We start from the raw sequence: 54,560 nt of genomic DNA, 5'->3' as shown, positions 1-54,560 counted from the left end.
AGGCCGGCACCGTCTGCCCGTTGATAACGGCTGCGTGGGTCAGGTCGATTTCCGTAACACTTGGATAAACCTCTAACCGGATGGCGCCGTTACCCAGCACGATCGGTACGAAATTCACCTGCGTTCCGTAGCTTTTCCATTGCACCGAGATCGTACCCAAGCTTTGCGGCACGGGAATCGGAAATTGGCCCCCCGACAAGAAGCTGGCCGGTCGGCCGCTATAGGCCACCAGGTTCGGCTCGGCCAGAATCGTCGCTACCTCCTGTTGCTCCAGCATGTCGAGGAAGCCCAGAAAGGCGCTATTCGGGTTGACGATGCCAAAGCTGAGGTGCAAATTGTCCGAGGTCGGCGTGGCAACCAGCGTCGGCTGATTGAAGGGGCTTTGGCCTGGCAGCGTGCCCAAGATCTGGCTCACGGCCGACTGAAAGAAGCTCTGCCCCGACTGCACGCGAAAGTCGAACCCGACCTGGCGCAACTTGACGCGCGAGACTTCCAGAACCTTGACCTTCAACAGAACCTGTTGCACGCCCGCGATGGTGATATTGTTGATCACCTTCGGGTAAAAATCCTCGGCGATCTGAATGATGCGGCTGATCTGATTCGGGTCGTCTACGTGGCCCGAAACGATGACGCTATTGGCCGTGGGGACGACTTTCAAACTGGTGGTGGGGAACTGCGACTGCAGCAGCATCGCCAGTTCGCGAGCATCGGGAAACACGATCACGTCGATCGTATGGATCTTCTGATCCTCGTCCCAAAGGTTCACTTGGGTGACGCCGGCCTTCTTGGCCAGCAACTGTACCTGTGTGGCCGATAGCGGCGTTAGCTCGACGACGTCGGGATTGGCCGCCTGTACCTGCGGTACCTTCTTGTCCATCGTCAGGATGCGACTGGAGTTGATTACCATCTCCAGGCGCTCGTTGTTGTCCTGCACCTTGTAAACAATGGGCTGGCCCCCCGGCGGCTGTGCCAGCAGATTGCCCGGAAGCAGCAAGCCGATGACTGCTGCCACGCGCAACAGCGTTCGCGCGCTATGAAGAAACAGCGAGAGGGCTCGCTGCACAGGTCTGATAGTCATCCGTGCGCTTCCTTGCAAGTTGCAGAACTCGAAGCCCCATCCTTGATCGCGCCGCGATCCATCGCTGGCGGATTTAACGCTTCGAGTTTTTTTCGTGTTCTCAGGTTCTCGTGTTCGTTCCGTTATGCATCGCGGTTGATCCGCATCGTTCGCTTAAGGGCCTTTGGGCCCGTCGTCCTTCGCCGGCGTATAGGGCGGCACGGCTGCCGCTGCGGCCGCGGCGGCACCTGTTGCCTGATCGAGCGAGAATCCACTGGGCATGGTCGACGGGGTCGATCCTGGCTCGGTGGGATTATTTAATTGCCGAATCTGCAGGATACCGCCGACGCGGTTCCCTTCCTCGAATTCCACCTCGCGTAAGCTCGTCCCCTCGATCAGCAACATCTTGAAGGTGTTCGCCGGAGCGACCGGAGTGTCGGCGTCTTCAACCGGATCAGGTGTGGTAGTGGGGGGATTCAGTATTTTCAGGAAATTCTCTTTCGACGGCTTTTCGGCCTTCGTCAGAGCCTCGGACATGTCGCCCCCTTTGAACAACTCTTGCTGTGTGACGCCCACCGTGTCGTCTTGCGTGTCATCGTCGGCACTGCGCATCACGAGACGAATCTTGCCCATCTCGCTGGCCAAGGTCACCAACTCGGCCTGTGTCGGTGTCACTAGCAGCGAGATCGTTTTGGCCGTGATCGCCTCAGTTCCGTTCGATTCACGGCTGTAGACATTGTTCACGGCGAACACTTTGACGTTGTGCAGGAACGTGCGCGTGCTGGAGCGATTCGTTTCGCTCGAAGCCCCCACGTCGGTCAGGTGTACCAAGGCGTCGACGCGGTCACCGGGGAGGATCAAGCCGCTGCCGCTGACGTCGTCAACCTTCACGGAGACGACGCGATAGCCCTTGGGAATCAGATCCGTGGCTCCGGAACCTTGGTCCCCCTTGGCCAGAAGCTTGGCTTCGATGATAGGCTCGCCGCCGTAGAACTTGGCGCGCGCACGGCGGCCTTCGACGTCTTCTAGCGTGGTCAGGGCGCCGGCGGGAACCTTGCTCTTGGGCCATTCCTCGAGCTTGAGCACTTCCGGCGTGAGGGGATCGCCCAAGCCAATGTCCGTCAGCGCAACAAAGATGGGTAACATCTCGCCAGCCTCGGCCGCCTGTTCCGTGGGGCGGCTCGCCAGCACCTGGTTAATGCCGATAGCGGCCACCAGCCCGCACACAAGCGCGAGGAGCAGAAGTATCAACGATTTTGGACGCATGGTCCCCCCAGACAGCAGGCGCTAGCAGCCGACACTTCGAGCCGTGGTCCAATTACTGGACGCCTTCACGTTGCATAGTCGTGCTAGCGGTCAACGTTTTCCCATTTAGAAAGATTGGCGATGGTGACCAACTCACTTGATTGAAAGGCAACGAAACAGTAACCGTGACCGGGCCGTTATAACCGGAAGCAGTGGGCAAGCTTGGCGAGAATGCCACGCTCGTGCTGCCGGCCGATACCGCTGCGGCGGTTAGGTAAGTTGTGATAAATGTAGTGACAGCTGTCTGAGTCGCGCCATCCAGTACGGCTTGCCGTGCCCCCTCACGCGACGCGGTCGTCAGGATCTGCTGCACCATCACGGCCCTGCCGACCTCAATCATGCCCAGGGTGAAGGCAAAGAACACGGGCGCCACGATGGCAAACTCGACGGCGGCAGCCCCTCGTCGAGTTCTTCGGCATAACCGGCAGAGTTTCTCCAGTTTGAACCATCTCTTCTGCGGGTTTCTCAACTCGTCAATCCGCGCCTCGGGACCGCGCGGGCCAGACAATTCAAGGCAGTCGTTCATAGCAGCATCCCTTCCCAGGCGAAGTACAAGATCGTGCCGATCGCGATTGGAATCCCATAAGGCAAGAGCATCATGCTGCTCTTGCGTTCGGCCGCGATCGCCGAGAGCTGGTTGGGATCGCGAACCGAGAAGATCTCGTGGAAAATCATCCAGAACTGGGCCTGATGCTTGGCCCAGGCTCGCCGATAGACCACCATCAGCACGGCGATGACCGCACCGATGATGGTAGTAGCGCAAAACGCGTAGAACGTGTTGGTGGCCCAGACCCACGCTCCCACGCCGGCCAGTAGCTTCACGTCTCCGGCGCCCATGCCGCCAATGGCGTACATCGGCAGCAATAGCAGCAGGCCGACGGCCGTGCCCAGTAAGCTCCACATCAAACCTTCCCACCCAAAGTAGGTGGCGCTGTAGGCCCATCCTGCGAAGACCATGGGATAGGTCAGCCAGTTCGGGACCTTCAGCATCCAGCCGTCGATCACCGCGGCGACTACTAACAGCAGCGTGACGATCCACACGGGCCAATGTTCCACGAAAGCCATCCACATGGCGTTGATCTCGGACACGGTAGCGTCTCCCATTCGTGCGAGGGGCTGTAGATCTGGAGCTCGTCGCGGGACGATTCCAGCACGCAAGGGGCTGCCAGGCGATTGCGCCTGGTATTCCCATCCATTCAATCCTATGTCAAAAAATGACGCGCGGTTTGGCGACTGCGACGATGCCGATGCAGGACGGCGGCCGCGGCGCGATGTGCCGCGGGGGACGGCAACGCTGAGAGGAGCCTGCCTCGTCAAGATCCAAGCTTGGTCGAGACTTTGCCGAACGTCGTATTCGCGCTGGTGCCGATCGCTTTGATCGATGTGATGCACACCAACACGATCAGCGACAGCATCAGCGCGTACTCGACAGCGGTCGGCCCATCCTCGGAAGCGAGAAAACGGCGCGTCGCTTGCAGTACGGATTGAATCTTTGCGTGCACGATCTGATTCCCAGGGCCGAAGATCGGTCTTCGATTGTCAGGTGCGCTGTCGACCGAATGCTCTAGCCGCCCCAAACATCAAGCCGAACCTCAAGCTCTAAGAAGTAGATAGCTCACAGCCACTGGCAGTCCAGCGGCGATATCGCTCCCCTGTCCTGCCGGCATGTCGCTTTTGCGCAAAAAACAGCCCCCGGACTTCGCAGTAGGCAAAATCCGGGGGCATGTAGCATCGGCTTCTTGGACCAGGGGGGTATAAACCCTAGCCCGCCGCGAACAGCCACGCTTACGAGGCGAGCTGCGTGGATACTTTAGTAAATGTCAAGTTCGCGTTGGTGCCGATCGATTGAATCGCCGTCAAGCAGACGATCACAATCAGAGCCAGCATCACGGCGTACTCGACTGCGGTTGGGCCATCCTCGGACGTGAGGAAACGTTGCACCTTCAAAGCAAGAGTCTTCATCAGAATCCTCCATTCCCTTGGTCGTCCTCGGCCGTAGGACTGTGGCGGCCGGAATCAGGACAGACCGTTAACAAAATGTGATTGACCATTAGTGATCGCCGCACCCTCATCGGTTGTCGAGGGACTTCGGAACGACGATCGTCGGAACTGTTTCGCGATGATTTCAGCGTCTTGCTCGCGTCTTGCGACGTTTGCAGTCGACGGCAGCAAATCGCTTGCGCCGCCCTTCACCGCTCTCGAATCGTTCTTGTTCGGATGAAAATCCGTTTCGAAGGGTACGCAGGAACGGTCGCGAAACCATTCCTGCAACAGGTTTTCGCAGGGGCGATTGCCTGTGCATTGGAAACCTAGTGTGGATTCGTCCGATGTCAAATTGCGAAGTTTAAGAAATCCCGGCCGGTTGCATCATTTTTACGATTGACCGCCCATTGGCGCCGCAAAACCGCCACGATCGCTCCAGACGCCGCGTCACGGCATCGCCCATCGCACGGCGGCGGCGATAGAAGCGCAGCGCCACGGTGATGTTTTGTCGAATCTCGCTTGATCCAAAACGTCTGGCGCTAGTTATTGCAACGTAGCCTTGCATTGGATCGCTGCTCAATGAACCGTTGTTTCAACTGTCCGCGATGCGGATCACGACGTTTGTATGGACTACGCTGCGAGCGCGCTTGATTTCTTGGAAAGCCAATCGTCGTGGCGCTACCATCGCGACTCGGCAGCCGCGTCCGAGCCGACTGCTTTCGTCGCCCTGGCCTTGGCCGCCTATGGCCGTAGCAAGGCGTCCGTGCGGGCGCGTGACTGGCTGGTTTCGGCGCAGGCCCCAGATGGCCAAGTTGGAATCCGCCAGGACGAATCCTCGCCCGGTTGGCCGACTCCCCTGGCCGTACTGGCTTGGATTCTAAGCGACGAAGCGCACAGCCCAGCCAGATCAGGTTCAACCGCAATAACCGTCACGACCAACACCGTCGCAGGCGCGATCGCACGCGGCATCTCGGATATCTCGTATCAAGAGTCGACACGTCGCGCGGTGGACTGGATGCTCTCAATCGCCGGCGAAACATCCGAGCGGCAGCCCTACACCGGCCACGATACGACGTTGCTCGGCTGGCCGTGGGTGGTTGGCACCCATTCCTGGGTCGAGCCGACCGCCATGAGCGTGCTCGCACTACGTGCCACCGGACATGGCGACCATCCACGAACTCGTGAAGCCGTTCGTCTGCTCGTCGACAGGCTACTGACCACGGGCGGATGCAACTACGGTAACACGATCGTGCTGGGGCAGACGCTGTTGCCGCACGTCGAACCGACCGGAGTCACCCTGTTGGCATTGGCAGGCGAACCCGATAGCACGGGCCGGATTCGTCAGGCAGTTTCCTATTTGGAATCGACGCTCGGACCCACTACCACGCCCGCTTCGTTGGCCTACGGCTTGCTGGGGCTGGCGGCGCATGGCCGCGTTCCGTCGCAGGCGTCGGTCTGGATGGCCGCTTGCACGGCACAATCGCTACGCCGAGGTTCGTCGCTGGAGTTGGCCCTGTTAGCCCTGGCGGCGCTCGAAGGCGATTGCCCGCTCGTTTCCCTATCCGCAGTGCCCGAGGCAGCTTGAGCAGGCACCGATGGCAACAGAAACAAAAAACAAATCATCGGCTCACATATCGCCAAGCGACGCAGCGCCGCTGTTGGATCGTCGCGCTCTGCTCATCGGCGCCGGCGTGACGACCGCCGGCATTATCAGCTACCCGTTCGTGGCCAATGCGTTCACCACGAGGCAACCGGTATTTCTGGCGCGAAACCAACGTTACGACGGTCCACTAGAGCGCACGATTAGCGACGGGCTGCTGGCCACGGGCTTTGATCCCGCAACGATCCGCGGACGCCGCGTGTTGTTGAAGCCGAACATGGTCGAGCCCTCGCGACGGATGCCACACATGACCACTCATCCGGCCGTTGTCGTGGCCGCGGCCGAGGTGTTTCGCCGCTGGGGTGCCGAGGTTTCCGTTGGCGAAGCACCGGGCCATGTCCGCGATTCGCAGATGGCGCTCTTCGAATCGGGGCTGGGTCCTGCGATCGAGTCGGCCGGCATCGACTTCGCAGATCTCAACTATCAAGACCTGGGCTGGGTGAAGAATGCCGGTCGTGCCTCGCCGCTCGAGGGATTCTGCTTCCCACGTAGCATCGTCGAGGCCGACCTGGTCGTGTCGATGCCGAAATTAAAGACCCACCATTGGGTCGGCATGACCGCCGCGATGAAGAATCTGTATGGCGTGTTGCCGGGCATCAAGTACGGTTGGCCCAAGAATGTCTTGCACCATGCTGGCATTCCGCAAACTGTGTTCGACATCAATGCCTCGCTCCCCAAGACGATTGCCATCGTAGACGGCATCGTGGGTATGGAGGGAGACGGCCCGATTCTCGGCAGTCCCAAGTCGCTCGGGCTGATCGCGATTGGTCTCAACCCGACGGCCGTTGACGCCACCTGCGCCCGGCTGATTGGACTCGATCCATGGCGCATCAGCTACCTGAAACTGGCCAAGCGGCTGGGACCGCTCGACGAGCGGCACATCCTGCAGCGGGGCGAAGCCTGGAAAGAGCTGGCGTCGCCATTTGAGATTCTCAATGTGCCGCACCTGCAAGAGCTGCGCATACGGCGCGGTGTGCTCACGTCTTAGCCAGAATGTGCGATTGAGCGTTTTATGCGTGCCCATGCTCATGCGACAGAGGCACGCATCTCGACATCACGCACGATCAGCCGTTCATCGCGGCCAGGTCGCTTTTGAGCGCGCGGGTCATCCGATAAATGAATAGCGGGTTTCCCAGGACGTAGCGGCGTGCCTTGTGGGGCTGCAGCATTAACTTGTGCATCCATTCGCAGCCGGCCCGGCGGACCCACAGTGGCGCACGACGCGGCTTGCCGACCCAATGATCGAACAAACCTCCCACGCCGATCGCTAGCGGCACCTGCAATTTGTCCTGATGGCGGATGATCCAACGTTCTTGCAAGGGATTTCCCATCCCGACCAAAAGCAAATCGGCGCCGGAGGCATTGATCTCGTCGATGATTCTGTCGCCGCCTGGGTTGTGAACGTAGCCGTCGTGGAAGCCGGCCTGCGTCCAGCCGGGAAAATGCCGCTGGGCATAGGCCGCGGCGCCCTCGATCGTGTCGCGCGTCGCGCCTAGCAGGTAGTAGCGATAACCGCGGTTGGCAGTGTCGACAAAGAACTCGGGAATGAGGTCCGTGCCACACAAATTGGCGCGTAGTTCGATTCCGCGCTGGCGCGACGCCCACCGTACGCCGGTCCCATCATTGAATACATAGTCGGCTTCGTTGAGCACTTTGCGATACGACAGCTCCTCGGTCGCCACGTTCAAGGTGTGGGCATTCACGAGAAACAACGAGTGGCATCGTCCGTTATCCGCTTGGAGCAATCGCTCCATGATGGCGAAGGCGTCCAGTTTCGTAACGTCTGTGATATGCACTCCCAAGACGGAAACGATGCGGGCCGCGCAATCTGCGGCGGCTTCTTGGATAGGCGCGTCCAGCATGGGCAGCGTGGCGCTGCTTGTCAGTTGTGACATGGTCAGTTCTCCCACTGCATTGGAGTCGATGTTCAGGCTGTCACCAGCGTCTGCTTGCGTGCCAGCACTTCGGCATACACGGCAGCTACGCCGGCAGCCATGCTACGATCGGAATATCGCGTTACTTGTCGCTCGTAGGCGCTCTCGCGCAATGCTTGCGCGTTTTCCTCGCCGCGTACCAGGCGACCGATTGCGGCCGCCAGGTCGTCCGGGTTGCCCGGCTCGACGATCAATCCGTCTTGTCCGTCGCGGATGACTTCGGGAATGCCCTCCACGCCGCTACCGATGATGGGTACGCCATTGGCCATGGCTTCGAGAATCACCATGGGCAATCCTTCGCGCAGCACGCTGGGCATGACGAATAGATCCATTGCCGCCAACTCGGACGAGACGTCCTCGCGGAAGCCTCGCCACTCGACGGCGCCGGCAAGACCCAAATCTTCGGCCAGCTTGTGCATCCGCTCTTCGTACACTGTTGTTTCAAACGGTCCGACAATCCGCAGACGTAGGGGCAACCCCTGCGTACGTCCGCGCGCGGCGGCTTCGAGCAGTACCTCGAGCCCCTTACGTTCGCGAAAGAGGGCCACGGTGCCGACGGTCCAGGGGCCAGTTGGCATGCACTTGTCAGAGAGTTGATCGACCGCGGGAACGCCGTTGGGAACGATTGTCAGTCGATCGTCACGGACACCGCCGCGGCGGGCATAGGCGGCGATTCCCTGCGACACGGCGATTACCGCGTCGGCGCGACGAAAACCAAATCTTTCGACCACGGCACTGATTCCATCGCGCAGGTCTCGCAATGTATCGGGCGTGGCCGCGCTATGAATATGGTGTACGAGCGCCGCACCCGACATCTTCGCTGCCAGGCTGCCCAGCAATGCCGATCTCGACGTGTGGGTGTGAATGATATCGTAGCCGCCCTCCTTCACGAGTCGCGCCATCGCTAATACTGGTCGCAGATCCAGCCGCGATCGCATTGGCAGGACGTGCAAGGGCGACATTTGAGAGCAGCGTGCTGCGGCGAAACGTCCGGGCTTCAGACAGGCAAAGCCGACGTCGAACCCCTCGTCTGGCAATCGCAGGGCCAGCAGATCTTGGACGCGCTCGGCTCCCGCGTAGTGTTCGCCGTTGATGACGTGTAGAACGCGAAGTCTCTTGCCAAACGTCTCTCTCGGCGCCGCGACCGGGGCGTGGTCGAGTACACCGATCGCGCCGCCCAACAGGGCGGCGGAAGACAGCGTTGCCATTTCGTCTGGGGGCGACAGACTGCTCATCAATAGGCACCTTTGCAACTGAGGACGCAAAGCGGCGTGCGAACCAGCAAAATCAGATCGGTCCACAACCCTTGCCGCCGCAAATACCACAGATCCATGCGAACTAAATCTTTGAAAGCTACGTCGCTGCGCCCGCTGACTTGCCACAAGCAGGTCAGGCCGGGCTTGAGGGCAAATCGTAATCGGGCGCGTCCCCTGCATTTCAGCGCTTCGTGCGTCGGCAGCGGCCGCGGCCCGACCAGCGACATCTCACCCCGCAAGATGTTCCACAGTTGCGGCATCTCGTCGATGCTGAATGAACGCAAGAATCGTCCGAAGCGTGTCACGCGTGGATCGCGCTTGTTCTTGAAGATGGGGCCGTCCTTTTCGTTCGTTACCAGGTGTTGAACTTGATCGGCATCAATCCGCATGGTGCGAAGCTTGTAAAGCATGAAGCGCCGACCACACAGCCCGATTCTCTCCTGGCGAAACAACGGTCTTCCGCGGGTGGTAACCAGCAACACACCCAGCGCCGGAAGGATCACCGGCGAGAACAATGCTAGCGCCGCGAGAGAGCCGATGATGTCCATCGCCCGCTTAATGAATAGATACGTCACAGTGCGATTGCCGCACGGCCTGAGGTCGGAAAAATCGGCTGTGTCGCCGGTTCTCTCGGACGCCCCACGGTATTGGCTGCCAGGCTTGGATCGCCTGGCGTGTGGCAGCGCAATGCTCGTCGCCGCGGCACCGCTTCCCCAATTCAGCGGTTGCGATTCGGGTTCGAACGTATGTGACGAATTCTCGAATGACATGCCTTGCTCCTGTTGTGTCGCTCTTTGCGCCACGACCCCCTAGTGCGAGCTAGTCGCGACTGTCGGCGGAGGGAAAAGCAAGGCACGTGCCTGGATTCTTCGCGAGTTGGTCTCCCGTGCGTCAAGTTGTTGCAGGCTCGATCGTTCCGATCACAACTCACTCAATCACGTCGCGCTTTGCGCGCGGAATTGTTGAGCACAGGCAACAATCGCGAACTTCGCGCGTTGCACGGATTCACCGCCATAGATCGAGGCGCATCGCGCGTGGTGAAAAGTCGACAGGGGCGCGCGAGACTTGGCCGTGATGCAGGTGTGCGGAAATGCGCGATTTTACGGATTCAGCGCGCCGCGCGGTCGGAAATGAGAACCAGCGGCCTGCGCACGCTCGTCTAGATCCGGCATGCAGCGCGCTGCACGACGTCGTGGCGCACGGTGCTAGACATCGCCGAGACCCCGGCGGCGTCTCGGCGGCATTGATATCGCGGCGCAGACACGCGATAGATGCACTAAAAGTGGCGCATCGACTGCGTGGGTGGAGCGCATTGAGAGAGCGCGCAAACGCCTAAGACGTGGCAATCGGCGTCGTTCCGGCCGCCGCCATATGGCGGATTAGTACGCCGGATGCGCCTTGATGGCTACCGGCTGACGCTGCAGGGCCGTGGCGGCCGCAGGGGCGACCAGGCCGCAAGTCATGCCCGCGATGTAGAACAACAGCGAGTTGTCGATGGGCGTATAGGACAACTCGTGGAAGACAGCTTGCACACAATAGATGGGTAGCGCGCCTAACAACAAAGCACCCTGGGCGCGTGCCCAGGAAGGCGATCGTGGATCGCGATACAGCCGCCAGCCTTGGCGTGCAAACCAGCCAAGCATGGTCAGGAACAAACTCAAGCCGACGATCCCGGTCTCAGTCAAAATGCTTAACAGCGTATTGTGATGCGACCAGGTGCGAATCGTCTGCAGCTTCAAATCGGTCTCGCGGTCGTCGAGGTAAGGAAGCTTGCCTTCCTCGAAGGTGCCGAATCCGCTACCCAGCAGCGGATGGTCTAGAAACATCATCCATGACACATAGACGAAGCTCACCCGGGCCTCGGCGGACTCCTTGGTTCCGGCGGCGGAAAATTCGCGTTCGAATGCCAGGATTTGCTCGAATTTCGAGGCTCCGACTACCAGCCCGGCGGTGGCAGCTCCGGCCAGCACCCATTTGCGCCAGGCCACGGGCAGCAGCAAGCCCAGTACAGTCATCAGGCCAAGTCCGACGCCGATCCACACACTACGCGTGTACGTCAAGTAAATGCCGAGTGCGTAGACCGGCAGTAACAACATCAACAGCAACTGACCAGGCCGAGACGATCGAATGCCGACCACCACGGCGCTTAGCAGGCAGATTCCCAGCGTGAGACCCATGCTGACCGATTGCAACATCGGACCTCGGGCCCGTCCAAAGTGAATGCCGAGCTTCGGATCGGCGATGTGCTTGGGAAACACGAGACCCCACTGGGCCGTCACTTCCAGCACGGCCATTACAGCCAGATAAATGCCGAATGCGCCTAGCGCGATCTGAATTCTGCGCGAGGTCGCTTCCGAAAGCGGCGCTTGCCGGCCAATCCAATAGACCGCGATCGGCATCGCGTAACCGCCTAGTAGCCGATAAGCCGATACGAGCAACTGCTTCGAGCTCGATTCACCAATCGACATGGCGAAACTCACCATGAACAGCCCAAGCAGGCTGAAGGCCAGCATATCCCCGGTGTCGATAGGCTTAAGAGGTACGCGCCCCAGTCGCCATTGCAAGACGAAGGCCAACGCCAACACGACCATTACGACACGGTCGATCGTCAACGGCAGCGGTCCCACGTGAAAGCTAGCGAAGTAGAAGCCAAAGCAGGCCGCCGAAAGCAGATAGGCCAGGCAGCCGGCATGCAGCGAACCGCGCACCAGCAGAATGCCGCCCCAAATCGAGCCCGCCACAGCGAGGATAAGTATCAAGTCGATCATGCGCAGGTCGCAATTCGAGGTTGGTAAAGAACGTCACGGCGGCCGTCGCTACGAATGCGACGGCCGCCGTGATCACCCGTGAGAGTGTCGATGCGACAGTAGCTATTCGTGCGCGGAGCTGACCGGTTCGTTGGTTCGTTGTAAAGCTTCGCTGAAAGATAGCCCCCTCCGAAGCTGGCGTCCGGCTTCTTGCCGGCGGCGGGCGTTGGATTCGCGGTCTTCGGGGTATGTCGGATTTGCCGATGATGCGGTGGGTACTGGTTGTAGCGTCAGGAACAGCACGCCCAGCCCGCAAATTAAGCCCCCCACGACACCGGCCGCGATCAGCATGGCGCGGCTCGGTCCGGTCGGCTGCACGCCGGCATCGGGCGTGTCGATGGGGGTAATCACACTAGAGATTTGCGCCGCGGCTTTGGCTCCGCGAGCCGCCGCCAGATCGCGCTGCGAAGCTTCGAGCAACAGCGTGCGATGCTTCACGGCGGCCGACAGATTGGCGTATTTGCCGCGCACCGTGGCGATCCGCTCCAAACGCAGTTTCTCGCCGGCCAGCCGTTCTTGCAAAGCCGTCACGTGAGCCGAAGTGAGCTGTAAATTGGCCTCGACGCCTTGGCTGGCCGAGGCGATTTCGTCGTGCAGATTGTGGCGAATCTCGATCTCGGAATTGCGGGCCGCCCGGGCCATGGGATGCTCTTCGGCCAGTCGACCCACCAAATCGGCCGACTTCAGCTGTGCATCGACCAGCCCTTCCTTCAGCCGTCGCAAAGCGGGTTGCGAATCGAGCAGCCGGTTGGGCGTGGCCAGCAGTTTTTCCGGATCTAGTTGCGCGGCGGTCAGCAGTTTGAGCAGCTCGCGATCGTTGCGTTCTTCGTTCTGGGCGCGACGGAGCTCGTTTTCGATTTCCACGGTGCGGCGGCGAATATCGCTGTCGCCCGAGGGCAATTCCTGCAGATTACGTAGTTCCGAAAGGTCTTCGCCGACCGATTTTTCCAGCTCGGCCATACTGGCGGTCGCTACCTCGAGATCGCTTTCGTTCACGGCCACGGCCTTGGCCAATTCGTCGATCATGCTCTGCGCGCGATCGGACCGCAAACGCTGCAAGGCGATTTGCAATTGTTCGGCCACGGCGGCGGACAGTTGCTCGGCGCGGATACGATCTTCCGCTTTGACTTTGATGTAGAACATCTCGGTCGCGCCCAGCTCGACCCCCTTGGGAGGCGTCACCTTGACCGAGCGTCGCAAATCGACCACGTCCTGGGGTGTGGGCCAGGTCGCGGCGTCGTGATCGCCGGCTGGCGGTCCGACCTTGGCTAGCGCGCCGGCCAGAACGCCGTTGCTCTTGCCGAGTTCGAGGACTGTTTCTTGCTTGGTTTTCAGCTCTTCGGGATAGCGGAACTTGCCCAGCGATTCTTGATTGCCGGCCGCTTCGTTGCGCAACACGAACGGCTGCGTGGCTTCCCACACGTCGGGCTTGACCGCCGCGTAGACGCCGACCAGCCCCGCGATCACGACCGCCGGCAGCAGCACGCGACGCGGATGCCCGACAAGAGCGCGAATAAAATCCGCCGGACTGGCAAACGGATGGGTTGCACTGGACATGACGAATGTTCCTCTACGAGTATTCTCAGCAAGTAATGCGTTTACCCCTAGGCAGAAAAGTTTATGTCATAACCGGCGCTCATGCTGCCGACGATCGTCGCCCCGCCGCAAAATGTTCGATTGTGCCGCAAGAAGCAGCTGTCAGCCCGTAAAGACCGCATCACACGACTAGGCAAGACCCGAGTGGTGCAACCTGATAACCGCGCTCTCTAGTACAAGCCGAACTGTCACGACCAACGGCGGTACAGAACCTCGCGTATTGCAGCAACGTCGACTTCCTGCGTCCGGCCTGACCCTGTCAGTGACCTAGAGAACTAGTAGAGATACGCGGCATCGCCCTCCGGTGGGCAACGGGTGTGATGCCCCGCGCCGACGGCCCCTCGCGATGAGGGAATTACAGCTTCGCAACCCGATTCAATCTCTCGAATATCACATGGCCTTCTTCAAAAACATTCTCGGCAGCCTGTTCTCCTCAAAGGCCGGATCGCTTACCGACGAGGTGTTCATTCCCGTGCTGGCGATGCGGACCCTCATCGCTCGTGAGCGGTCGCGCTGCGATCGTACCAAATCGACATTCAGTCTATTGACACTGACGCTGGCCACGACGCCGTCGGATAAAGAGCTCGTGGCGATCGGGCGCGCCTTGCGAGAACGGTTGCGCGAGACCGACGACCTGGGCCTGATGGGACAAGGACGCCTGGGCGTGATTCTGCCCGACACCGCCGCCGAGGGTGCCTGGAAGGTGGCTTCCAACCTGCGCGACGGCCTGTTTGCCAAGGATCGGCAGCCGAAGTTGCAGGTGTACGTCTATTCGGGAGATCGGTCCGATCTAGAGAGTGAAGCCACTCCGGACGAAATCGAAACGGAAAAAATGTATGTCGCCCAAGCCATGGAAGTGCTGTTCATGCAGCCATTGCCGGCCTGGAAGCGAGGCCTGGACATCGTCGGTGCGTTCGTCGGCCTGACAATTGCCGCGCCGGTCATGCTGGTGGCGGCTACGGCGATCAAGATCACGTCACCAGGTCCCGTGTTTTTCACGCAACGGCGCGATACGATCAGCGGGCGCCCCTTCAAGATCTACAAATTTCGCACGATGTGCGTGGACGCCGAAAGCCAGAAGGCCGAGTTGCGTGCTCGGAGCGAGCAGGATGGTCCGGCCTTTAAGATGGCCAAGGACCCGCGGGTAACCTCTCTCGGCCGCCTGCTGCGTAAGACGAGCATTGACGAACTTCCCCAGCTATTCAACGTGCTGCTGGGCGACATGTCGCTGGTCGGCCCGCGGCCGCTACCGTGCGATGAATCGAACCGTTGCGAGGCCTGGCAGCGACGTCGGCTCGATGTCACGCCTGGCTTGACCTGCATCTGGCAGGTGCGAGGACGATCGAAAGTTTCGTTTTCGGAATGGGCCCGCATGGACGTGGAATACATCCGGTCGCGCTCTTTGCTCTCGGACCTGAAGTTGATCCTGAAGACGATTCCCGCTGTGTTGTTCCGTCGCGGCGCATGCTGAACCAGTGGCGGATTCCGCCGGTCATCTAGCGCGAGCGAATCTTCACGACATCTAGTGTGCGACCGCGCCGCAGCCGGGCTCGGGATTCAGCGAAACACCCGGCGGATAGTTCTTGGCCGAGGTGAAGTCGCGCAGCGCCTGGCAATTGATCAACGTCGACATGTTTTCCTTGGAAGCGGCCTGGTAGCTGCGGTGCAAGGCCTCGCGGAGTTCCTCGGGCGTACGCACATATTCGCCGCGCGCGCCCAGGCCTTGGGCCATCTGGTCGTAGCGAAGGTTCTCCTGAAACAGATACATGTGCATCGATCGGGCTGAGGAAACAGCGCTCGGCCACATTCCCCAGGAGTCGTTGTTGTAAATGATGCCGATGACGGGAATCTTGTACTTCGCCGCGGTATCCAGCTCGAACAGGCTGTAGGCGATTCCTGCGTCGCTACTCACGCAAACCGTCGGCGCGCCTTTGTAGGGAGCCTGTGGACCCACCCCGCGCTGCACGGCGGCGCTCGCTCCAATCATCATGGCAAGGTCAGGGCCAATGGCACCGTACTGGTACGGGCAAACAATGCCTTGCCCCGGACGGTATGCCCGTTGCCAGCGGCCGGCATGCACACCAATAGTCCAACCCCCCGCGCCCATCACCGTCTGCTTGGGATCGATCTCTCCTTTGTAGAAGAAGTCGTGTACTTCCTTACAGAGCACGGCAGGATGCAGATGATTCGTATCGTGGCTGTACTTCAATCCCAGCTCGTACTGATCGTTGAGCATCTTGTCGTACTTTTGCCGCGCGGTCGCGAGCTCGTTGACCCAGGCTTCTCGCTTGCGACTCGGCAGCAAATCGGCCAGAGCTTCGAGGAAGGCCTTCTCGCTGCTGACGATTCCCAGGTCGAGCGGCCAATTCCGCCCCAAGTCTTCCGGCACCGGATGAACCCGGATCGTTTTGATGTCCGGGTTGAAGCGATATTCGCCCGGAGTCGGCATGCAATACTGGCCAACGAAGATGACCAGGTCCGCGCTCATCATCGCGTCAGGCGTTAACGCACCGGAAAGGCGGTGGTCGTCGGGAAAATGTCCGCGCGTCGGACCCGATGTGACCACGGCCAATTCGTTTTTCTCGGCGGCCTTCAGCAGCGCTTCCCAAGCCTTGTTCTGGAACACGCCCTGTCCCGCCACGAGCAGCGGCCGTTCGGCGCGACTGATCAAATCGAGTGCCTTTTCGACGTCTTTAGCGGCAGGTTGCGGTTGCGACTCGCTGCGATATTTGTCTTTGGCGTAATAATCTTTCAGCTTCGTAGGGTCATTGAAGCGGGCGCGAGCCACTTCGCCGGGAAAATCCAAATGCACCGGGCTGGGGACGCCCGATTTCAAGTTGCGGAACGCGTAGGCTCCATATTCCCAGACTCGATCCGGCGCGATCAATCGTTTGCCGTATTTCTTCATTCCGGTTGTCAGCGGCTGCTGGTAGCCCGTCTGAATGAACGTCTCGCGGTCGTCGCCGGCTATCTGCATGTTGCTGGCCAGCACCAAGAGCGGCGTGCGCGCGGCCGCCGCCGAGGCGATGTTCATGATCATGTTGGTCAAGCCCGGCCCCTCGGTTCCTGAGCAAGCCGTGACTTCGCCCGTGGCGCGCGAGAATCCGTCGGCGGCCGCGCACATCGAACCTTCACACCGCCCGCCATAGCTGGGCACACCCGCCGCGGCCAGGGCGTTGATGACGGTATAATTGCCCGGACAGCAGAACAGCGCGGCCAGTTCTTCTTCCTTGCAGAGCGTGGCGAAGACCTCGGCACCTGTCATGCCAGGACCTTCAAACGAACCCGGCTTGGCCGGTTCCTTCACGGATTCCGTTATTTCTTTGGGAATTGTGATCGAAGGGATACTGGCTGCGGGCACTCCGGCCTTGGTCTCGGTCACAATACCGGCGACGATGGCACCGGCCCCGGCGGCCGAGGAAAGCAGAAAGGATCTGCGGGAGGGATCGACAGCGTGTTGCTCGGCCTGCTCGGCTTTACGGTTCTTCATGGTTGGGTTCCGCCTTGGCTCCCCGCAGGGAGCGGTTAATTGGACTTGGCTTCCTGTAGCTTCGGTCGCTCGGCATCGGGCCACAGGCTGCGCAGAAAATTCACCATGTGCCAAAGGTCCTCTTCCTTTTCCACCTTTTGACTAAACGGAGGCATGGCTTCGCCCGCGCCATCGCGAATGCTACGGAAAACTTCTCCCTCGGTCGTGCCGCTTTTCCACAGCTTGGGCTCAGTCAGATCCGTGGCGTTCGCCACGACGTCCACCAGCGACTTGCCGTCGGCGCCGTGGCATTCCGTACAATCGCGTGTGTACAGCGTCTTGCCGCGCGCGATCGATGCTTTGCTAAAAGGGACCGGCGACTTGAGCTTGCGCGCCGCTTCCATTGTCAGGCGCCCGTCTTCTTTCTTCTGGGCCGGCTTGTCCTCAGACTGGGCGGTTGTCGCGGCCACCAGCGCGCCCGATGTCGCCAACAGGCACAGCAGGATCCGCGGCATCGCTCGCTCCCACATCAGATTTTCCCCTTTTGATCGTGTCACGTGCCAAGCCTTATTTCAGGCCGCATTTGTCGCGCGATAAATCCGGTCGCGCCGTCACATGCGGTCGGGGTCGAGGTCAAACGTTTCGACCAGGTATTCGAAGTAGTTGCCGTCGGCCAGGAACGTCATATAGATTTCGTGTACGAGATGAATCAACTTCTGCACGCCATAGGCGACGTCGCCATCTATGACTGTCAGCACCAGCGAAATATTGCCGTCACGGTTGTAGGTGCGAACTTGCGCCCGCCGGATGTCGATGCGACGGTGACCTGGTAAGTCGGCGGACTGCCGTGCTTTGATAAACGCCTTCAAATCCTGGTACATCGTCGAGTCTGCGGGAACGCCGGTCAATACTTGGGGCAGGCGTAGCGTGCCTTTCGAGGTATCGAAGGCCAACTCGAAGACGCGTCCACGATGCCAGGCAATCCGGAAAATCGCCTTGCTGCCGGCCACCGCCCCTCGGCTGAATCCCTGGAAAACGCGTCGTTCGGCATAAACGGTCAGCGCCGCGGCCACGACTTCGACGGCAGATTGCCTCGCTTTTGTCACATTCATATCCGACAGTCGCAGGGATCTTGTAAATACATGGCCGCGCCATGGGGCCGTGCCCCGGGCGATTCACCTATCTTAATGAGAACCATACCGGCAATGAACTGGGGAGCCGCCGGCAGTGGCGTTGTGATCTGACGGGCCTCACCAGAGCCCTGGCGAGGTTGCTTCCCTGCGGGGTGCGGGCCAGAATGGCGAGCAAATGTGTTGATTCGCACAAAACGGCCGCCAGGGGGCTAGGGTTAGAAAGTTCCCTCGCAAAGCATGGCGACCTCCAAGGAGCGTTGATGACCGAAACTGCTACCGCCTCGGAAAGGAATCCGCAGGCACATTTCACCGCCGTTCCAACCCATCCTCCTGGCGTCGTGCTGGCAACGCGGCCGATTACGGTATTGCTGATCGATGACCAGGCGATTGTCGGGGAGTCGGTGCGGCACATGCTCGCGCCAGAGTCCGACATTGTATTCCACTACTGTCAGGATCCTTCCAAGGCGATCGACACGGCTAACGCCGTCCAACCGACTGTGATCCTGCAGGATCTGGTCATGCCAGATATCGACGGCTTGCAGCTCGTGAAGTTCTTTCGCGCCAATAAAGCCACGCGCGAAACCCCGATGATTGTGTTGTCGAGTAAAGAGGAGCCGACCATCAAGGCCCAGGCTTTCGCATTGGGTGCCAACGACTATCTGGTCAAGCTGCCGGATCGAATCGAGATTCTCGCGCGGATCCGCTATCACTCGCAGGCCTACATCAGCCGGCTGGAGCGCGACGAGGCGTTTCGCCAATTGGAGGAAAACCAACGGCAGCTTGCCGAAGAAGTGGCGCAAGCTGCCCGTTACGTGCAGTCGCTGCTTCCGGAGAAGACGACAACTTGCGGCGTGCAGGTGGACTGGCGCTTTGTTCCTTCGACGGCGCTGGGCGGAGATATGTTCGGTTACCATTGGCTAGACCCAGAGCATCTGGCCATTTATCTGCTCGATGTCAGCGGCCACGGTGTCGGCTCGTCGTTGTTGGCCGTGTCGGCCACGAATCTACTCTCGGCGCGATCGCTGCCGGATACCGATTTTTGCAACCCAGGCGAGGTCCTGTCGCGCTTGAACGATGTATTCCAGATGGAAAAGCAAAATGGCAAATACTTCACCATGTGGTACGGGGTCTATGAGCCGCCGACACGTTCGTTGGCCTTCAGCAACGCAGGGCATCCTCCGGCACTTTTATATAACGGGCCCTCGGCAGCCGAGGCGCAGCTCGAGAAGCTCGAATCCGACGGTCTGGCGATCGGCATGATCGACGGCATGCCCTACTCCACCACAACGGTCGCGCTGGATACGTTCGCCCGTTTGCTCGTCTATAGCGACGGCGTGTACGAGATCCAAAAGCCTGACGGCAATATGTGGCAACACGCGGATTTCGCGAACTTTATCAGCGGGTTGCGGGCCGAGGGAGAAGCGGTCGGCGACCGACTATTGGCCCACGTCCAAGAACTCGGTGGCACCACGATTTTGGAAGACGATTTCTCTGTTCTCGAAATCCAATTCTGAACCGCAATCCGGAAAGTAGGGACGTGCGGCCTGGGTGGCTTGTGCTGAGAAGGGCGAGCCCTGTCCCTCTCCAAAATTCCACGGCATTCCGTGAATTGTGCCGACCTGCCGGATACGGCTACCTACACTTGAGGGTGCTTTGGCCCGCGTTCGGAGCGGTACCCGTTTCGTTGTTTGCTTCCCGCGAAAGCGCCCTTATCCCTCGAGATCGAAGAATGTCCCTTTTCCGCGAAGCGACCATCAAGGCCAAGCTCTACGGCATTGTCCTGCTGAGCGCCATCGGTCTGGCGGCGGTATTGACATTGGCACTTTTCCTGTTGATGCGATTTGGCATCAACGGACCGCTCTACCAGAAGATCATGCTTCGCAAGTCGGCGATGGCCGAGTTCGAGCCGTGTACATTGTTCGTTGTCGAGCCTTACCTGACCTTGATCGAAATTATGGGGACGGACGACTCGGCCGAGCAGAAGGAACTAATGGCCGAGTTTTATCGGCGCGAAGAGCGGTGCCACGAGCGGCAAAGTTACTGGATGGATGCGCTGTTCGAGGGACCCGTGAAACAGGCCCTGCGCAACGAGGTGAATCCCTCCGTCGATAAATTCTTCCACATTGCGAATGATCAGTTTCTGCCGCTCATAGGGATACGTGACCACGAGGAACTTAAACAGGCGTTCGACACGACCATAGAACCGGCCTACACGGATCACCGAAAGGCCATCGACCGTGCCGTCAAACTAGGTCACGAGAGGACCGCCGCCGAACAAGAGGAAGCCGAGCATCAAGTGCGCTTCTGGGTCACGATGATGGTGATTCTGAGCGTGGGAACGATCTTGTTGGTGATCTTGCTGGGGCTGTATCTGGCATACGGCATCGTGCGGTCGACAGGGGCGCTCGTTTCCCGCATCAACGAAATGGCCAGTGGCGCAAGCGATCTGACCGCCCGCATAACGATCGAATCAAAGGACGAAATTGGCGAGCTAGGCCTGGGCATCAACGCCATGATTGCCAAGATTCACGCCGTGGTGGCCAAGGTCCGCGAGTCCAGCCTGCATTTGCTTTCGACGGCGTCGCAGATTGCCGCGACTTCGAAGCAGCAAGAAAACACCGTTCAAGATCTGAGTAGTTCGACCACCGAGATTGCCGCCGCCGTACGCGAGATTTCCGCGACGGGCAAGGAACTGTCCGGCACGATGAGCGAAGTGAACGAGCGTGCCAACCAAGCCGCCACATTGGCCGCCGCCGGCCGCTCCCGGCTGATTGATATGGAGTCGACCATGCAGCAGTTGGTCGAATCCACCGCCTCGATCTCGACGAAGCTGGCCCTGATCCGAGAAAAAGCGGACAATATCAATGTCGTGGTCACAACAATCACCAAGGTTGCCGATCAGACGAACCTGCTCTCGATCAATGCCGCCATCGAAGCCGAGAAAGCCGGTGAATACGGACGCGGGTTCCTGGTTGTGGCTCGCGAGATTCGGCGACTCGCCGATCAGACAGCCGTGGCGACCCTGGATATCGAGAATATGGTCCGACACATGCACGACGCGGTATCGGCCGGCGTGATGCAGATGGATAAGTTCAGCGAGGAAGTGCGGCTAGGCGTAGGACGCGTAGGTGAAATCAACAGTCAGATCGGCCAGATCACCGAGGAGGTGCGCACCGTCAGCGACCGGTTCCGACTGGTCAACGAAGGGATGCACAATCAGTCGATCGGTGCGGAGCAAATCAACGAAGCCATGCTGACCGTTTCTAGCGGTACAAAACAAACCGTGGCCTCGCTCGACGAATTCAACAAGGCCACGGCGCACCTGCGTGAGTCGGTGAAGTCGCTCAACGAGGAAATCGCGCAGTTCAAAACCTGATCGCAAACCCACGATGCTCGCGCTCACATTTCAAATCAGCCAAGAGCGGGTAGCACTCGACGTTCGTCGCATCGGTGAGGTGGTGCCGCGCGTCCCGTTGCAAAGGTCTGCCGACAGCCCGCTCTGGTTGGCCGGCACTTTCGTCTATCGCCAGAGCGTTGTCCCGGTAATTGACATGCACCGTTTGACAGGAGCAGGGGATTGTCCGACACAGCTCAGTAGCCGGATCATCGTGGTACCCTGGCAACATTCCGATTTGCCGTCGAGCTGGCTAGGGCTGTTGGCCTCGCACGTTTCCGAGATATGCGAGATTCAGGCGCCGCCGCACGCGCCACTCGGCAGGTCGCGTCCAGCAGAGCCGGATTTGGGACCAGCGATTATCGACCGAGGAGAGATCGTGCGCGTGCTCGACTTGGATCGCCTGATACCCGATGCCGTGCGGCAGCGCCTGGCGGGAGCGTGTTGCTCATGAGCCTGGCAAGCGTCATCGATCAGCTGCGCGAACGGATCGGACTCGATCCAGCATCCTTGGGACCCACGGTTATTCCCGTGGTGGTCGCAACACGGCAACGCGCGCTCGGTATCGCTAATCTGACGGCTTACGCGCAACATCTGAAACACGTTCCCGCGGAAATCGAGGCATTGGTCGACGAACTGGTGGTTCGCGAAACCTGGTTCTTTCGCGGCGGGGAATTATTTAGTTATCTGGCCAAGCAAATTCAAGATTCGGCTATGATCCGGCCCGCTGGAAAGCCGTTTCGCATTTTGAGCGTGCCGTGCAGCACTGGGGAAGAGCCCTACTCCCTGGCGATTGCGCTAGCCGAGTTGCACGTCCCACGCCGTGCATGGCACCTGGATGCCGTTGACATCAACAGTGCTCATCTGGAAAAAGCACGGCAGGGAAGATACGGCGCGTTTTCGTTCCGGCAGACGGACGGGGAACTGCGCAGCCGACACTTCGAAGCCAATGGCAATCAATGGCAGCTCGAGGAATCGCTCATCGCCTCGGTTCAATTCCAGCAGGGTAACTTAGTCGACGCCGACTTCCTGCGCGAGCAATTGCCGTACGACCTGATTTTCTGCCGTAACCTGTTGATCTATTTGCACAACACGGCGCGCCAAAAAGTCGCCGAGGTAGTGGACCGGCTGCTGGCTCCGCAGGGCCTCGTCTGCATGGGTCATGCCGAGCCGTTGAATTCCATCGATCACCGCTTTATCCACACGGGCCCAGATGGCTTCTTTTTGTTTTGTCGCGCAACGTCCGCCGCACGCCACGAGCCTCCGGCACGACCATTGCCCCACGTAGCAACGGAAATAGCCGTTCTCGATGGATCGATAAAAACCAAATCCGCGCCGCGGTCGCAGGTAAAGTCGACTCGGGCGCAACCGTCCGGCGCTGCCGCGCTGCCGGCATCTGACCCGTTATCCGTGGCCAAGAGCCATGCTGACGCAGGCCGACTCGATGCGGCTTGGGCCGAATGCCAAACGCAATTGTCCACAAACGGACCGACGGCCGAGCTCTATGCCATGTTGGGACTGATACACAAGGCCCGACAAGACGACGCCGAATCGAAGCGCTGCTTTGAGAAGGCGTTATATTTGCAGCCGGACCACGTCGAGGCGATCTGGCACCTGATGTTGCAATTCGAGCAAGAGGGGGCCCATGCGCAAGCGGCTCTCTTGCGCGATCGATTGCAGCGCGCGGGTGGCGGAGGTGAAGCGTGAGTACCCTGTCACCGGTCCTGAACGTACTCGCCGATTGCTGGAATCGTATCGGTGTGGCCGGCGATCGCAGCTGTCCAGAACTTACTCAATACGTACATTGCCATAATTGCCCCGTATTTGCCGCGGCTGGCCAGCGATTGCTGGACAGCCCGCCGCCCGCCAGCTATCTCGACGAGGCCAGGGAGCGGCTCGCGGCTGCTCCCGAGTCGGCAGCTGGTGAGTCGTACAGCGCGCTGGTCTTTCGCATGGGCGAAGAATGGCTGGCACTCCCCGTACAAATTTTGGTCGAAGTCCACCCGCTACGCCCTGTACACCGCGTGCCGCATCGTGGCGGGTTGCTGGCCGGGCTCGTGAACATTCGCGGCGAGCTGCAGCTCTGTGTGCGCTTCGATCAACTTTTGGGAATCTCTTCGCCTGGCGCACCCTCGCGATCCACGGACGGTAAGCAACGCGCAGAAGGTTCGCAGTCATCGGCCCCGCAGAGCAATACGGCATGGCTATTGGTAATTGATCTGGAGGCACAGCGGTGGGTGCTTCCCGTGGACGAAGTTGACCAGGTTTATCGATTTCCTGCTAATCAACTGACCCCCGCTCCCGCGACCGTGGCACGCTCCAGCGGTCGATTGTCGCGCGGCATGTTTGAATGGAAACAGCGGACGATCGGCTATCTGGACGACGCACGCTTGCTGCAAGCCCTGAGAACGAGGCTTATGTCATGACGGGCGGCGGCGAATTCTCATTGATCGATCTGTTTCAGGAGGAGGTCCGCGCCCATACAGCGGTCCTCAGCCAGGGTTTGCTAGCGTTGGAAGTCGACGCGGCGAATCCTCAACGCATCGAGCCGTTGATGCGCGGGGCGCATTCGATCAAGGGAGCCGCTCGCATCATCGGTATCGATCTGGCCGTTCAGTTAGCGCACGTCATGGAAGACGTGTTCGTCGCCGCTCAAGAGGGACGGATTCGCATATCTCCCACCGACATTGACGAACTGTTGCGCGGCACGGATATGCTGGCGGAATTAGCCGCAGTCTCAGATCCTTCGGCGTCGGCCTGGACGACCAAGCACACGGCTGAAATCGCCGATCTGCGCCATCGATTGACGGCCGTGGCCGAGGGGCGGCCGATGGCCGTCGCGTCATCTGCGCCCGCCACGAAGGCGATGTCTGACAGCATACAGCCGAACGACGCAGTCGATCCGAACGAAAGCCGCGGCGCTGGCGCGGCTCAGCGGCCGCCCCAATCGTTGGCCGCCGCTGGTCACGTACCATCGTGGCAAATGATCGACATACCGACCGGGCCGATCGTCCCCGCGGACGATTCCCCACTGTTGGATCTATTTCGCGAAGAAGTCCGCGGCAATTGTCTCTCGATCCAAATTGGCCTGCGAGGGTTAGCCGAGAATTCCCAGGACACAGCTCCGCTGGAGTCGCTCGCGAGTGCGGCGCGTGCCATCCGTGGCGCGGCGAAAATCGTCGGCATCGGACCTGCGGCGCAATTGGCCGAAGCGCTGGAGGCGACCTTCACCGTCGCATTTACGACTACGAAATCCGTCGACGTGCGCGCCTGGCACCCATTGCACAGCGCCGTCGAAATGCTGGTAGAACTGATTGCAATTCGTCCGGAGACTGTGCCGGAGTGGATTGCTCGTCGCGCGTCGGATGTGGCGGAAGTGTGTCGGTTGTTGTCCGTCGCGCCGATCGACTCGGCGCCCGCCATCACCTTGCCTGCCGCTTCCACTGCTGCAACTACCCAGGCCATCGCCGGCGAGGAGAAAGTGCCGTCGACAGAGGCAGACGCTCGCATGCACGCCGAGGCATCTATTGCTCAGGCGGTGGCGGGTTCGAGCGATGAGTCGCTGATCGTGCCGCAGGCGGCAGCTGCCGCGCCCATCGCTGCGGAACCGGCGGCAGCGGTGGTGCGCGTTTCGGCGCAAAGTCTGAATCGCCTAATGGGGTTGGCCGGCGAGTCGCTAGTGCAGGCGCGGTGGCTACAGCCTTTTTCCACGTCCCTGCTGAAGCTGAAAAAACATCAGGACCATCTAGCCGGACTGTTGGACAGCCTGTCACAGACTCTTCCCACGCAGGGCGCGGCCGAGGAAGTAGTCGTGCTGGTCGACGAAGTGCGCCGTCGCACGGCGCACTGCCGCCAGGTTCTGGCCGAACGAATGATAGAGTTTGATGATCATGCGGCGCAGGCCGAAGATCTCAATAGCCGGCTTTACCGCGAGGTAATCGTCAGCCGCATGCGGCCATTTGCGGATGGTGCGCACGGCTTTCCCCGTCTGGTGCGCGATATGGCCCGGCAGCTTGAGAAACAGGTCCGGCTCGAGATCGACGGTCTTGAGACCGAAGTCGATCGCGACGTGCTGGAGAAGCTGGAAGCGCCGTTGACGCACCTGTTGCGCAACGCCATCGACCATGGCATGGAAATGCCCGAGGAGCGCACAGCAGCCGGCAAGTCCGATTGTGGCGTGATTAAGCTCGAGGTTCATCATCGGGCGGGCATGCTCGCGGTCGCGGTCTCTGACGATGGGCGCGGGCTCGACCCCGACCTCATTCGCCGCAAAACCATCGAGCGGGGCCTGACAACGGCAGAAATGTCCAAGTCGATGTCGACCGCGGAAGTGCTCGAGTTCCTCTTCCTGCCTGGCTTTTCGACGGCGGAGAAACTTACGGAGTATTCCGGCCGCGGCGTGGGGCTCGATGTGGTTCAGCAAGCCGTGCGCCGCATCGGTGGTTCTGTGCGCGTTGATTCGCGTTTGGGAAAAGGAACCTCGTTTCATCTGCAATTGCCAATTACTCTATCGGTCTTGCGGGCCGTGGTGGTCGAAGTCGATGGCGAGCCATACGCTTTTCCGCACCATCGCATCGATCGGTTGATCCGGGTTCCTGCCTCATCGTTACGTTCACTGGAAAACCGGCAGTTCCTGGTCGTAGACGGAGAGAATATCGGCGTCGTCCTGGCGGCCCAGATTCTGGGCATGAACACTACTGTCCCCCAGACACCAGACCTGACCGTCGTACTTGTCAGCGATTCCGTCGGACAATACGGATTGATTATCGATGCGTTTCGTGGCGAGCAAGACCTGGTGGTTCGTCCGCTCGACGCGCGGCTGGGCAAGGTGCCTAACATCAGCGCCGCGGCCGTGCTCGACGATGGTTCCCCGGTGTTGATTGCGGATGTCGAAGACTTGATCCGTTCTATGGATCATTACATCCAGCGCGGCGCGCTGCGGCGTTACGAGCGCGAAAGCGCGACGCGTGGTCCAAGCAAGCGCGTATTGGTCGTCGACGACTCAATTACCGTGCGGGAAGTAGAAAGACAGATCCTGCGCAACCAAGGTTACGATGTCACGGTCGCCGTCGATGGTCAGGAGGGGTGGAACATCGTTCGCTCTGAAGTCTTCGACCTGGTGATCTCGGATGTCGATATGCCGCGGATGAATGGTTTGGAACTGGTGCGCATGATTCGCAACGAAGTCTCCTTGCGCAACCTGCCCGTCATCATCGTGTCGTACAAAGAGCGCGCAGAGGACCGCCTGCGGGGACTGGAAGTCGGGGCCAACTACTATTTGACGAAGAGCAGCTTTCACGACGATACTTTCCTGCAGGCAGTCAGAGATTGCGTCGGCGAGGCCTAGTGAGGTTCGCACTTGGCCGCAGGAACTACGTAGGACTCCGTTAGGAATGCGTATCGCAATTGTCAACGACCTGGCCCTGGCACGCGAAGTATTGCGTCGCATCGTGCTCTCTGCGCCCGAGCATACCATCGCCTGGCTGGCCGAAAACGGCGCCGAAGCCGTGCGCCGCGCAGCCCAGGATCGCCCCGACATTATTCTGATGGACCTGGTCATGCCGGTGATGGACGGCGTCGAAGCCACGCGGCAAATCATGGCCGCCACGCCTTGCCCGATCTTGCTTGTTACCTCGAGCGTGACGGGCAACCTCAACCAGGTTTATGCCGCGATGGGCGAGGGAGGGCTGGACGCCGTGAACACACCGACGTTCGGTCCGGACGGCAAGGTCCGAGACGGCGAGGCGATCTTGGCGCGAATCGCCAAGCTAGCGCGCACGCAGCAGTTTTCCACTCTGCGCGCGGAGCCCAGCAAATTATTCAGTGCCCACTCTGCCACTTCGGAAAACGTTCCGTCGCAACCGCGGCCCTCGATAGTCGCGTTGGGCGCGTCGACGGGTGGTCCCGAGGCGGTCGCACAGATCTTGTCCGCGTTGCCGCCAGACTGTCCGGCGGCCGTGCTGGTCGTTCAACATATTGCCGCCGAGTTTGCCCCGGGTCTGGCAAGCTGGTTGGCGAGCCGATCGCGGCTTCCGGTTCGGCTCGCTCGGCAACGCGACGAGCCTACGCCCGGGATCGTGCTGCTGGCTGGTACGGACGACAATCTAGTGCTGCAGCGCGATCAGCGTCTGAGCTATACGTCGGAGCCGGCCAATTACCCATATCGGCCGTCGATCGATGCGTTATTCTCCAGCCTGGCACGTTACTGGCCTGGCAGTGGTGTCGCTGTGCTGCTCACCGGCATGGGATCAGACGGGGCGCGGGGGATGCAGCTGTTGCAACAAGCCAGTTGGTACACGGTCGCGCAAGATCAGGCGACGAGCGTCGTCTACGGCATGCCCAAAGCAGCGGTCGATCTCAAGGCGGTCCGCCAATGTCTGCCGCTCGCCGACATCGCCGCGGAAATCACCGTGCAACTTGCCCGGCAGCAAAGTGCCCGCTCGCGCGCCTGAGCTGTGCGTCGTCCGTGGCCGCGTCGCAATCATACCAGAGCGCTAGGGAGCTGGAATCGCCGCGGGCGGTGCGCTCGGTAGCGAATTCGGCAGTGGGCTTGGCGCTGTGATTGGCGGCACCGTCGGCGGGATGCTCGGGGGGGCATTGGACGGCGTATTCGACGGTGCGTTTGGCGGCTGTGCGTTGGGCAGCACAGGTGGTGGCACTGGTAATTGTGTCGAGGACTGACCCGTCGGCGTCGGAATCGCTTCCTGCGATTTGTCTGTCGTTTCAGGAGTGCTGTTCGGCGCTGCGAGTGCCACCTCGGGTAATGCTTGTGGGTTGTCGAGGCGCAGCTCCCAACCCCCTCCCAAGGCGCGATAGACGTTGATCAATCCGGTCGCGATCTGACCGCGCGCTTGCGCCAACAAGTTTTGCTGCTGGACCAATTGCAACTCGAGCACAGCCACACGATTGAAGTCGACTTGGCCCCCCTGGTATTGCGCCAGTGAAATATCTACCGCGTTTTGAGCCGCTTCTACGGCTTCAGACTGCGATTTTGTCTGTTCCTGCGACTCGAGGAACGTGACCAGTCCGTCTTCGGCCTCTTCGGCCGCGTTCAAGACTGCCATCTGATAGTCGACGACCAGCTGCTGAAACAGCGCATTCTGTGCCCGGACGTTATTAAGGATGCGACCGTAGTTAAGAATGTTCCACGAATAAGAGGGGCCGACGATGCCCGAGAACGATCCGGGGTCGATCAGGTTATGAAAGCTTTGACTGGAGTAGTCGAGCGTGCCTACGAGCGAAATATGCGGATAGAACTCCGCCTCGGCGATGCCGATCTGCGCGGATTGGGCAGCGGCCGCGCGCTCGGCGGCACGCACGTCGGGCCGGCGACGCAGCAGGTCGGCGGGAATGCCGACGACCACGTCGCGAGGCGCCGTGGGGATTTGCCCCGGGCCGATCCGCTTCTGCAAGTCCTCGGGCGGCATTCCCATCAGAATGCAGAGTCGGTTGTTGGCCTGTCGCAGACTGATCTTCAGGCCCGGGATCTGGGCCTCGGTAGCCTTCATGACAGTCTTGGCCTGTTCCACATCGAGACGCGTGGCCGTGCCCCCTTGGAATCGCGCATCGGCCAGCACCAGGGTCTGGTATTGCAGCTGCACGTTTTTCTGCGTCAGCTCAATCTCGCGTTCGAGCGTGCGGATTTGCACGTAAGCGGCGGCAACATCGCCGAGCAGCGTTACCAGCACGCCATCGTATCCTTCGACAGAGACGTTCAAGCGCGCGTCGGCTGCTTCGATCATGCGACGGAAGCGGCCCCAAAAGTCAATCTCCCAGGCCAGGTTGAAACCGTAGTCCCATTGATCGTAGTACCGCTTGGCAATGAAGCTACGGTTGGCGGTGTTCCTAGTCGCGGCTTCGCGAAGGAAGTCGCCATTCATGGTCTGCGTTTGTGGGAAAAACAACCCGACGGCAATTCCTAATTGGGCGCGGGCTTGAAGCACGCGGAAGCCGGCGTCGCGCAAAGTCAGGTTCTGCCGGTAGGCCGTGTCGATCAGCGAATTGAGCACAGGATCGTTAAAGACCGTCCACCAGTTTCGCAGGCTCACTTCCTGCGACCGAACGCGTGGGTCGGCCGCATCGATCCATTGTGATGCTACCGGAGCTGGCGGTCGCCGATAGTTCGGGCCGACCTTTAGGCCGTTGCGGATATAGTCGCGCCAGGGAGTGCAACCCGCGGCAGCCAACAACGGGAGCAGTAACGATAGGACCCACCACGGCCGACGGAATTGCCGACGTTCTTTCCCCACGTCCACGGCGGGGCGCAAGGCTCGGAATGCCGGGGTGTACGTGCTCACGTGGTTGTGATCCAAGGTTCGCACGGCCCCACGCCCGCGAACGGCCAACAAGACTCCCCGGCGGTAATATCGGCACAATCGCTACTGCTTCCCCGACCAAATTATTTACGAACGTTTTCCTAGGCCACCGAGATTGCGCGGTTGGGTGCCAGGCGGCTATCGGTCGCCCGGATCACTGGCCTGCGGTGCGGACCTGTGAGCAAGCATCGATAGCGTTCAATCGCCGGACCGAACTGAAGCACCATTTTTTGCGACGCTCGGTCACACGGATCGCGGAATTCTTTGACCGGATAGTCAGCGACAACCGTCGGTAGACGCTTTCGCTCGGCCCGCGAGTTTTTTCATTCGATCCCGAGAGACCACGCCGATTCCATGATTCTGAACGCCCAAGATCCAGCGAACGAAAATGTAAGGTTCGTCACAGATGTCGCCGCGCAACGCAAGGAACTTCGGCCTGGCGCGACCGATGTTGCTGGCCAGAACCCACCAAATTGAGTGATCGAACGCGTCGCGGCGACGATTCCCCCGCTTGATTGGGCGTGATCGTCACGAGTACAACAGCGCTGGGCCGCGTCGTTCACCGAGCTCGGCGGATCGTGTCGCGCCGCGTCGGTAGAGACGCGCGGACCAACCAGAATCACGCCCACCATCACTCGTCTGCGACACGAAAGTCATCACTTCGATTCTCTGGAACTCACATTGTGAACCGAGGAATTCTCTGTCGGATGCCGGTCTTATTTCTGCTGCTGATCGGCATGGCCGCGGGTTGCGGTAGCCGGACCTCTAAGGTCGCACCGCCGCAGGCACCAGTCGTCCCGTGCAGCCAACCGGTGAAGCGGGAAGTCACCGACTACGTCGACTTCACCGGCCGCACCGACGCCGTGGAATCCGTCGATATCCGTCCGCGAGTGACGGGCTACCTCGTACAAATGCCCTTCAGCGAAGGGGCCGAGGTCAAAGAGGGGGACCTGCTATTTGTCGTTGACCCTCGTCCTTATAAGGCGCAGCTCGATCAGGCCGAAGGACTGCTCAAACTCTACGAAGCGCAGCTTGCGCTCTCTCGTACTACTTATGCCCGCGACATCAACATCGCGAAAACGCCTGGCGCCGTTAGCTTGCAGCAACTGGACCAGGACAAGGCGGCGGTCGGCGAGGCCGAAGCACAGGTCGCCGCCTACCAGGCTAGCTTGGAGGTCTACAAGCTGAATCTGGATTTCACCAAGGTCACGTCCCCGATCAACGGTCAGATCAGCCGCTACTTCCTCACCCGCGGCAACCTGGTCGTGCAAGATCAGACGCTGCTAACAACCGTCGTTTCAACCGACCCCATGTATGCCTATTTCGACGTGGATGAAACCACGTTGCTGCGTATCAGGCGGGCCGTCAGCGAAGGCCGCATCCCCGTGCCCCAGCGCGGACAGGTGCCGGTTCTCATGGGGCTGCCGGGGGAAGAAGGATTCCCGCACCAAGGGAATATTAACTTCGTCAACAATCAGGTTAATCCGACCACCGGCAGCATCTCGTGGCGTGGCGTCTTTCCCAATCCCAAGCCAGCCACAGGATTTCGATTGCTCTCTCCCGGCATGTTCCTGCGGATGCGTTTGCCGATCGGAGAGCCTCACCCGGCAGTGCTAGTCGTCGACGCAGCGATCGTGGCCGATCAGGGACTTAAGTACGTCTATGTCATCGATGCAGATAACACGGTGCAATATCGCCGTGTCACGACGGGTCCGCTGGAGAGCGACGGTTTACGAGTCGTTCAGGAGGGTCTTAAGGGGGACGAGTGGGTTGTGGTTGGCGCCTTGCAGCAAGTCCGTCCGCGCATGCAGGTCCAGCCAGAGAAAATGCCGATGCCTTCGCTGGGTACACAGGAGACGCCTGCCGAATCCAAGAGCGCCGAGTAATCTGAGAGGACCGTTTCCCCTGGACAAGAATCAAGCCCAGCGACCGCTCGAGTTTGCCATACCCACGCCGCGGTGATTGTTGTGACACAGGCGTCGGGTCGCCGGCGTGGTCGCCGCATCGAACACATTTCCGTTGACTGATCGCAGCGCATGATTTCACACTTCTTCATCGATCGACCGATCTTTGCGGCAGTGTTGTCGATTGTCATTACGCTGGCCGGCGGGATCGCCGCCGTGAACCTGCCCATTGCGCAATATCCACAGATCACTCCTCCCTCGGTACAGGTCTCGATCAATTATCCCGGCGCGAGCGCTCAAGTCGTCGCGGCTACTGTTGCCGCCCCTATTGAGCAGCAGGTCAATGGCGTCCAGGGCATGCTGTACATGTCGTCCCAGATGGGCAACGACGGCTCGTACACGCTTACAGTCACATTCGATCTGGGAATCGACTTAAATACCGCCTTGGTGATGGTGCAAAACCGCGTGGCGCTGGCCATGCCGCAATTGCCTAATCAGGTGCAGCAGCAGGGCATAACGATCAAGAAAAAGACGCCAGACCTGCTGATGATTATCAACTTCACGTCGCCGGACCATCGCTACGACGACGTCTATCTCAGCAACTTCGCCATGATTTACGTCAAAGACGAGTTATTTCGCGTGGCGGGTGTTTCCGACATTACGTTCATGGGGCAACGGGACTACAGCATTCGCGCCTGGCTCGATCCGCAAAAGCTGGCATCGCGCAACATGACGGCCAGCGACGTGGCCAAGGCAATCCGCAGTCAGAATATCGAGGCGGCTGCCGGACAGATCGGACAACCGCCGGTGAATGGCGGTCAGACGTCGCAGATGCCTATCACAACGCTCGGCCGACTTTCCTTGCCGGAGCAATTCGCCGACATCATCGTCAAGGTGGGCCAGAATCGTCCCACTGGACCGGCATTGGCCGCGTCGCCGTCAAAACGTGCCGTCGGACTGGCTTTGCCCGGCTCGATTAGCCCGATTCAGAACTTCGCGACGATGGGAGGCGTGGTGAGCGCGCGAGTCGTGGCCAGCAACATCGGTGGCGGAGTTTCGACGGCGCCGCTCTCGACCGCCACAAGCACATCGGGCGTGGGCACAACCTCCTCGACTAACTCGTCATCGGTCGGCGTGCAATCGATCAGTGGCGTTACAGGTGGCGGTGCGACCGGGGGCGGCGCGATGGCTGGCGGCGGGGGAACGACGGCCGGCGGCGGGGCCAGCAATGGCGGCGGAACAACCGGCGGCGCCGCCTCGGGCGGAACCACTACTAACACGACGTCCGGCCCCGGGACCATGGCCAGCGGTGCAACCTCTAGCGCCATGACCGGTCTGTCGGCAGGCAGTATGTCGGCAGCCGGAGGCAACGGCACGATCAGCGGCGCGACCATGGGGCACGGGCCGCTTAATCCATCGGCCACGATTGTCCGCCTGCGCGACGTCGCCCGCGTCGAACTGGGAGCGCAAAACTACAATCAGGCGTGTACCTTCGATGGTCAGCCCTCGGTGGGGCTGGGAATCCGCATGCTGCCGGGCACCAATGCGCTCGACGTGGCCGATCGCGTGCGCAGCAAGATGGATCAACTGCGGACGCGCTTTCCCGAAGGCGTCGATTTCGCGATCGCCTACGACATCACTCCGTTTATCCGCGAGTCGGTGGCGGATGTGGTGCAAACTCTCTTCGAAGCCGTCGTGCTCGTCGGCGTCGTCGTGATGGTGTTTTTGCAGAACTGGCGGGCGATGATCATTCCATTGATCGCCGTGCCGGTGGCCATTGTGGGCACGTTTGCCGTGATGTTGGTCCTGGGCTTCAGCCTGAACAACATTTCGCTGTTCGGTCTGGTGTTAGCCATTGGCATCGTGGTCGACGACGCCATTGTTGTGGTCGAGAACGTCGAACGCTGGCTGGAGCAAGGTTTGAGCCCGCGCGACGCCACCCGCAAGGCCATGGAAGAAGTCACAGGGCCCGTGATTGCCGTGGCATTGGTATTGTGTGCAGTGTTTGTGCCGTGTGCCTTTATCAGCGGCATCATCGGACAGTTCTTTCGGCAGTTCGCTGTAACGATCGCGGTGTCGACGGTTTTCTCGGCGATCAATTCGCTCACGCTTAGCCCGGCGCTGGCTGCGATCTTGCTTCATCGCAAGGAACACGCCGCGCCAAGCACCGACGGTGGCCCGCGGCGCTTTCATGTAGCGCTCCTCCTGCGCCCCTCTCTGCTACTGTCGTTGTTCTATCGAACATTCAACGCGGTGTTTGGCGCGAGTACCGCGGCCTACGCTTGGGTTGTAGGCATTATGTTGCGGATCAGTGCCCTGGTGCTGTTGGCGTACGTGGGGCTGGTCGTGCTGACGTATTGGGTGTTCGTACAGGCGCCCACCGGATTCATTCCGCAACAAGATCAGGGCCGGTTGATCGTCAATATCCAATTGCCGGACTCGGCATCGTTAACGCGTACCCGAGAAGCCATCGCGCAGATTGAAAAGATTTCGTTACAGACCGACGGAGTAGCCCATACGACAACGGTGGCCGGCTTGTCATTTTTGCAACAAGCCAATAGTTCGAACTTCGGTTCTATGTTCGTGGTGCTGGCCCCCTTCGAAGAGCGAAAGGGGCCGGCCATGACCGACATCGCGATCATGGCCCGGCTGCGCGCTGCCTGGAAGAAAGAAGTCAAGGACGCGCAGGTGACAGTCTACGGGGCACCACCTGTCCCAGGCCTCAGCGTAGCGGGTGGATTCAAGCTGATGGTCGAGGATAGCGCCGGCATGGGCTTGGCCACCTTGCAACGCCAAACCGAAAAGCTAATTCAAAAGATGCAAGCCGAACCCGGCCTGACCGGTGTCTCAACGCAGTTCCGATCGAACACACCACAGCTCTACCTGGATATCGATCGCGCCAAGGTTGCGACGCTGGGTGTTTCGCTCGACGAGTTGGATCAGACTTTGCAGATTTACCTGGGCTCGCTGTATGTCAATAGCTTCAACGCCTTTGGGCGGTACTGGCAGGTTACGCTACAGGCGGAAGGAGATTTTCGCGATCGCACGTCGGATATCAATCTGCTGCAAGTGCGCAACGGGCTAGGACAAATGGTCCTGTTGGGAACGCTTGTGAATGTGCGCGAAATTGGCGGCCCCATTTTCGCCACGCGCTATAACTTATATTCGGCCGCGCCGATCATCGGCAACACGCATCCCGATGTCAGCACGGGTGACGCGATCGCGACCATCGATCGACTTGTGGCAGAAAACCTGCCCCTGTCGATGAAGGCCGAGTGGACCGAGTTGATGTTCATGCAGATTCGCGCGGGCAATACCGCCATGTACGTGTTTGCGCTGGCCGTGGTCTGTGTCTTTCTGGCTCTCGCGGCGCTATACGAAAGCTGGTCTCTGCCGCTGGCCGTGATTTTGGTCGTGCCGCTCTGCTTGCTCTGCTCGGTGGTGGGTGTTCTCTATACCAAGACCTCTGTGAATATCTTCGTACAAATCGGCTTGGTCGTACTCGTTGGGTTGGCGTGCAAGAATGCCATTTTGATCGTCGAGTTCGCGCGCCAGTTGCACGAGGAAGGCCGTCCGCGCTTCGAGGTGACCAAGGAAGCTTCCCGGCTGCGCCTGCGGCCGATCCTGATGACCTCGTTGGCATTTATTCTGGGCGTAGTACCGCTAGTCGTGGCCGAGGGCGCAGGGGCCGAAATGCGCCGCTCGCTGGGAACGGCTGTCTTCAGCGGCATGCTCGGCGTGACACTGTTCGGCATCTTTCTCACACCGGTCTTCTTCTACGTGATCCAGGGCTATGGCGAAGCGCGCGGCGCGCGGCGCGGGTCGACGCGCCGCATTGCTACCTCTCTGCTTGGTAGCTTGGCCGGCGCGGCTATCGGTTGGAGCCTGGCGTGGGCCGGCTTTGTAGCTCTTCCCTGGGGCCCCGTCGTCGGCGGTAGCATCGGATTTCTGATGACCATCATGGCCTTGGCGTTGCGACAGCGGATTGTCCAGCGACAGAGGCCGGAGCCACGGAGCACAGAACCGTGACGAACAACAATCCCCGGCCCGCAAGCTGCCCCGCCAGCATGACAAGATTCGATAGTGCCATTGGCTATCGCCACGGCATGTTCAGCCGCACCGCGCGGCAACTCCAAGGATGTTTGGCGTGATATCTCATTTTTTCATCGACCGACCGATTTTCGCCTCTGTGCTGTCGATCGTCTTTGTGCTGGCGGGCGGGGTCGCCGTGTTCACGTTGCCGGTGGCGCAGTATCCGGACGTGACGCCGCCGACGGTATTAGTGACGGCCCTCTATCCGGGCGCCAACTCGCAGACGGTGCGCGATACGGTCGCCGCGCCGATCGAGGCACAGGTCAGCGGCGTCGAGGGCATGATGTACATGTCCTCGCAATCCACCAACGACGGCGTCTATAGCCTCACGGTGACCTTTCGCCTGGGCATGGACTCTGACATGGCCCAAGTATTGGTTCAGAATCGCGTCTCGTTGGCGTTGCCGGTCATACCGCCGTTGGTTCAGAACGAGGGCATCAACGTCAAGAAGATGTCCCCCAACACGATGATGATCGTGAACCTGACTTCGCCGGACAACACCTACGACAGCATTTTCCTCAGCAACTATGCCACGATCTACATTAAAGACGAGTTAGGCCGGCTGCCGGGCATCGCGGGCATCACCTACCTAGGCCAGCGCGATTACAGTTTGCGAGTCTGGCTCGATCCCGACAAACTGGCAGCGCTCAACCTGAGCGCGACCGACGTTGTGACTGCCATCAGCCAGCAGAACGTGCAGGTCGCCGCCGGCCAGATCGGACAGCCGCCGGTTTCCAGGAGCCAGCAGTTTCAACTTACGATCAACACGCTCGGCCGGCTCACCGATCCGGACCAGTTTGCCGACATCATCCTCAAGACGTTTCAGACGAACGTACCATCCGACCAATCCGGATCGGCCGGCATCTCGGGCGGCGCGTCCCAGACTGGCGGAACAACACAAATGAACCCGCCGCTGGGCGCTAGCACCAGCACTTCGACAGGCATTGTCCGGCTGCGCGACGTGGCCCGCGTTAGGCTCGGGTCGCAGCAATATGATCAGACCTGCACACTGGACGGGAAACCGTCGGTGGCATTGTCGATCTATCAGCTCCCGGGATCGAACGCGCTGGACACCGCCGCCGGCGTCTACGCCAAGATGAACGAGCTGAAAACCCGATTTCCCGAAGGGCTCGATTACGAGATAGTCTACGATACGACCCCCTTTATTCGGGAGTCCGTCGACGAGGTATTCCATACCTTGCGCGACGCGGTAATCCTGGTCGCGATCGTGGTGCTGGCCTTCTTGCAAAATTGGCGCGCCACGCTCATCCCGCTGATCGCCGTGCCTGTGGCTATCGTGGGTACGTTTGCCGTGATGGCCGTGCTGGGATTTTCGCTGAATAATCTCTCGCTCTTCGGGCTGGTGTTGGCCATCGGCATCGTTGTGGACGATGCCATCGTGGTGGTCGAAAACGTCGAACGCTGGCTCGAGCAGGGGGTTCCGCCGCGCGAAGCCGCCCGCAAGGCCATGGACGAAGTGACCGCACCGGTGGTGGCCGTGGCGCTGGTGCTGTGCGCCGTGTTCATTCCGTGCGCGTTTCTGGGTGGCATTACCGGCGAGTTTTTCCGTCAATTTGCCGTGACCATCGCGGTGTCGACCGTCATCTCCGCCTTCAATTCATTGACCCTCAGTCCTGCCTTGGCCGCCATCCTGCTCAAACCGCACGGAGCGCGCCGCGATCCGCTCGATTGGCTCTTGAATCTGGTGCTCGGGCGTTTCTTTCGACTGTTCAACGCGGCCTTCGGCGCGGGCACAGCCGTTTACACGCGCCTGGTCCGGATCATGTTGCGCATCAGCGTCGTCGTGCTGGCGGTCTACGGTGGCCTGCTGGTGTTGACGTACTGGCAGTTCGTCGTCGCGCCGACGGGCTTTATTCCTCAGCAAGACAAGGGCTACCTGCTGCTGAATGTCCGGTTACCTGACTCGGCGTCGCTCGAGCGGACGCAAAAAGTCATGAGCCAGATCGAAGGGATCGCTCGCGAAACGCCAGGCGTCGCCCACACGGTAAGCATCGCGGGCAAGTCGTTGATCTTGAATGCCAACGCGCCGAACCTGGGTTCGATGTACGTGTTGTTGAAGGGATTCTCCGAACGGCATGGGAGCGAGTTGACCGCCGACGCCATCTCGGACTCATTGCGGGATCGGTGCGAAAACGAAGTCCGCGAGGCCGTGGTATCGGCATTTGGTGCCGCGCCCATCGATGGCCTCGGCACGACCGGCGGCTTCAAGTTCATCATCGAAGACCGTGGCAATCTCGGCTTGGGAGATCTGCAGCGCGTCAGCGATCAGATCGTCGCCCGTGGCAATGCCACGCCGGGCCTGCTAGGGCTGTTCAATAGCTCGCGCGCCAACACGCCCTGGCTGCAGCTGGACATCGATCGCACGAAATGCATGGCGCTAGGAGTACTCGTCAGCGATGTGTTCAGCACGCTGCAGGTTTACCTAGGCTCGTACTACGTGAATAACTTCAATGAATTCGGCCGCACATGGCAGGTCAATATTCAAGCCGACCAAAAATTTCGCGACCGCGTTCCGGATATCCGCCAACTGCAAGTCCGCAACAATCAAGGTCAAATGATCAGACTCGGCACCCTGATGCAAGTGCGCGATACGAACGGGCCGGTGATGGTGATGCGGTACAACATGTACTCGGCCACGGCCGTCACGGGCAATACCGCGCCGGGCGTCAGCTCGGGTCAGGCAATCACGCTGATGGAAGAGATTGCCGACAGCGAGCTGCCCCGCTCGATGGCTTTGGAATGGACCGAGCTGACACTGCTGCAGTTGCAGATCGGCGCCGCGGCGATCTTTGTCTTTGCGCTGGCGGTCGTTTTTGTGTTTCTCGTGCTGGCCGCGCAGTACGAAAGTTGGGCCTTGCCGCTGGCCGTCATCCTGGTCGTACCGATGTGTTTGCTATGCTCGATCGTGGGAGTGCGTCTCGGTGGCTTGGAAGTAAACATCTTCACGCAGATCGGCTTCGTCGTGTTGGTCGGACTGGCCAGCAAAAACGCCATTTTGATTGTCGAATTTGCCAAGCAGCAACAGGAACAAGGCGCGCCGCGTGGCGAGGCGGTTCTGGAAGCGAGCCGCTTGCGGTTACGGCCAATCCTGATGACCTCGCTAGCCTTTATTCTCGGCGTCGTTCCGTTGGTGCTAGCACTCGGCGCGGGTGCCGAGATGCGGCGCGCGTTAGGACTGGCCGTGTTTAGTGGCATGCTAGGCGTGACCGTCTTCGGCCTGTTCCTGACTCCCGTTTTCTTTTATGTCATCCAGGCTTTCGCTTGGAAGACGCCCGTCGCTGAAAAAACGCCCCCCGCAGAACAGCGGAACGACGCGTCTTCCTCTCACGCTCATTAGTTGATCAGCGGTGGCAAATCCCCGCAATTGCCGCTGGCACGCGTCGTAGGATCTCCCGCGCCAGGCCGCGGTTCAATGCTGCGCTTGCAAAGTCGTAATGCAATCGCGCATTTTTGTCGACGCCGTTGGAGGTCGACGCGATAATCGCAATGGCAGTCGCATGTGGGCCATCGGCTGCACGGAGGAGCGTTCGTGCGGGATGCACGTTTCCGAGCCATTGTGCTCGCGGCGGGTGGTTGTTTTTTACTCGTGTGTTGTCGGGGACCGTGGGCCCGCGCGGCGCCAATTTCCAGTTACCCCATCGCGCAACAGCCGGGTATCTGGCCGCCTGAGACACCTCAGGTGAATGAGTACACGCCCCCGCCCGGCTATCCGCTGGCCACCGAGTATTTCTACGCGCTGCAAGACATTAACAATCCTGCGCCGGCCACGGTCGATCTGGATTGGATGCAAGTGGATGCGATCGTCAATGGCAAAGACACGATCATTGTCAGCAATGACTACGGATCGGGTGCCGGTCAACAATCGCATATTTCTGGCGATTTCACGCTGCGCAGCGATATGGTGACCGAGGTTCCTGGCAACATCGCATCGGGTTGGACGACAAATGCCGTGGTCATGACGCCGAGCGCTAACCCGTCCGTTGCGTATTCAGCCTGGAATGATGTTCCGGGCCTGGTGCCGGCCGGCGCTACGGACGTATATGTCGAGGCGCGACTGCTGGTCACCGGATCGGCGGTCGCGCAAATCGGCCTCGACTATTGGAACAGCAGTCTGACGGCGAATGTTAACGGCGCCTTTGGCGGTTTCCGCATCTTTGCCAGCCCTGACTGGCAAACGGTCACGCTGGGATTTCGTCCCGCGATACCGGGCGACGTTAACTCGGACGGCGTAGTCAATGGCCTCGACATCGGCGTGGTGGCAAGCCACTGGCTGCAGCTCGGCACGTCCCCCCCGGGCGACGCCAACGGCGATGGTCTTGTGAATGGCCTGGATATCAATACGATCGGGCTGAACTGGTTGCAGACATCCGCAGCGGCGGTGTCGGTGCCCGAGCCGTCGGCGTTACTGCTCGCCTCGTTAGCCTGCCTTGCGTGGTTGACCGGTCGACGATGGTTGGCGCGCGGGCAATGCGCATGATTTTCGATCAAGTGTTGCCCTGACGGTTGCGGTTCTATATCCTGCCGCGGTTTGCGTGCGAAAGAATTAGCCGAGCTCGATTAAGAGGCCCTCATGTCCCCAAACGGCATGTGGGTCTTTTTTTGTTGAATCTGTCAGGACGTGATCCCGGGTGGCGAAGACACTGAGACAGGGAGCAAATTCTCGAAAGGAACTTCGTCATGCACAAAAGGCAAGCAATTGTGTTGTTGGCGTTTGCAGGATTTTGGTTGGGTGTTGCTGCGACCGCTTCCGCCGATATTTCGATTACCGACGGATTTGAGAACCCCAACGGCTATGATTTGGCTGCCTCGGGAGGCGGTTCGGCCTCGATCAGGCCATCTCCTGACCCTGCCTATGCTGGAGACCAGTCATTGCGATTGTCCCTCGGAAGCGCTTCGGACTATGCCCGCGTGAAGCTTGATATCAGCTCCTCGAATATTACGCTCGGGCAGATCACCTCCGCAGACTACTTCGTCGATCGCCTCCCTACTTCAAGCGACCAGTTACCTTATCTGATCCTGTCGATTAACACCCCGGGCAGTGGTGGCGACAGCACTCTGGCCGTGATGTACAACGATCCTGCCTCGATTACGCCAAATACCTGGACCGATCTGACTGTCGATCCCAACCAGACGCTGTTTCACATCGAGGGTGACACGAGCGGGCTATTGACGCCGAGCAGCATGACCCTCGCCCAACTGGACGGTAGCGACTACTCTCCTGGCATGTCGTGGGGTAGTTTCTCCGTCAATTTCGTACGCATCGGCTATGGCTCGGCAGGAGATGACGAGACTCCGACGACGGCTTATGTCGATAACCTCACGATAAATGCCGCTTCGCCCGTCGTTCCCGAGCCAAGCACAATCGTAGTCTGGTCCGGCCTGATCATTCTGGGATCGGTTGCGCATTGTAGGCGCCGACGAGTTACTTGAGGGCCGCAATCGGCCAGCGGGTTCGGCCTCATTACGTAGTTGAGTTACGAAGCGCGAAACTGGGGGAGCGGAACGCAATCCAGATGAGGACGCCTGGTAAGCCGCGGCGGCTCTCTCAGGCCAGGATATCGCGGATCACTTCTCCGCGCACGTCGGTCAGGCGAAAGTCTCGCCCCTGAAACCTGTACGTCAATCGCGTGTGATCCAGGCCCAGCAAGTGCAGGATCGTGGCCTGCAGATCGTGTGGGTGCACCGGTTTTTCGACGGCCGCCCAGCCCAACTCATCGGTCGCGCCGTAGCTGATTCCCGGTTTCAGGCCGCCGCCGGCCATGAACATCGAATAGGAAAACGGGTGATGGTCGCGACCGAGGAATTTGCCGTCTTTGGTTCGTCCCTCGCGAAACGGCGTGCGTCCAAATTCTCCGGACCACACGACCAAGGTCTCGTCCAATAGTCCGCGCTGCTTGAGGTCCTGGATCAGCGCCGCGACGGGCTGATCCATCGACTTGCAGCGCTTCACCAGGCCCGTCTCGATCTCCTCCACGGCGTTCGTGCCGTGAAAATCCCAACCCCAGTCGAACAACTGGACAAAGCGCACGCCACGTTCGACCAGTCGGCGCGCCAACAGGCAATTGTTGGCGAACGTCGCAGCACCCGGCTGTGCACCGTACGCGCCCAGCACGTGGGCCGGCTCCTGCGAGATGTCCATCGTTTCGGGCACGACTGTCTGCATGCGAAACGCCATTTCATATTGGGCGATTCGCGTGGCAGTCTCTGGCTGACCGAGCTTCTGCGCTTCGATGGCATTGAGCTCATTAAGTGCGTCCAGGCTCAGCCGCCGCAACGAGCGGTCCATTCCCTCGGGATCCGTCAAATACAAAACCGGATCTCCACCGGTGCGGCATTGCACGCCTTGATAGACGCTGGGCAAAAAACCGCTTCCCCACGCCACCTTGCCGGCACTCGGCAGCGAATTGCCCGAGACAAAAACAATGTAGCCGGGCAGATCGCGGCTTTCGGATCCCAGTCCATAAGTGACCCAGGACCCCATCGAGGCGCGTCCCTGAGCCCGTGGAAAGCCGGTATACAGCAATAGTTCGGCAGGCCCGTGATTGAACTGTTCGGTCCAGGCCGACTTGATGATCGTTAAGTCGTCGGCAACGCGTGCCAGATTTGGCAGGGCCTGCGACATCCAGGCCCCGCTCTCACCATGCTGCGAGAATTTTTGTCGGGTGCCCAACAGCTTGGGAGTTCCGCTTGTGAAAGCAAATTGCTTCCCCTTGGTAAGCGACTCGGGGCAATCCTGGCCGTCGCGCGCGACCAGCTCCGGCTTGTAGTCGAACAGATCAAGATGCGGTGGCCCGCCCGACATGGAGAGAAAAATGACATTCTTTACCCGCGCGGGAAAGTGTCCCGGCTTTGGCAAGAAGGGATCGGCTTCCGCGGCGCCGCTCGTGGCAGCCGCGCCCTCTCCCTGCTCCATCAGCGCCAGGGCGACGCCCCCCAACGCCATGGCCGAGTCGCGCAAGAAATGGCGGCGCGTTCGCTGCATCGCCAGGTTCAGAGCATGCGTGTTTGTCATGGCATCACGGCTTTGTCAAAGTTTCGTCCAGGTTTAACGCGACATTGGCAGCCACGGTCCAGGCCGCAGCCTCGACGTCGTTGGTCCCTGGTGGCAGCGGACCGAGCGGTTTTGTCGCTAGCGCGGTTGCCTTCGCCGGATCGCGCGCCAATGCAGCACGCACTTCGGTGTACAAGCTTGCGATACGTTCGACTTCGCTGGTCGTAGGCGTTCGGTTCACCGATTGCTTCAACAGCCACGCGGCGCGACTTGTCGTGCTGTCCCCTCCTTCGGAGATTACGCGCCTTGCCAACGCCTGTGCACACTCGACGAACACGGGGTCGTTCAGCGTCACCAGTGCCTGTAGCGGCGTGTTGGTGCGCATGCGGCGCATGGCGCACACGTTGCGCTCGGGCACGTCAAACGCCACCATCGAAGGGTAAGGGAGGTTGCGCCTCCAGCGAGTGTAAATCGCGCGGCGGTGGCGGTCCTCTCCTTCGCTGGTCTTCCAATCGGTGCTGCCACCGAAGGCCGCCGCCAGGCCAAGCGATGGTTGCGGTGGATGGACCGGCGGGCCATACATCTTGCTGCTCAACAGCCCAGAAATGGCCAACGCCTGATCGCGCAACATTTCGGCGGACAACCGCACGCGCGGCCCCCGCGCTAACAGCCGATTGTGTGGATCGCGGTCGGCGAGCGCCGCATTGACCGCGGCCGACTGTTGGTACACGGCCGAGGTAACGATCAGTTTCAGCATGTGCTTGGTGTTCCAACCGCTTGCGCGATATTCCACCGCCAGCCAGTCCAGCAACTCGGGATGCGAAGGGGGCTCGCCCTGGGTGCCAAACTCTTCGGCCGTTTCGACAATGCCGCTGCCGAACAACTCTTGCCACAGCCGATTCACCGCTACCCGTCCGAAGAGCGGATTCTCGGCATCGACCAGCCACCGCGCCAGGCCCAGCCGATCGAGCTTGGTTTCCGTCGGTGCCGGGTGCAGCGCCGCAGGCACACCGGGGCTTACCGCCTCGCCAGGGCTGAGGAATTCGCCGCGCAGAAAAATAAAGGAAGGTCGCGGCGTCCCATCGCGCATGATCGGCACCGTGCTGCTAACTTCCTCGAGTTTCTGCTTGCAGGACTTGAGCCGCTCGTCGGCAGCCTTCCATTCATTAGAAAGGCCACGATGGTATGCCAGCAGCTTGTCCTGCTGCCCCTTGTCGCGTTTGTCTGCCGCGACAGCGAGTATGGCGACGATTTCTTGAGGTGGTGCAGCCGGGGTCCCCGCGTCAGCTGGCGGGGTGCCGCTTGACGCGGCCTCCTGCGACTTGCCGTCGGGCGTGGCGGCAGCCGGCGCCGCACTCTTTTCCCACTCCGCTTGAGCTTCGTCACGACGCTTGGTTTCTTCGTCCCACGAAGCCTGGGCCGCGGCGAGATCGGATTTGGCTGGTGCATACTCAGCATCCCGATCTACGCGCGGTGTCTCAACGATCGGATTGTCGGTGTTGAAATCGTCGGTGTTGTTGAATATCGAAAACACCTGATAGTAATCGCGCTGGCTGAAGGGGTCGTATTTGTGATGATGGCACTGGGCGCAGGCCATCGTCGAGCCCATCCATACCGAGAACGTCGTGTTCACGCGATCGACCACAGCAGCGTGACGAAACTCCTCCAGGTTTACGCCCCCTTCGGTATTGAGCTGCGTATTGCGATGGAAACCGGTCGCCACGATCTGCTCGGTGCTGGCATTGGGCAGCATGTCACCCGCCAATTGCTCGATGGTGAACTGATCGTAGGGCATGTTGTGATTTAGCGCCGTAATCACCCAATCGCGCCATCGCCAAATCGTGCGCGGACCATCGGGCGCATACCCTTGCGAGTCCGCATAGCGCGCCAGATCGAGCCACACGGCGGCCCAGCGCTCGCCATAGGCGGGCTTGGCCAGCAATCGGTCGACCAATTTCTCGTAGGCGTCGGGACGTAGATCGGCGATAAATGTTTGCACTTCGTCGGCCGTGGGGGGCAAGCCCAATAAGTCGAGCGATACGCGGCGGATAAGCGTCTCGCGACCGGCCGGCGCCGACGGGACCAGCTGCTCCGACTCGAGCCGCGCGAGTACGAAGTGGTCGATCGCGCCGCGCGGCCAGCTTGTGTCGCGCACCGCTGGCAGCGCGGAGCGCACCGGCTTCACGTATGCCCAATGCCTGGCATAGTTGGCTCCAGCGGCGATCCATTGGCGCAGCGTTTCGGCCTCGGCCGGCGAAACGTGTTTGCCGGTCTCTTTGGGCGGCATCGCTATGTCTGGATCGGCGGAGCACACACGGGCGATCAACTCGCTGTCGTCGGGCTTGCCGGCCACGATGGCCCGCCGGCCGCTATCGAGCACCGCCGTGGACGAGGCGCCGTCATCGAGTCTCAAACCCGCCTGACGGACTGCGTCGTCAGCCCCATGACATGCGAAGCATTTGCTGGCCAGGATAGGACGCACGTCGCGTAAATAGTCAGGCGCATGGGCGCCGACAATTGTCGCCGTCACGATCACCACCAGGACGCCTAACAGCGATCCTCTGTGCAGAACGGATGAAATCGAACGCGGCAAGACGCACACGCGTGCAGGCTCCGCAAGGTGGGGGAAAGAGGCGGGAGAAAGCCCTTTCAGGATACATTGCGAGCACGGGGCACAACAAGCATCGAGGCACAAAGGTGGGAGGATTACGCTGCCGCTTGATCACAGCGGCCTGGCCGGGGCGAGAATTGTGGCCCTTATTTCGGCAAAAGGAATGTGCCTGCTGACCCACGCCCCCCGTTGCCTTCGTACTTTTTGCAGATTTCAAACCTGCCGCGGCGGGCGCTATTTGGCTGTCGCGAGCCAGCGGTCGAGTTGATTGGCGAATGTTTGCCGGTCGCGGGGCGTGAAGTTCGACGGCCCACGCATGATTCGTCCCCCGCCGCGCATGTCGTCCACCAGGTTGCGCATGGCAAGACGTTCGCCGACATTGGCGTCGGTATAAAGCTCGCCGCGTGGATTGAGCGCCTGGGCACCTTTCGACACGACATCCGCAGCCAGTGGGATATCGGCGGTGATCACCAGATCGCCTGGCTCGGCCAGTTCCACGATTCGCCGATCGGCGACATTCATGCCGCCAGAGACCAGTATCGTGGTAATGAGCGGAGAGGGAGGCGTTGCCAGAACCTGATTCGCCACGAGCGTCACTCGAATATTAGTTCGCTTCGAGGCACGATACAGCAGCTCCTTGATTGCGCCCGGACAGGCATCGGCATCGACCCAGATTTGCATCCTGATTAAGTCCTCAAGATCCGTGTCACTCGTCGGCAGATTATCAGCCCGCAGGACATCGCCATCGACGACATATTCTCAACGACAGTTGCCGTCGCTGATCCCTTGTCGAACATCTCGGGAATAGGCGTCATGGCTCGGGTCGTGGGAGGGTGACAAGTTCGCGCGAGAAGTCATCGAACACCGCTTGGCAGTCTAACTCGCTGCCGGCTGGCGCCGCGTGTAGTAGAACCCCAAATCGCAGCCGGAACGTATCCCCGCCGGCGACGGCGACGCGACTTTCTTTCGCATCGCCGAAGACCTTTTGACCGAAAGGATTGGCAACCAGTAGTCCATAATCGCGCGCATGAAAACGAGCAGTCCGGAAATTCGCGGGATCGGGCATAATAAGCACTCCGACGCGTTGGCCCGCCATATCGCCGCGATAATCGCACCACGCGGCCGATTTTCCCCAGATCTGCTTTTCATCAATTCGTCCCGCGGCATCGACGATGTGCCCACCGGATTTAACGGCGATGGGCGTTGCTACACGGACTCCAATCCCCATCTCTTCCTGGTCGCCGAAGTAGAATCCCTGTTCGTCGGATCGAAAGACTGAGTCGCTCACCAGCAGGTAGCCCGCCGATGTTTTGCGTATCGTGTACCGGCAAATCTCGCGACAGACGACCCGTTCGGGGTTGTCCGCCTGACAATAGATGTTTTCTACGCCGAAACTTCCTTGCCGCTGTGATCTCTTGGGCTCTTCGACGAATCGATCGTGCCTGACCCGAGCTTGCAGACGCCAGTAGTCCTGGCCCGAGATGTCGTCAAATGCCAACCAGATGCCCGGATGAAATGTGGCGTGATCGGTGAGGTCTTGGCCCTCCACCGGCGGATGATTACGCGTGACTTGAATGCCGCCGGGCGCATGCACATGCGCGAAATAAGGCCGGGTAATCACTTTGTCCTGATAAACGTACGTCGCCAGCGGCTGCCCTTCGACGGTGATCACAACCTGTCCGGGGCGCTGCGAGAACTCGACGAGGCCCTCGGCCGCGGTATCCGTTGCCATGGCGCCAGCGGCCAATAGGGCTACGACCCAGAGATGCGCTGTTTGCATATGATCACAATCCTAATGAAAGTGGCCTAGCATCTTTGCCGATCGCTGCGCGTGCAGAATGATTCGACGTCGGAGGTTTTTCGGATGTGTGACACCGCGAATGCCAGGCCCATTCTATCATGCGTGGCCGTTTAAGCCGGGACTTGTCGATGGCCGTGGGACGCGCCTACAGTAATCTCTAACATCGTTGTCGGCCAGTTCTCGTGCCTTGTCGCATAGCCCGACGCTGTTACGCGGTCGGTAGGCGAGTACATTGTGGCTGTGATTGGTGCGTCGTAGTTTCCGAAGTTCGCAACGGCCCGCTCGAGGTGAAACGATGAAAACATTATGGGGTCGAGCTGCGGCAGCAATTGGATTCGCCCTGCTGGTTTGCACTGTGATGACCCCCCGCGCCGCCGCCAAGAAGCTGAACGTCGTCTTCATCATGGCCGATGATTTGAATTGCGATCTTGGTTGCTACGGTCATGCGCAGGTTAAAACCCCGCAGATCGATGGACTGGCAAAGCAAGGTGTACGATTTGAGCACGCTTATTGCCAATATCCCGTGTGCAATCCTTCGCGGGTTTCGATGCTAAGCGGGCGACGTCCCCAAACGACGCGTGTCGTCGACCTGGTGACGCCGACGCGCAGTACTTTGGGTGACACCGTGATGTTGCCCGAGTACTTTCGCAAGCGCGGCTACATGACGGTCAAGCTGGGAAAGATCTTTCATACCGGGGTAGGTTTCGAAGACCCGCGTTCATGGGATTTCGAGTTGACCGAGACCACCGAGGCCAAGAATCCGCCGACGGAGCAAATTGCCGAACGCCGCGGAGAGCGTGTTATCGTTTTGAACGCGGCGGATGACGCGACCTGGGATGGCCGTTTAGCGCGAGAGGCCGCGGCGCAACTTCAAAAGTTGCACGCCAAGCCGCGGCCATTCTTCTTGGCGGTCGGTTTTCGGCGCCCGCATGTGCCCTACATTGCGCCGCGGCGTTATTTCGAGTTGTACCCGCAGGACTCGATTCCACCGCTGGACGAGCCGGTCGCCCATCTGCAGGCGATACCGCGATTGGCGTTACCCTACATTTGTTACGGCGAGAAGAAACTCGATGCCGAAAATCGCGCCGCAATGGTTGCCGCCTATTATGCGGCGGTTTCGTTTCTTGACGCCCAAATCGGTGTCGTCTTGGACGCAATCGACCGTGCCGGCGCTTGGGAGGATACAGTTGTCGTGCTTGCCAGTGACCACGGCTACCATCTGGGCGAGCATGGCGGTCTGTGGCACAAGATGACCCTCTTTGAGTCCGCTTGCCACGTACCGCTGATCATCGCGGCGCCGCGCAGATCGCGTGGTAGTGAGACGGGGGGAATTGTCGAGCTGCTCGACTTGTACCCCACGCTCGTCGACCTGTGCGGTTTGCCGTCCGTCGCAGGGTTGGAGGGGATGAGCCTGGAGCCGTTGTTGCTCAATCCGCATCGCCCTTGGCAGCGCGTCGCGCAGACTGTGGTCAGCCGCGTGGACCGCCATGATGCGCACGGGGCGCTCGACCCCGACCGACTGGGCAAGTCGGTGCGCTCACGACGTTGGCGGTACACCGAATGGCCCGACGGCACGCAAGAGCTGTACGATTACGACGCCGATCCGCACGAGTATCACAATCTGGCCAATTCACCCGAACACGCGACCATTGTGGCCGAGCAGCGTCAGCTACTCACTGCTCCCCGCAAGTAAACCGCGCACTTGTGCGCTGCTCGCCACGTCGCCAGTAACCGAAGTGGCGAGGGGGGTCTTCACTATCGCGGTACGCGTCTGCTAGCGCAAACCACGCGTTCCAGCACGCTCTCTCTAAACTCGCCTTGACGGCAATGGCGCGAGAATGGTATTTGGTTATTGAAATTTGGACAACCAAATAAGGAGCCGCCGATGGCCCGCCCCCCGGCCAAGGAACTGACCGATCGCGAGTTGCAAGTGATGCAAGTCTTCTGGCAGAAGGGCGAGGCGACCGCCGCCGAGGCCCGCGACCGGCTTGCGGCTGCGGGCCTCGACCTGGCCTATGTCACGGTCGCCAATCTGATTCGGATCGTATGGGAGAAGGGCTTTCTGCTGCAAACCAACGGCGAACGGCCGTATTCGTACCGCGCCGCCAAATCGTTCGACGAAGTCTCGCAGAGCCTGGTCGGCGATTTGCTGCGTCGCGTGTTCCAGGGTTCTCGCGAACAATTGCTGCTTAATGTTCTCAAGCGGCGGCGACTGACGGCCAAGGAGCGGACTTTGCTGCGCGAGATCCTCGAGGAGCAAGGCCCATGACTATGCTCGGTGTCGCCGTGTTGCTGGGGATCATTCATACGTCGATCGTGGCCCTCACGACAATCTTCGCCCGGGTCTGTATCCCGCGCCACTTTGCCGCCGGCCGCGCTACGATCGGCGTGGTGGGCATGGCCTGCATGCTCGTTGTAACGGGGTTGGCATTGCTTCCTGTTCCGGGCGTTTGGCCGGCGGCGAGCACGCCGCTCGCGGAGGATCAGGTATTTCTCAAACCGGCGAAAGAACCGGGTGGCTTGCTAAACGGCATGCAGGGTGACACCTTTGCCGCGGTTACCGCGCCGGTCAGTGTTTCGCCTGGCTCGGAAAGTACTTTGTACGTGCCGTCCGTGTGGCAACGGCGCCTGAGCCGTGGACTGCGGCGGGCAACTACCGCGGCCGACGCGTCTTCGGGCGGCTGGCAAGGACTGGTGCTGGCCGTTGTTCTGGGCGGTTCGGTACTCAGTTTGATTCGCTTGCTGCTCGCGACGCGCGCCGTGCAGCGCCTTCGCCACGCCAGCTCACTGATCGCGGATGAATCGATCACGACTCAGGTTGAACTGTTTAAGCGGCGCTGCGATTGCCGACGTGAGATCGAGGTGCGCCAGACCGATCAGTTGTCGAGCGCGGCCGCCAGCGGCTGGTCCAGGCCGGTCATACTATTGCCGAAAGACTGGTCGCAATGGTCCGGCGAGGAACTAGCGGCTGTCCTGGCTCATGAAGTGGCGCACGTGCATCGTGCAGACTATCTCCACCGGCTGGTGGCGCTCGTCAGCGCGGCGATTTACTTCTACCATCCGCTCGTGAGAATCGCCGCGCGGTGGCTGGCCGCTGATCAGGAGTTTGCCGCGGATCGATTGGCCCGCGGCCTGGCAGGCGACACACAATCATACGCGCGGGGTCTGGCGCGACTCGCTCTGCGATATCACGAATCATGTCAGGACCAGCGCGGTTGGTCGAGCGTTTCGATCATGCCCCGTTCGTCGGACTTTCTAGCAAGGAGGCTGGAAATGCTACGCGTCAAGGATGTCTCGGCCGACAGGCGAGTCACAAGATTCATATCGTATGGCGCTTCTGGCTGTCTCGTGGCAGTCGCGCTGGCGACAGCCCTCCTCCGCGGCGCCGCCGCCTCGGACGACAATACCAAGGCGACGTCGCCGGCAGTCGTCGAGCCGGCGCCAGCACAAACCGAGCAGATCGCCGCCAGCGAACCCGCGGACTCGACCACGCCGGACCAGGACCTGTTTCGTCGCACAGCCTTTGACCCGGCCATGATCCGGCCGGGCGCAAGAGGCGGCTTTCTGATCCGCGTGGGCGATTTTCTGCGTCATCCCGAGGTTCGGCCGCACATCGACGCGCTAAACAAAGGATATGCGGAGTTCCTGCGCGTTTTCATAGGAGATTTGGCAAATCAGGTCGACATGCGCGACATCGAATGGATTGCCGGCGACCTGTTGCTATCTGCCAAACCGCCCGAAAAGTCGGGCGGCAATGCCAGCTTCACGTTGGGCACGGGAGGAATCGTGATTCGCACGACCAAGCCCGGCAATTTGCAGGAACTCGTCGAGGAGATATCCGGTTCCGTGCTGAAAAGCTTTGATGGGAAGCAGTATCTGCAGCTTCCCGTTTACCCTGCACTAGGTCCGGCTCCCCTGCGCATGCGGTTCATCGACGATCATACAATCGCCTATGGCATCGGTACCAAGGAAGACGGCGCGAACGCCGAAGCGGAAGCCAGGTTCCTGCGCAGATTCTTCGACGATACGCCGCGGCCTTGCCCCTGGGCCAGCGCGTGGCAGGCGGTCGACGGTGGGCTGATTACTTTGGCATTCGATAACAGCGAAGTTGGCTGGCTGGATTTACCAGAGCATAAGAGAGATCTCCCGGCGTTCGTCGATCCGCTCATTAGCAAAACGAAATATGTCGTGATGGGTTGCGATTGGACAGACAACAGCAACCGCTCTGGCATTCGTTTGCGTGCCACCTGCCCGGATCAAGAAAGCGTGAAAGAAGTCCATCTGGCAACAATGACGGTCTTGTCGTATTGGCCGGCATTGTTCTTGCAAGGGGGCGACTCTGTGGCAAAGTATCACAAGCGGACGTTGCAATTCTTTTCCAGCGTTGACGTTCAGCCCAGCTCCGCGGATGCAGAAGAGCATTTCGTCCACGCCACGGCCGACGTCGGCTGGGACGCGCAGGAGTTTATGGCCATCTTGCGGCAGGTGTGGGAATTGTCGAGCAATTGATGCGACCCACGGCCTGCTGCTCGGCGGTCGACGGCAGAAACTGCCGCATACGTACCCGCCAGATGATCACGGCGCGACGTCGAACTTTTGAATGCGGTGATTGAAGGCATCTACGATATACAGGCAGCCGTGGCTGTCGATCGCCAAGCCGTGCGGAGCGTAAAACTGGCCCGGTTTCGTACCTTCTTCGCCAAAGCCGGACAGGTATTCCCCCGCATCGGAAAACTGCTGGATGCGGCCGCCGATCGCGTTGCACCACAGTCGTCCTTGAGCGTCAAGACAAATCCCCGTTGGTCCCAGCATGTTCCCTTGGCCGAGGCCCGTGAATCTGTCTCCGAACTTGCCGGGGCCGGTCCCGTTATCACCCCAGGCCAGCAGCAGTTTTCCTTCCGCAGTGAATTTTTGTACGCGGCATAAAGGCGCCTCGGTCGTGAAAACATTCCCCTGCTTGTCGCAGGCCAGGAATGTGGGACCGGCAAAAAACGCCTTGGGATGCGGGGCGCCGCCGAACTCTCCGGGCTGAAACCCTTTTCGACCCCACTTCGTCAGAAACTTTCCCTGGGTATCAAAAACTTGAATGCGGCGATTGCACTGGTCGGCCACATAAACCCGGCCATCATGGCTGATGGCGATATCGCCCGGCAGATCGAACTCGCCATCTCCGTTCCCGGTTTTACCCCACTCGCGCAGCAGCTCGCCCGTGGCACTGAAGACGGCGACCTTGTCCCTTTTTCTTTCACCTTCGTAGCGTGACGGGGGAATACCAAAGTGGGCAATGAAAATGTCGCCGTTGTGATCCAACGCAATGCCGCCCGGAAACGGGGACGCGGCGAACGCGCTGAGGAACTTACCTTCGGAAGTAAATTTTTGGACGCGGGCGTTCGTAAAGTCCGTGACAAAAATCTCGTCGGCGCGATTGATCGCGATACCGATCGGGAAGTCGAACTCTCCGTTCTCAGAACCTAGTTGGCCCCACTCCAGCACAAAGCGAGGCGCCTTCGTCGCTGGCTCGCTGCCATGCACTGCTACGGGCCAACCTAGGCTTGCCACGGCGATGATATGCGCAACGACCAGCACGAACAAAGGGCAACAAACAGTGCGCGCCCGTTCGGATCGGTCAATGGTCGAGGTTGACCAAGACATGTTGCACAACCAGTAGCTATCGATTCGAGCCGTTGCCATTAGCCTCTCGGCGAAATATCAACAAAGTCCCGCGCTCGGCAGATGCTCATGCCATTTGGGCACTCAGCCGACCGAACGGCAGGCATAATTATCGGCTCGCCGAACTGTCGCGTCGAGGTCTCGCCGTGCTCGGGGGTTCGAGCAGTCCTGCGGCGGTTCTTCTCGAAGCATTCTGCCCGCTACCTTTCGGCGCAGATCTACTGGTCGGTAGGGCAGTCTGGGCTATGCCCCGGGTCGCAGGTTATGCCTATACTTAACGCGGCTACGGGGCCATGGGCTGTGGGAATATTGAACCAAGTATCGGCGTGCCGCCGCCGCGCGCGATACGAAAGGGCCGCTTGTGAATGTAAACAAGACCTGTCTCCTCGCCATGTTGGCGATCGCATCTTCGGCGCATGGTGGACTGCTGCAGGGCGAGGGTATCGGCGTCTATGGCGATAGCATGTCCATGCAGTATTCCTTCTGGTTGCCGTTGGCGCCGCAAATTGGCTACAACGTTTTCTACAACGGCACGCAACTCAATTGGGTCGATCTGCTGAACCAGAGCGGCAATGGCTAGAACTTCGGTGCGACGCAATCAGTCGACGGCGAAAACTATAACAATTACGATGCCGCGATTGCCGGCGACACTTCCGCGAACCTGGCCGACCAGGTCACCGCACTTCAGCCGTCGGTCTCCGCAGGCAGTGTAGGCCTCGTGGTCGAGATCATCGGGGCGAACGATTTCGACGGCTCGGAATATGGAACGATCTACAACGCCGCCGCGAACAAATCCTATAATCCGCTCACTGATCCCGGCGTGATCTCGTTCATGAATACGGTGGTGACCAACATCACCAACTCAGTCAATGCGACGCTGAGTGAAAACCCCGCCGAGAAGATGGTTCTCTCGACTATCCCCGACGTGGGCGTCACACCCGCATTCCGCTCCAGCTATTCGTCGGCGGCGCAGCGCGCTGCAGTCACCGAGGTGACGCAGGCCGTAAACCAGCGGATCATCGCCCTGGCGGCGCAACTCGGTTTTCCTGTCCTCGACCTGTACAGCGCGGCCAATCGCAGCTTGTCGCCATTGACATTCGGCGGCGTCACGATGTCTGACGTCGGGGGCAAGGTTGGCAAAGACGAGTTCCTCAGTGACGGCTTTCATCCCGGCACTGTGGTGCAGGGATTACTGGCCAACGCAATTCTTATGGCCGACCACCTGGCCTATCACGACCCGGTGAACTATCTGAGCGATCAGTACATCCTGACCAAGGCCGGCGTCGCGCACAGCAATGCCTCGACCACCTATTTCGATGTCTCGCCCTATGTCATCATCACACCCGAGCCGTCCTCGTTGGTGCTGGCGATCCTGGCGATGGCAGTTGTACCGTGGGCTGTCCGGCGAAGCGCCGTCGCGGCTGCGCCCCGTTAACCGGTCGAAAATGGTCTCAGTCACCGGGCGCGGACGCCACATCATCGCCCTGGCCCAAGCCGCCCTCGCGCAGGTACACTTGGTACTCCCGCGCCTGTAGCTCAGGGGATAGAGCAACGGTTTCCT

The 54,560-nt window shown here is 60.2% G+C and carries 39 protein-coding genes and 1 pseudogene; 20 read left to right on the top strand and 20 right to left on the bottom strand.

The genetic code is table 11. The annotated features are described in order from the left end of the window. The 6 genes from VGG64_07430 to VGG64_07405 all read right to left on the bottom strand — a co-directional run. Positions 1-1,078, bottom strand: a 1,078-nt coding sequence (locus VGG64_07430; GenBank protein ID HEY1599417.1) for a pilus assembly protein N-terminal domain-containing protein, incomplete at its 3' end; no start/stop codon positions are given. Between the two features lie 153 nt (positions 1,079-1,231). Further along, positions 1,232-2,323, bottom strand: coding sequence for a Flp pilus assembly protein CpaB (gene cpaB / locus VGG64_07425; protein ID HEY1599416.1), 1,092 nt, complete (start codon positions 2,321-2,323; stop codon positions 1,232-1,234). 52 nt (positions 2,324-2,375) lie between these two features. Continuing rightward, a complete protein-coding gene (locus VGG64_07420) occupies positions 2,376-2,888 on the bottom strand; it encodes a TadE family protein (GenBank protein HEY1599415.1) in 513 nt (170 codons plus the stop codon). Further along, positions 2,885-3,451 (bottom strand): prepilin peptidase, encoded by a 567-nt coding sequence (locus tag VGG64_07415; protein ID HEY1599414.1) that lies wholly within the window; start codon positions 3,449-3,451, stop codon positions 2,885-2,887. Before VGG64_07415 ends, VGG64_07420 begins: the two co-directional genes overlap by 4 nt. 224 nt (positions 3,452-3,675) lie before the next feature. Beyond that, positions 3,676-3,840 carry a Flp family type IVb pilin gene (locus tag VGG64_07410; protein HEY1599413.1) on the bottom strand — a complete coding sequence of 55 codons (165 nt, stop codon included), beginning with the start codon at positions 3,838-3,840 and terminating at the stop codon, positions 3,676-3,678. A 307-nt stretch (positions 3,841-4,147) separates the two neighbouring features. After that, complete coding sequence (locus VGG64_07405) at positions 4,148-4,324, bottom strand: Flp family type IVb pilin (protein ID HEY1599412.1); 177 nt, start codon at positions 4,322-4,324, stop codon at positions 4,148-4,150. 646 nt (positions 4,325-4,970) lie between these two features. On the opposite strand from VGG64_07405, the gene VGG64_07400 reads away from it, so the two are divergent. Both VGG64_07400 and VGG64_07395 read left to right on the top strand, forming a co-directional pair. Next, positions 4,971-5,930, top strand: a complete 960-nt coding sequence (locus VGG64_07400; GenBank protein HEY1599411.1) for a hypothetical protein — start codon at positions 4,971-4,973, stop codon at positions 5,928-5,930. A gap of 10 nt (positions 5,931-5,940) precedes the next feature. Continuing rightward, the gene (locus VGG64_07395; protein ID HEY1599410.1) at positions 5,941-6,993 is read left to right on the top strand and encodes a DUF362 domain-containing protein; all 1,053 of its coding nucleotides are present in this window, start codon (positions 5,941-5,943) and stop codon (positions 6,991-6,993) included. A 76-nt stretch (positions 6,994-7,069) separates the two neighbouring features. Here VGG64_07395 and VGG64_07390 read toward each other — a convergent pair whose 3' ends face one another. The 5 genes from VGG64_07390 to VGG64_07370 form a co-directional block, all read right to left on the bottom strand. Then, positions 7,070-7,900 carry a WecB/TagA/CpsF family glycosyltransferase gene (locus VGG64_07390; protein ID HEY1599409.1) on the bottom strand — a complete coding sequence of 277 codons (831 nt, stop codon included), beginning with the start codon at positions 7,898-7,900 and terminating at the stop codon, positions 7,070-7,072. A 32-nt stretch (positions 7,901-7,932) separates the two neighbouring features. Next, on the bottom strand, positions 7,933-9,174 hold the full coding sequence (locus VGG64_07385) for a glycosyltransferase family 4 protein (protein ID HEY1599408.1): 1,242 nt from the start codon (positions 9,172-9,174) through the stop codon (positions 7,933-7,935). Further along, complete coding sequence (locus tag VGG64_07380; protein ID HEY1599407.1) at positions 9,174-9,965, bottom strand: sugar transferase; 792 nt, start codon at positions 9,963-9,965, stop codon at positions 9,174-9,176. The genes VGG64_07385 and VGG64_07380 overlap by 1 nt, the downstream gene beginning before the upstream one ends. Before the next feature lie 609 nt (positions 9,966-10,574). Further along, positions 10,575-11,963: an O-antigen ligase family protein gene (locus VGG64_07375; protein ID HEY1599406.1), complete on the bottom strand. Its 1,389-nt coding sequence runs from the start codon at positions 11,961-11,963 to the stop codon at positions 10,575-10,577. Between the two features lie 102 nt (positions 11,964-12,065). Continuing rightward, positions 12,066-13,559, bottom strand: coding sequence for a hypothetical protein (locus VGG64_07370; protein HEY1599405.1), 1,494 nt, complete (start codon positions 13,557-13,559; stop codon positions 12,066-12,068). A gap of 385 nt (positions 13,560-13,944) precedes the next feature. On the opposite strand from VGG64_07370, the gene VGG64_07365 reads away from it, so the two are divergent. Next, on the top strand, positions 13,945-15,069 hold the full coding sequence (locus tag VGG64_07365) for a sugar transferase (GenBank protein HEY1599404.1): 1,125 nt from the start codon (positions 13,945-13,947) through the stop codon (positions 15,067-15,069). A gap of 51 nt (positions 15,070-15,120) precedes the next feature. Here the strand turns inward: VGG64_07365 and VGG64_07360 are convergent, their stop codons facing one another. From VGG64_07360 to VGG64_07350, 3 genes are all read right to left on the bottom strand, one after another. Continuing rightward, positions 15,121-17,088, bottom strand: coding sequence for a thiamine pyrophosphate-binding protein (locus VGG64_07360; protein HEY1599403.1), 1,968 nt, complete (start codon positions 17,086-17,088; stop codon positions 15,121-15,123). Between the two features lie 35 nt (positions 17,089-17,123). Next, positions 17,124-17,597, bottom strand: a complete 474-nt coding sequence (locus VGG64_07355) for a cytochrome c (GenBank protein HEY1599402.1) — start codon at positions 17,595-17,597, stop codon at positions 17,124-17,126. 81 nt (positions 17,598-17,678) lie between these two features. After that, complete coding sequence (locus VGG64_07350) at positions 17,679-18,179, bottom strand: hypothetical protein (GenBank protein HEY1599401.1); 501 nt, start codon at positions 18,177-18,179, stop codon at positions 17,679-17,681. A gap of 281 nt (positions 18,180-18,460) precedes the next feature. Between VGG64_07350 and VGG64_07345 the strand changes: the two genes are divergently transcribed. The 7 genes from VGG64_07345 (at position 18,461) to cheB (ending at position 28,046) form a co-directional block, all read left to right on the top strand. Continuing rightward, the gene (locus VGG64_07345; GenBank protein ID HEY1599400.1) at positions 18,461-19,714 is read left to right on the top strand and encodes a fused response regulator/phosphatase; all 1,254 of its coding nucleotides are present in this window, start codon (positions 18,461-18,463) and stop codon (positions 19,712-19,714) included. A gap of 215 nt (positions 19,715-19,929) precedes the next feature. Next, entirely contained in the window at positions 19,930-21,576 is a 1,647-nt protein-coding gene (locus VGG64_07340; GenBank protein HEY1599399.1) for a methyl-accepting chemotaxis protein, read from the top strand. Positions 21,577-21,589: 13 nt separating this feature from the next. Continuing rightward, positions 21,590-22,048: a chemotaxis protein CheW gene (locus VGG64_07335; protein ID HEY1599398.1), complete on the top strand. Its 459-nt coding sequence runs from the start codon at positions 21,590-21,592 to the stop codon at positions 22,046-22,048. Beyond that, a complete protein-coding gene (locus VGG64_07330) occupies positions 22,045-23,301 on the top strand; it encodes a CheR family methyltransferase (GenBank protein HEY1599397.1) in 1,257 nt (418 codons plus the stop codon). Before VGG64_07335 ends, VGG64_07330 begins: the two co-directional genes overlap by 4 nt. Further along, entirely contained in the window at positions 23,298-24,020 is a 723-nt protein-coding gene (locus VGG64_07325) for a chemotaxis protein CheW (protein ID HEY1599396.1), read from the top strand. Before VGG64_07330 ends, VGG64_07325 begins: the two co-directional genes overlap by 4 nt. Then, a complete protein-coding gene (locus tag VGG64_07320; protein ID HEY1599395.1) occupies positions 24,017-26,941 on the top strand; it encodes a hybrid sensor histidine kinase/response regulator in 2,925 nt (974 codons plus the stop codon). Before VGG64_07325 ends, VGG64_07320 begins: the two co-directional genes overlap by 4 nt. Before the next feature lie 46 nt (positions 26,942-26,987). Then, positions 26,988-28,046 (top strand): chemotaxis-specific protein-glutamate methyltransferase CheB, encoded by a 1,059-nt coding sequence (gene cheB, locus VGG64_07315; GenBank protein ID HEY1599394.1) that lies wholly within the window; start codon positions 26,988-26,990, stop codon positions 28,044-28,046. A gap of 42 nt (positions 28,047-28,088) precedes the next feature. Here the strand turns inward: cheB and VGG64_07310 are convergent, their stop codons facing one another. Next, positions 28,089-29,891 carry an efflux transporter outer membrane subunit gene (locus tag VGG64_07310; protein ID HEY1599393.1) on the bottom strand — a complete coding sequence of 601 codons (1,803 nt, stop codon included), beginning with the start codon at positions 29,889-29,891 and terminating at the stop codon, positions 28,089-28,091. A 725-nt stretch (positions 29,892-30,616) separates the two neighbouring features. Between VGG64_07310 and VGG64_07305 the strand changes: the two genes are divergently transcribed. The 5 genes from VGG64_07305 (at position 30,617) to VGG64_07285 (ending at position 41,356) form a co-directional block, all read left to right on the top strand. Beyond that, the gene (locus tag VGG64_07305) at positions 30,617-31,795 is read left to right on the top strand and encodes an efflux RND transporter periplasmic adaptor subunit (protein HEY1599392.1); all 1,179 of its coding nucleotides are present in this window, start codon (positions 30,617-30,619) and stop codon (positions 31,793-31,795) included. 150 nt (positions 31,796-31,945) lie between these two features. After that, the gene (locus tag VGG64_07300) at positions 31,946-35,842 is read left to right on the top strand and encodes an efflux RND transporter permease subunit (GenBank protein ID HEY1599391.1); all 3,897 of its coding nucleotides are present in this window, start codon (positions 31,946-31,948) and stop codon (positions 35,840-35,842) included. 118 nt (positions 35,843-35,960) lie between these two features. After that, positions 35,961-39,263: an efflux RND transporter permease subunit gene (locus tag VGG64_07295; GenBank protein ID HEY1599390.1), complete on the top strand. Its 3,303-nt coding sequence runs from the start codon at positions 35,961-35,963 to the stop codon at positions 39,261-39,263. Positions 39,264-39,455: 192 nt separating this feature from the next. After that, entirely contained in the window at positions 39,456-40,403 is a 948-nt protein-coding gene (locus tag VGG64_07290; GenBank protein HEY1599389.1) for a dockerin type I domain-containing protein, read from the top strand. Positions 40,404-40,603: 200 nt separating this feature from the next. Then, on the top strand, positions 40,604-41,356 hold the full coding sequence (locus tag VGG64_07285) for a hypothetical protein (protein HEY1599388.1): 753 nt from the start codon (positions 40,604-40,606) through the stop codon (positions 41,354-41,356). 115 nt (positions 41,357-41,471) lie between these two features. On the opposite strand, the gene VGG64_07280 is transcribed toward VGG64_07285, so the two are convergent. From VGG64_07280 to VGG64_07265, 4 genes are all read right to left on the bottom strand, one after another. Continuing rightward, positions 41,472-42,938, bottom strand: a complete 1,467-nt coding sequence (locus tag VGG64_07280) for a DUF1501 domain-containing protein (protein ID HEY1599387.1) — start codon at positions 42,936-42,938, stop codon at positions 41,472-41,474. A 4-nt stretch (positions 42,939-42,942) separates the two neighbouring features. Next, positions 42,943-45,510: a DUF1553 domain-containing protein gene (locus tag VGG64_07275; GenBank protein HEY1599386.1), complete on the bottom strand. Its 2,568-nt coding sequence runs from the start codon at positions 45,508-45,510 to the stop codon at positions 42,943-42,945. A gap of 252 nt (positions 45,511-45,762) precedes the next feature. Next, entirely contained in the window at positions 45,763-46,209 is a 447-nt protein-coding gene (locus tag VGG64_07270; GenBank protein HEY1599385.1) for a YaiI/YqxD family protein, read from the bottom strand. A gap of 130 nt (positions 46,210-46,339) precedes the next feature. Then, positions 46,340-47,308 carry a DUF6807 family protein gene (locus VGG64_07265; protein HEY1599384.1) on the bottom strand — a complete coding sequence of 323 codons (969 nt, stop codon included), beginning with the start codon at positions 47,306-47,308 and terminating at the stop codon, positions 46,340-46,342. Positions 47,309-47,624: 316 nt separating this feature from the next. Between VGG64_07265 and VGG64_07260 the strand changes: the two genes are divergently transcribed. From VGG64_07260 to VGG64_07250, 3 genes are all read left to right on the top strand, one after another. Beyond that, entirely contained in the window at positions 47,625-49,022 is a 1,398-nt protein-coding gene (locus VGG64_07260) for a sulfatase (GenBank protein ID HEY1599383.1), read from the top strand. Positions 49,023-49,214: 192 nt separating this feature from the next. After that, a complete protein-coding gene (locus tag VGG64_07255) occupies positions 49,215-49,598 on the top strand; it encodes a BlaI/MecI/CopY family transcriptional regulator (protein HEY1599382.1) in 384 nt (127 codons plus the stop codon). Further along, on the top strand, positions 49,595-51,838 hold the full coding sequence (locus tag VGG64_07250) for a M56 family metallopeptidase (protein HEY1599381.1): 2,244 nt from the start codon (positions 49,595-49,597) through the stop codon (positions 51,836-51,838). The genes VGG64_07255 and VGG64_07250 overlap by 4 nt, the downstream gene beginning before the upstream one ends. Positions 51,839-51,904: 66 nt before the next feature. Here the strand turns inward: VGG64_07250 and VGG64_07245 are convergent, their stop codons facing one another. Continuing rightward, positions 51,905-53,020 carry a 6-bladed beta-propeller gene (locus VGG64_07245; protein ID HEY1599380.1) on the bottom strand — a complete coding sequence of 372 codons (1,116 nt, stop codon included), beginning with the start codon at positions 53,018-53,020 and terminating at the stop codon, positions 51,905-51,907. A 340-nt stretch (positions 53,021-53,360) separates the two neighbouring features. Here VGG64_07245 and VGG64_07240 point away from each other — a divergent pair, with 340 nt between their 5' ends. Both VGG64_07240 and VGG64_07235 read left to right on the top strand, forming a co-directional pair. Then, a complete protein-coding gene (locus tag VGG64_07240) occupies positions 53,361-53,579 on the top strand; it encodes a hypothetical protein (GenBank protein ID HEY1599379.1) in 219 nt (72 codons plus the stop codon). Positions 53,580-53,633: 54 nt separating this feature from the next. Continuing rightward, positions 53,634-54,434 (top strand): annotated as a pseudogene (locus VGG64_07235) (SGNH/GDSL hydrolase family protein). Positions 54,435-54,560: the final 126 nt, after the last annotated feature.

Source organism: Pirellulales bacterium (assembly GCA_036490175.1).
GTDB lineage: Bacteria > Planctomycetota > Planctomycetia > Pirellulales > JACPPG01 > JACPPG01.
This window is presented reverse-complemented; position numbering and strand designations above follow the sequence as displayed.

Bases quoted from the DNA above. Each gene is read 5' to 3' on its own strand.
- VGG64_07335 (HEY1599398.1), top strand. From the start codon at position 21,590: ATGCTCGCGCTCACATTTCAAATCAGCCAAGAGCGGGTAGCACTCGAC.
- VGG64_07250 (HEY1599381.1), top strand. From the start codon at position 49,595: ATGACTATGCTCGGTGTCGCCGTGTTGCTGGGGATCATTCATACGTCG.
- VGG64_07350 (HEY1599401.1), bottom strand. From the start codon at position 18,179: ATGAATGTGACAAAAGCGAGGCAATCTGCCGTCGAAGTCGTGGCCGCG.
- VGG64_07345 (HEY1599400.1), top strand. From the start codon at position 18,461: ATGACCGAAACTGCTACCGCCTCGGAAAGGAATCCGCAGGCACATTTC.
- VGG64_07385 (HEY1599408.1), bottom strand. From the start codon at position 9,174: ATGAGCAGTCTGTCGCCCCCAGACGAAATGGCAACGCTGTCTTCCGCC.
- VGG64_07365 (HEY1599404.1), top strand. From the start codon at position 13,945: ATGAGGGAATTACAGCTTCGCAACCCGATTCAATCTCTCGAATATCAC.
- VGG64_07405 (HEY1599412.1), bottom strand. From the start codon at position 4,324: ATGAAGACTCTTGCTTTGAAGGTGCAACGTTTCCTCACGTCCGAGGAT.
- VGG64_07270 (HEY1599385.1), bottom strand. From the start codon at position 46,209: ATGCAAATCTGGGTCGATGCCGATGCCTGTCCGGGCGCAATCAAGGAG.
- VGG64_07380 (HEY1599407.1), bottom strand. From the start codon at position 9,965: ATGTCATTCGAGAATTCGTCACATACGTTCGAACCCGAATCGCAACCG.
- VGG64_07360 (HEY1599403.1), bottom strand. From the start codon at position 17,088: ATGAAGAACCGTAAAGCCGAGCAGGCCGAGCAACACGCTGTCGATCCC.
- VGG64_07265 (HEY1599384.1), bottom strand. From the start codon at position 47,308: ATGCAAACAGCGCATCTCTGGGTCGTAGCCCTATTGGCCGCTGGCGCC.
- VGG64_07280 (HEY1599387.1), bottom strand. From the start codon at position 42,938: ATGACAAACACGCATGCTCTGAACCTGGCGATGCAGCGAACGCGCCGC.
- cheB (HEY1599394.1), top strand. From the start codon at position 26,988: ATGCGTATCGCAATTGTCAACGACCTGGCCCTGGCACGCGAAGTATTG.
- VGG64_07300 (HEY1599391.1), top strand. From the start codon at position 31,946: ATGATTTCACACTTCTTCATCGATCGACCGATCTTTGCGGCAGTGTTG.
- VGG64_07305 (HEY1599392.1), top strand. From the start codon at position 30,617: ATGCCGGTCTTATTTCTGCTGCTGATCGGCATGGCCGCGGGTTGCGGT.
- VGG64_07375 (HEY1599406.1), bottom strand. From the start codon at position 11,963: ATGATCGACTTGATACTTATCCTCGCTGTGGCGGGCTCGATTTGGGGC.
- VGG64_07355 (HEY1599402.1), bottom strand. From the start codon at position 17,597: ATGTGGGAGCGAGCGATGCCGCGGATCCTGCTGTGCCTGTTGGCGACA.
- VGG64_07330 (HEY1599397.1), top strand. From the start codon at position 22,045: ATGAGCCTGGCAAGCGTCATCGATCAGCTGCGCGAACGGATCGGACTC.
- VGG64_07390 (HEY1599409.1), bottom strand. From the start codon at position 7,900: ATGTCACAACTGACAAGCAGCGCCACGCTGCCCATGCTGGACGCGCCT.
- VGG64_07255 (HEY1599382.1), top strand. From the start codon at position 49,215: ATGGCCCGCCCCCCGGCCAAGGAACTGACCGATCGCGAGTTGCAAGTG.
- VGG64_07245 (HEY1599380.1), bottom strand. From the start codon at position 53,020: ATGGCAACGGCTCGAATCGATAGCTACTGGTTGTGCAACATGTCTTGG.
- VGG64_07395 (HEY1599410.1), top strand. From the start codon at position 5,941: ATGGCAACAGAAACAAAAAACAAATCATCGGCTCACATATCGCCAAGC.
- VGG64_07370 (HEY1599405.1), bottom strand. From the start codon at position 13,559: ATGTCCAGTGCAACCCATCCGTTTGCCAGTCCGGCGGATTTTATTCGC.
- VGG64_07285 (HEY1599388.1), top strand. From the start codon at position 40,604: ATGCACAAAAGGCAAGCAATTGTGTTGTTGGCGTTTGCAGGATTTTGG.
- cpaB (HEY1599416.1), bottom strand. From the start codon at position 2,323: ATGCGTCCAAAATCGTTGATACTTCTGCTCCTCGCGCTTGTGTGCGGG.
- VGG64_07340 (HEY1599399.1), top strand. From the start codon at position 19,930: ATGTCCCTTTTCCGCGAAGCGACCATCAAGGCCAAGCTCTACGGCATT.
- VGG64_07260 (HEY1599383.1), top strand. From the start codon at position 47,625: ATGAAAACATTATGGGGTCGAGCTGCGGCAGCAATTGGATTCGCCCTG.
- VGG64_07400 (HEY1599411.1), top strand. From the start codon at position 4,971: ATGGACTACGCTGCGAGCGCGCTTGATTTCTTGGAAAGCCAATCGTCG.
- VGG64_07420 (HEY1599415.1), bottom strand. From the start codon at position 2,888: ATGAACGACTGCCTTGAATTGTCTGGCCCGCGCGGTCCCGAGGCGCGG.
- VGG64_07320 (HEY1599395.1), top strand. From the start codon at position 24,017: ATGACGGGCGGCGGCGAATTCTCATTGATCGATCTGTTTCAGGAGGAG.